The sequence below is a fragment of the Planctomicrobium stercoris genome, assembly GCF_051465655.1.
In the GTDB taxonomy this organism is placed as follows: Bacteria; Planctomycetota; Planctomycetia; order Planctomycetales; family Planctomycetaceae; genus Planctomicrobium.
On sequence record NZ_CP195791.1, the window covers coordinates 5,231,953 to 5,289,623 of the forward strand.

54 protein-coding genes (2 of these 54 only partly in view) are annotated in these 57,671 nt (G+C 57.3%); 23 read left to right on the top strand and 31 right to left on the bottom strand.

The window, feature by feature from the left end; translation table 11 throughout:
* Both SH661x_RS21135 and SH661x_RS21140 read right to left on the bottom strand, forming a co-directional pair.
* Window positions 1-16, bottom strand: partial view of an MBL fold metallo-hydrolase gene (locus tag SH661x_RS21135; RefSeq protein ID WP_437225767.1) — the 5' end (the start) only. The gene continues 824 nt to the left of window position 1, outside the view; only the first 16 of its 840 coding nucleotides appear in the window; its start codon is at window positions 14-16; its stop codon lies off the left edge, out of view.
* A 437-nt stretch (window positions 17-453) separates the two neighbouring features.
* Window positions 454-1,374, bottom strand: coding sequence for a foldase protein PrsA (locus SH661x_RS21140; protein ID WP_437225769.1), 921 nt, complete (start codon window positions 1,372-1,374; stop codon window positions 454-456).
* Between the two features lie 578 nt (window positions 1,375-1,952).
* Between SH661x_RS21140 and carB the strand changes: the two genes are divergently transcribed.
* The 3 genes from carB (at window position 1,953) to epmA (ending at window position 8,004) form a co-directional block, all read left to right on the top strand.
* Window positions 1,953-5,228: a carbamoyl-phosphate synthase large subunit gene (carB, locus tag SH661x_RS21145; protein WP_437225770.1), complete on the top strand. Its 3,276-nt coding sequence runs from the start codon at window positions 1,953-1,955 to the stop codon at window positions 5,226-5,228.
* Between the two features lie 296 nt (window positions 5,229-5,524).
* Window positions 5,525-6,967: a serine/threonine-protein kinase gene (locus SH661x_RS21150; protein WP_437225772.1), complete on the top strand. Its 1,443-nt coding sequence runs from the start codon at window positions 5,525-5,527 to the stop codon at window positions 6,965-6,967.
* Between the two features lie 35 nt (window positions 6,968-7,002).
* Complete coding sequence (gene epmA, locus SH661x_RS21155) at window positions 7,003-8,004, top strand: EF-P lysine aminoacylase EpmA (protein ID WP_437225774.1); 1,002 nt, start codon at window positions 7,003-7,005, stop codon at window positions 8,002-8,004.
* Window positions 8,005-8,102: 98 nt separating this feature from the next.
* Here the strand turns inward: epmA and SH661x_RS21160 are convergent, their stop codons facing one another.
* The 4 genes from SH661x_RS21160 to SH661x_RS21175 all read right to left on the bottom strand — a co-directional run bounded on the left by SH661x_RS21160 (window position 8,103) and on the right by SH661x_RS21175 (window position 12,719).
* Entirely contained in the window at window positions 8,103-8,546 is a 444-nt protein-coding gene (locus SH661x_RS21160) for a hypothetical protein (protein ID WP_437225776.1), read from the bottom strand.
* A gap of 93 nt (window positions 8,547-8,639) precedes the next feature.
* Entirely contained in the window at window positions 8,640-10,082 is a 1,443-nt protein-coding gene (locus SH661x_RS21165) for a hypothetical protein (RefSeq protein WP_437225778.1), read from the bottom strand.
* On the bottom strand, window positions 10,079-11,716 hold the full coding sequence (locus SH661x_RS21170) for an ABC transporter permease (RefSeq protein ID WP_437225780.1): 1,638 nt from the start codon (window positions 11,714-11,716) through the stop codon (window positions 10,079-10,081). The genes SH661x_RS21165 and SH661x_RS21170 overlap by 4 nt, the downstream gene beginning before the upstream one ends.
* Before the next feature lie 55 nt (window positions 11,717-11,771).
* Complete coding sequence (locus tag SH661x_RS21175; RefSeq protein ID WP_437225782.1) at window positions 11,772-12,719, bottom strand: ABC transporter ATP-binding protein; 948 nt, start codon at window positions 12,717-12,719, stop codon at window positions 11,772-11,774.
* A 434-nt stretch (window positions 12,720-13,153) separates the two neighbouring features.
* Between SH661x_RS21175 and SH661x_RS21180 the strand changes: the two genes are divergently transcribed.
* The 4 genes from SH661x_RS21180 (at window position 13,154) to SH661x_RS21195 (ending at window position 18,695) form a co-directional block, all read left to right on the top strand.
* Entirely contained in the window at window positions 13,154-14,908 is a 1,755-nt protein-coding gene (locus tag SH661x_RS21180) for an ABC transporter permease (protein WP_437225784.1), read from the top strand.
* Window positions 14,905-16,197 (top strand): CNNM domain-containing protein, encoded by a 1,293-nt coding sequence (locus SH661x_RS21185; protein ID WP_437225786.1) that lies wholly within the window; start codon window positions 14,905-14,907, stop codon window positions 16,195-16,197. Before SH661x_RS21180 ends, SH661x_RS21185 begins: the two co-directional genes overlap by 4 nt.
* Window positions 16,198-16,294: 97 nt before the next feature.
* On the top strand, window positions 16,295-17,593 hold the full coding sequence (locus tag SH661x_RS21190; RefSeq protein ID WP_437225788.1) for a lactate racemase domain-containing protein: 1,299 nt from the start codon (window positions 16,295-16,297) through the stop codon (window positions 17,591-17,593).
* A 274-nt stretch (window positions 17,594-17,867) separates the two neighbouring features.
* Window positions 17,868-18,695: a DUF4198 domain-containing protein gene (locus SH661x_RS21195; protein ID WP_437225790.1), complete on the top strand. Its 828-nt coding sequence runs from the start codon at window positions 17,868-17,870 to the stop codon at window positions 18,693-18,695.
* Window positions 18,696-18,841: 146 nt separating this feature from the next.
* Here SH661x_RS21195 and SH661x_RS21200 read toward each other — a convergent pair whose 3' ends face one another.
* Window positions 18,842-19,456, bottom strand: a complete 615-nt coding sequence (locus SH661x_RS21200) for a hypothetical protein (protein WP_437225792.1) — start codon at window positions 19,454-19,456, stop codon at window positions 18,842-18,844.
* Between the two features lie 303 nt (window positions 19,457-19,759).
* Here SH661x_RS21200 and SH661x_RS21205 point away from each other — a divergent pair, with 303 nt between their 5' ends.
* The 4 genes from SH661x_RS21205 (at window position 19,760) to purH (ending at window position 23,525) form a co-directional block, all read left to right on the top strand.
* Window positions 19,760-20,242, top strand: coding sequence for a hypothetical protein (locus SH661x_RS21205; RefSeq protein ID WP_437225794.1), 483 nt, complete (start codon window positions 19,760-19,762; stop codon window positions 20,240-20,242).
* A 63-nt stretch (window positions 20,243-20,305) separates the two neighbouring features.
* On the top strand, window positions 20,306-20,719 hold the full coding sequence (locus SH661x_RS21210; RefSeq protein ID WP_437225796.1) for a DoxX family protein: 414 nt from the start codon (window positions 20,306-20,308) through the stop codon (window positions 20,717-20,719).
* A gap of 178 nt (window positions 20,720-20,897) precedes the next feature.
* Window positions 20,898-21,689: an alpha/beta fold hydrolase gene (locus SH661x_RS21215; protein ID WP_437225798.1), complete on the top strand. Its 792-nt coding sequence runs from the start codon at window positions 20,898-20,900 to the stop codon at window positions 21,687-21,689.
* Between the two features lie 264 nt (window positions 21,690-21,953).
* Window positions 21,954-23,525 (top strand): bifunctional phosphoribosylaminoimidazolecarboxamide formyltransferase/IMP cyclohydrolase, encoded by a 1,572-nt coding sequence (gene purH, locus SH661x_RS21220; protein ID WP_437225800.1) that lies wholly within the window; start codon window positions 21,954-21,956, stop codon window positions 23,523-23,525.
* A gap of 44 nt (window positions 23,526-23,569) precedes the next feature.
* Here the strand turns inward: purH and SH661x_RS21225 are convergent, their stop codons facing one another.
* Window positions 23,570-23,779: a DNA gyrase inhibitor YacG gene (locus SH661x_RS21225; protein ID WP_437225802.1), complete on the bottom strand. Its 210-nt coding sequence runs from the start codon at window positions 23,777-23,779 to the stop codon at window positions 23,570-23,572.
* A gap of 314 nt (window positions 23,780-24,093) precedes the next feature.
* Between SH661x_RS21225 and SH661x_RS21230 the strand changes: the two genes are divergently transcribed.
* Together SH661x_RS21230 and SH661x_RS21235 are read left to right on the top strand one after the other, a co-directional pair.
* Window positions 24,094-25,758 carry an NADPH-dependent assimilatory sulfite reductase hemoprotein subunit gene (locus SH661x_RS21230; RefSeq protein ID WP_437225804.1) on the top strand — a complete coding sequence of 555 codons (1,665 nt, stop codon included), beginning with the start codon at window positions 24,094-24,096 and terminating at the stop codon, window positions 25,756-25,758.
* A gap of 395 nt (window positions 25,759-26,153) precedes the next feature.
* Window positions 26,154-26,822 carry a hypothetical protein gene (locus SH661x_RS21235; protein WP_437225806.1) on the top strand — a complete coding sequence of 223 codons (669 nt, stop codon included), beginning with the start codon at window positions 26,154-26,156 and terminating at the stop codon, window positions 26,820-26,822.
* A gap of 14 nt (window positions 26,823-26,836) precedes the next feature.
* On the opposite strand, the gene SH661x_RS21240 is transcribed toward SH661x_RS21235, so the two are convergent.
* On the bottom strand, window positions 26,837-27,514 hold the full coding sequence (locus SH661x_RS21240) for a 7-carboxy-7-deazaguanine synthase QueE (RefSeq protein WP_437225808.1): 678 nt from the start codon (window positions 27,512-27,514) through the stop codon (window positions 26,837-26,839).
* 400 nt (window positions 27,515-27,914) lie between these two features.
* Between SH661x_RS21240 and SH661x_RS21245 the strand changes: the two genes are divergently transcribed.
* The 9 genes from SH661x_RS21245 (at window position 27,915) to folD (ending at window position 37,126) form a co-directional block, all read left to right on the top strand.
* On the top strand, window positions 27,915-28,160 hold the full coding sequence (locus SH661x_RS21245) for a carbon storage regulator (RefSeq protein WP_437225810.1): 246 nt from the start codon (window positions 27,915-27,917) through the stop codon (window positions 28,158-28,160).
* A 368-nt stretch (window positions 28,161-28,528) separates the two neighbouring features.
* Window positions 28,529-29,602: a S1C family serine protease gene (locus tag SH661x_RS21250; protein ID WP_437225812.1), complete on the top strand. Its 1,074-nt coding sequence runs from the start codon at window positions 28,529-28,531 to the stop codon at window positions 29,600-29,602.
* Window positions 29,603-29,686: 84 nt separating this feature from the next.
* Window positions 29,687-30,715, top strand: coding sequence for a phosphotransferase enzyme family protein (locus SH661x_RS21255; protein ID WP_437225814.1), 1,029 nt, complete (start codon window positions 29,687-29,689; stop codon window positions 30,713-30,715).
* 70 nt (window positions 30,716-30,785) lie between these two features.
* Window positions 30,786-31,454 carry a (d)CMP kinase gene (cmk, locus tag SH661x_RS21260; RefSeq protein WP_437225816.1) on the top strand — a complete coding sequence of 223 codons (669 nt, stop codon included), beginning with the start codon at window positions 30,786-30,788 and terminating at the stop codon, window positions 31,452-31,454.
* A 203-nt stretch (window positions 31,455-31,657) separates the two neighbouring features.
* Window positions 31,658-32,131, top strand: a complete 474-nt coding sequence (locus SH661x_RS21265; RefSeq protein ID WP_437225818.1) for an FHA domain-containing protein — start codon at window positions 31,658-31,660, stop codon at window positions 32,129-32,131.
* Window positions 32,132-32,133: 2 nt separating this feature from the next.
* Window positions 32,134-33,267: a ribosome small subunit-dependent GTPase A gene (gene rsgA / locus SH661x_RS21270; RefSeq protein WP_437225820.1), complete on the top strand. Its 1,134-nt coding sequence runs from the start codon at window positions 32,134-32,136 to the stop codon at window positions 33,265-33,267.
* Between the two features lie 104 nt (window positions 33,268-33,371).
* On the top strand, window positions 33,372-35,129 hold the full coding sequence (locus SH661x_RS21275; RefSeq protein WP_437225822.1) for a hypothetical protein: 1,758 nt from the start codon (window positions 33,372-33,374) through the stop codon (window positions 35,127-35,129).
* Window positions 35,130-35,241: 112 nt separating this feature from the next.
* On the top strand, window positions 35,242-36,147 hold the full coding sequence (locus SH661x_RS21280) for a dihydroorotate dehydrogenase electron transfer subunit (protein WP_437225824.1): 906 nt from the start codon (window positions 35,242-35,244) through the stop codon (window positions 36,145-36,147).
* Window positions 36,148-36,256: 109 nt separating this feature from the next.
* A complete protein-coding gene (gene folD / locus SH661x_RS21285) occupies window positions 36,257-37,126 on the top strand; it encodes a bifunctional methylenetetrahydrofolate dehydrogenase/methenyltetrahydrofolate cyclohydrolase FolD (RefSeq protein ID WP_437225826.1) in 870 nt (289 codons plus the stop codon).
* A 7-nt stretch (window positions 37,127-37,133) separates the two neighbouring features.
* Here the strand turns inward: folD and SH661x_RS21290 are convergent, their stop codons facing one another.
* From SH661x_RS21290 to SH661x_RS21340, 11 genes are all read right to left on the bottom strand, one after another.
* Window positions 37,134-37,583 carry a thiol-disulfide oxidoreductase DCC family protein gene (locus tag SH661x_RS21290; protein WP_437225828.1) on the bottom strand — a complete coding sequence of 150 codons (450 nt, stop codon included), beginning with the start codon at window positions 37,581-37,583 and terminating at the stop codon, window positions 37,134-37,136.
* 266 nt (window positions 37,584-37,849) lie between these two features.
* Window positions 37,850-38,485, bottom strand: coding sequence for a sigma-70 family RNA polymerase sigma factor (locus tag SH661x_RS21295; protein WP_437225830.1), 636 nt, complete (start codon window positions 38,483-38,485; stop codon window positions 37,850-37,852).
* A 16-nt stretch (window positions 38,486-38,501) separates the two neighbouring features.
* Window positions 38,502-40,925 (bottom strand): ArnT family glycosyltransferase, encoded by a 2,424-nt coding sequence (locus SH661x_RS21300; RefSeq protein ID WP_437225832.1) that lies wholly within the window; start codon window positions 40,923-40,925, stop codon window positions 38,502-38,504.
* A 222-nt stretch (window positions 40,926-41,147) separates the two neighbouring features.
* Window positions 41,148-42,278 (bottom strand): chorismate synthase, encoded by a 1,131-nt coding sequence (gene aroC / locus SH661x_RS21305; protein WP_437225834.1) that lies wholly within the window; start codon window positions 42,276-42,278, stop codon window positions 41,148-41,150.
* 278 nt (window positions 42,279-42,556) lie between these two features.
* Window positions 42,557-44,140, bottom strand: a complete 1,584-nt coding sequence (locus SH661x_RS21310; RefSeq protein ID WP_437225836.1) for a Gfo/Idh/MocA family protein — start codon at window positions 44,138-44,140, stop codon at window positions 42,557-42,559.
* Window positions 44,141-44,476: 336 nt separating this feature from the next.
* A complete protein-coding gene (locus SH661x_RS21315; protein WP_437225838.1) occupies window positions 44,477-44,872 on the bottom strand; it encodes a YraN family protein in 396 nt (131 codons plus the stop codon).
* A gap of 75 nt (window positions 44,873-44,947) precedes the next feature.
* The gene (rplS, locus tag SH661x_RS21320; protein ID WP_437225840.1) at window positions 44,948-45,325 is read right to left on the bottom strand and encodes a 50S ribosomal protein L19; all 378 of its coding nucleotides are present in this window, start codon (window positions 45,323-45,325) and stop codon (window positions 44,948-44,950) included.
* 102 nt (window positions 45,326-45,427) lie between these two features.
* Entirely contained in the window at window positions 45,428-46,141 is a 714-nt protein-coding gene (trmD, locus tag SH661x_RS21325) for a tRNA (guanosine(37)-N1)-methyltransferase TrmD (protein WP_437225842.1), read from the bottom strand.
* A 78-nt stretch (window positions 46,142-46,219) separates the two neighbouring features.
* Entirely contained in the window at window positions 46,220-46,501 is a 282-nt protein-coding gene (gene rpsP / locus SH661x_RS21330; protein WP_437225844.1) for a 30S ribosomal protein S16, read from the bottom strand.
* Window positions 46,502-46,717: 216 nt separating this feature from the next.
* Window positions 46,718-48,205, bottom strand: coding sequence for a signal recognition particle protein (gene ffh, locus SH661x_RS21335; protein WP_437225846.1), 1,488 nt, complete (start codon window positions 48,203-48,205; stop codon window positions 46,718-46,720).
* A 393-nt stretch (window positions 48,206-48,598) separates the two neighbouring features.
* Window positions 48,599-49,939: a hypothetical protein gene (locus SH661x_RS21340; RefSeq protein WP_437225848.1), complete on the bottom strand. Its 1,341-nt coding sequence runs from the start codon at window positions 49,937-49,939 to the stop codon at window positions 48,599-48,601.
* A gap of 263 nt (window positions 49,940-50,202) precedes the next feature.
* Between SH661x_RS21340 and SH661x_RS21345 the strand changes: the two genes are divergently transcribed.
* A complete protein-coding gene (locus SH661x_RS21345; RefSeq protein WP_437225850.1) occupies window positions 50,203-51,018 on the top strand; it encodes a rhomboid family intramembrane serine protease in 816 nt (271 codons plus the stop codon).
* Between the two features lie 32 nt (window positions 51,019-51,050).
* Here SH661x_RS21345 and map read toward each other — a convergent pair whose 3' ends face one another.
* The 11 genes from map to rplN form a co-directional block, all read right to left on the bottom strand.
* Entirely contained in the window at window positions 51,051-51,839 is a 789-nt protein-coding gene (map, locus tag SH661x_RS21350) for a type I methionyl aminopeptidase (protein WP_437225851.1), read from the bottom strand.
* Between the two features lie 141 nt (window positions 51,840-51,980).
* On the bottom strand, window positions 51,981-53,354 hold the full coding sequence (gene secY, locus SH661x_RS21355) for a preprotein translocase subunit SecY (protein ID WP_437225853.1): 1,374 nt from the start codon (window positions 53,352-53,354) through the stop codon (window positions 51,981-51,983).
* Window positions 53,355-53,453: 99 nt separating this feature from the next.
* A complete protein-coding gene (rplO, locus tag SH661x_RS21360; protein ID WP_437225854.1) occupies window positions 53,454-53,903 on the bottom strand; it encodes a 50S ribosomal protein L15 in 450 nt (149 codons plus the stop codon).
* 88 nt (window positions 53,904-53,991) lie between these two features.
* Window positions 53,992-54,483 carry a 30S ribosomal protein S5 gene (rpsE, locus tag SH661x_RS21365; protein WP_437225856.1) on the bottom strand — a complete coding sequence of 164 codons (492 nt, stop codon included), beginning with the start codon at window positions 54,481-54,483 and terminating at the stop codon, window positions 53,992-53,994.
* 109 nt (window positions 54,484-54,592) lie between these two features.
* The gene (gene rplR, locus SH661x_RS21370; protein WP_437225858.1) at window positions 54,593-54,958 is read right to left on the bottom strand and encodes a 50S ribosomal protein L18; all 366 of its coding nucleotides are present in this window, start codon (window positions 54,956-54,958) and stop codon (window positions 54,593-54,595) included.
* Between the two features lie 117 nt (window positions 54,959-55,075).
* Window positions 55,076-55,621, bottom strand: coding sequence for a 50S ribosomal protein L6 (rplF, locus tag SH661x_RS21375; protein WP_437225860.1), 546 nt, complete (start codon window positions 55,619-55,621; stop codon window positions 55,076-55,078).
* An 83-nt stretch (window positions 55,622-55,704) separates the two neighbouring features.
* Entirely contained in the window at window positions 55,705-56,100 is a 396-nt protein-coding gene (rpsH, locus tag SH661x_RS21380; protein ID WP_437225862.1) for a 30S ribosomal protein S8, read from the bottom strand.
* A gap of 155 nt (window positions 56,101-56,255) precedes the next feature.
* Window positions 56,256-56,441, bottom strand: coding sequence for a type Z 30S ribosomal protein S14 (locus SH661x_RS21385; protein ID WP_437225864.1), 186 nt, complete (start codon window positions 56,439-56,441; stop codon window positions 56,256-56,258).
* Window positions 56,442-56,550: 109 nt separating this feature from the next.
* A complete protein-coding gene (rplE, locus tag SH661x_RS21390; protein WP_437225866.1) occupies window positions 56,551-57,105 on the bottom strand; it encodes a 50S ribosomal protein L5 in 555 nt (184 codons plus the stop codon).
* Window positions 57,106-57,184: 79 nt separating this feature from the next.
* Entirely contained in the window at window positions 57,185-57,541 is a 357-nt protein-coding gene (gene rplX / locus SH661x_RS21395) for a 50S ribosomal protein L24 (protein WP_437225868.1), read from the bottom strand.
* Window positions 57,542-57,543: 2 nt separating this feature from the next.
* Window positions 57,544-57,671: the 3' portion of a 50S ribosomal protein L14 gene (gene rplN, locus SH661x_RS21400; protein WP_437225870.1), read on the bottom strand. Its footprint extends 247 nt past the window's final position; 128 of the gene's 375 nt are visible here — the last part of the coding sequence; its start codon lies beyond the right edge, outside the window; the stop codon is at window positions 57,544-57,546.

Below are 57,671 nucleotides of genomic sequence, written 5' to 3' on the forward strand. Positions count from 1 at the left end.
GGAGATTGTCGACCATGAAACCAGGCAGTCTGCGGGAAGGAAACGTCTAAGAATAAAGCCCCGACGCCCTGTTTGCACTGAACCGGAAGAGAATTCCAAACTTTCAGCATGCCCGGCTCTCCATCCAGGATGGGCGAACCGCGAAATTGGAAAGGTTCGGGAATTTTTCACCACGGAAGGCACGGAAAAGCATGGAATTGGGGAAGAAGAGGTTTAATCGCGAATTGAGCGAATCCAGCGAATGAAATTCAATGAGTGTTGAATTTGAAGCGACTTAGTCGCGTGAGTGTTCACATCCGCATGAATGGCCTGCCCCCGGTCGCGTGCCATTCGTCAATTCATTCGCTCTATTCGCGAGATTCGCGGTTGAACTACCTCTCCCTCTTCGCCAATTCCGTGCATTTCCGTCTTTTCCGTGGTTCAAATCCTCACTGATTCAAATCCCCCGGCCCCTCACTCCCCAACCGGCTGGAGCTGGATTTTGGCTCGTTCCCGCAGTTCGGCCACCTGCTTGTCCCACAGCTTCTTTCCCAGCTCTGAGAGAATTTCTTCGCGGGCATCTTCCAGGCTGAGTTGACCGGGAATAACCTCCTGCGTTTCGACCAGATGCACGCCAAAACGAGTCCGGAACGGCTCGCTGACCTGACCGGCCGGAGTGGCGAAGGCGACGCTGCTGATCGATTCATCCACACGGCCGCGATATTCGAATTCTCCCAGCTCTCCCCCCCGTTTTCCCGAGGGACTTTGCGATTCCGCCCTGGCAGCATCCGCAAATGAGATCTTTCCCGAGACAATCTGCTCTCGAAGATTTTTCAGCAGGTCTTGAGCTGCGGTCCAATCGGCCTCTTTGCCGTCGGGCGGCACGAGCCTCACAATCTGTGAAGCACGGACACGGGTTCCATCCAGCTGAGCTCGCCGGGCTTTCCACTCATCGCGAATCTGCTGATCCGTCACCGTCGACCGGACATACGCATCCCATGCCAGCGGCAGCGCCAGCACTTCCCGCAGACTCGCGGGAGTCAGATGCAGTCGTCCCAGCACATCATCAAGCTGGCCATTGCGGGTGGCGATCAACTTTTCGACAACCGACACCTGATGGTCGAGCTTTGCTGGATCGGCAGAAATCTTGCGGCTCGCCAGAAACTGCCTGATCAACTCACGGTTCACCAGCTGTTCGATCAGTTGCTGGCGGGTTTCTGCGGACGAGTCTTCTGGAAGCTGATCCAGAAAGAACTGCAATTGCAGCTGTTCGGATGAGATTGCTTTTCCGTTGACGGTGGCAACTGATTGTTGAGAAACGTCGTCAGAATACGCTTCAGCGATGATTCCAATCACCATCAGCAGACAAACACTGACACGCATAATGTGAAGCATCTGCAATCGACTCCGAAGTGTTCTCGCTGTCAGCTGCCGGCCGTCCTGCCGTTCGCTGCAATTCATTGCTGCTTCAGCTGATCGCTGCAATTCTGACTGTTCGACATCGAATTGAACAGCAACCAGAAACGACGACCGGCCGGGTGGATTGGTCGCCGATTTCGGCTTTTTCTGAAATGACGTCAATTCTCGCACTCGGAGAGTGCGAGGTACATTGGCTGCAGCCTTCGGGGGGCGATCACCGTACGCCGCACCCTCCGAGTGCGGCCTCAATTTTCATCTCCGATCCATCAACAGATCAGCCGGAGTCTGTGGAATCACTACACCGACCCGGCTGGGCAGAGTGAGGTTCAATTTTCTCAAATGTCCCCTGCCGGAGACTCTTTTCTGCCCGCTGCCTTGAATCCCACTCCCAGCTTGATAGCTTTGGAGAAATTTGCGCCGTGCCGGCGTGGGGCGATGGGGGTACGCGCAGACCGTGTTCGATGTGTGAGCTGAATGGGACCAATCCGGTTCAAATTCGGTGACACCGTCAGTCAGACAGCGGAAGCTGCGTTTCAGGAAGGGTTTAGGATACAGTGCCAAGACGCGATGATCTGCGGAAGATTTTGATTATCGGCTCCGGTCCCATTGTGATCGGCCAAGCCTGCGAGTTCGACTATTCAGGAACGCAGGCCTGCAAGGCACTCCGGGACGAGGGTTACGAGGTCGTTCTCGTTAATTCCAACCCCGCAACGATCATGACCGATCCGCAGACAGCGGACCGGACTTATATCGAGCCGATCACCTGGCAGTACGTCGCCAAGATCCTCGAACGGGAAAAGCCGGACGCCCTGCTGCCGACTCTCGGGGGCCAGACGGCACTCAACACCGCCATGGACCTGCACCGGCGGGGTATCCTCGACCAGCTCGGAATCGAGATGATCGGTGCCAAGGCGGAAGTGATCGCCAAGGCGGAAGGGCGTGAGTCCTTCAAGGAAGCGATGCTCAAGATCGGCCTGGATGTTCCGCGATCCTTCGTGGTTCACAACATGCAGGAAGCCCGATCCGCCCTGCGGGAAATCGGACTCCCCATCATCATCCGCCCCAGTTACACCATGGGCGGCCAGGGAGGCGGGATTGCTTACAACAAGGAGGAGTTCGAAGACCGGGTCCGCGATGGTCTGAAGCTCTCTCCCGTCAGCGAAGTTCTGCTGGAAGAATCGGTGCTGGGGTGGAAAGAGTACGAGATGGAAGTGATGCGGGATGGCGCGGACAACTGCGTCATCATCTGCTCCATCGAAAACTTCGACGCCATGGGAGTTCACACCGGGGACTCCATCACCTGTGCCCCGATTCAGACGCTGACCGACAAAGAATATCAGCGGATGCGTGATGCAACGTTCGCCTGTATTCGAGAAATCGGCGTCGAAACCGGCGGTTCGAACGTTCAGTTCGCAGTGAATCCCCAGAACGGCCGCATGGTCGTGATCGAAATGAACCCGCGCGTCAGTCGCTCCAGTGCACTGGCTTCGAAAGCAACCGGGTTCCCGATTGCCAAGATCGCTGCGAAACTGGCGGTCGGCTATCGACTGGATGAAATCCCCAACGACATCACACGCGAGACGCTCGCCTGCTTCGAACCGACGATCGATTATGTCGTCACGAAGTTCCCCCGCTGGACCTTCGAAAAGTTTCCGGACGCCGACCCGACTCTCACCGTGCAGATGAAATCCGTCGGCGAGACCATGGCCATCGGACGAACGTTCCGGGAGTCGCTGCAGAAAGCGGTTCGCGGGCTGGAAATCGGCCACTTCGGATTGGGCGGAGGCAAGAAAGACCTGTGGGCCACACCCCAGCGTCCGGGCATTGAAGCGATCCGCAGCAAGCTCTCGATCCCCAATGCGGAACGAATTTTTTACATCCGCTACGCATTGAAGTCTGGCTTTACCGTCGAGGAAATCCAGGGACTGACCGGAATTGACCCGTGGTTCCTGCGTCAGATCCGCGATCTCATTGCCATTGAGGACGAGATCTGCGCGATCAAAAAGCTCGAGGACGTCGGAGCAGATCTCCTCCGTAAGGCGAAGCGGAACGGATTTTCCGACAAGCAGCTGGCCGGCTGGTGGAACTCCACCGAAATGGACGTGCGCTCCTACCGGAAGAAGCTGGGAATTGTCGCCACGTTCAAACAGGTCGATACCTGCGCCGCCGAGTTCGAGGCGTACACGCCGTATTACTACAGCACCTATGAACAGGAGGACGAAACTCCTCCCCCCAGCGACCGCAAACGGATCATGATTCTGGGGGGCGGACCGAACCGGATCGGTCAGGGGATCGAGTTCGATTACTGCTGCTGCCATGCTTCGTTCGCCATGCGGGAACTGGGCATCGAAAGCGTTATGGTCAATTCGAACCCGGAAACGGTTTCGACCGACTATGACACTTCAGACCTGCTGTTCTTCGAACCGCTGACGACGGAAGATGTGCTGAACATCTGCGACCGGATCAAGCCCTACGGGGTCATCGTACAGTTCGGCGGTCAAACTCCTTTGAACCTGGCACGCGGACTGGAAGCAGCCGGGGTTCCGATCATCGGGACCAGCCCGGACATGATCGATGCCGCTGAAGACCGCGAACGATTCCAGGCGATTCTCGAACGTCTGAATCTCCGCCAGCCCCCCAATGGTTTGGCGACCGACAGTGAAGGGGCTCGCAGCCGGGCCAATCAGATTGGCTACCCGGTGCTCGTCCGCCCGAGTTATGTGCTGGGCGGTCGTGCCATGGAAATCTGCCACGATGAATCGCAGTTGATTCGCTATATGACCGAGGCGGTCGACGCATCGCCGGATCACCCGGTGCTGATCGACAAGTTCCTGCAGGACGCCATTGAAGTGGACGTCGACGCCATCAGCGACGGCGAGACCACTCTCGTCGGCGGCGTCATGGAACACATTGAAGAGGCCGGCGTTCACAGCGGAGACTCTGCCTGTGCGTTGCCGCCGTACTCGCTGCCGCAGTCGGTGATCGACGAAATCAAGACCGCGACTTACGCCCTCGCAGCCGCTCTGCAGGTGCGGGGCCTGATGAATATCCAGTACGCGGTAAAGAAGACGGAAACGGACCACGGCGTCGGCTATGACGTTTACGTGCTGGAAGTGAATCCCCGGGCTTCGCGAACTTCTCCGTTCGTTTCAAAGGCGATCGGAGTTTCACTGGCTGCCATGGCTGCGAAGATCATGGCGGGGGTCTCTCTGCGACAGCAGGGACACACTCAGGAAATCTGGCCGAAGCACGTCTCGGTCAAAGAGAGCGTGTTCCCCTTTGCCCGATTCTCGGGAGTGGACATCATCCTCGGACCGGAAATGCGGTCGACCGGGGAAGTCATGGGGATCGACAACGATTTCCCTGCCGCCTTCGCCAAGAGCCAGATCGGTGCGGGAGTCGATTTCCCGCACACCGGCACGGTCTTCATCAGCATGTCCGGGGCACACAAAAAGGCGATGATCGAGCCGGCCCGCAAGCTGCAGCAACTCGGCTTCAAGCTGATTTCTACAGTCGGAACGGCCAAGGTGCTCAGCGACGCCGGCATTGAAGTCGAGACAGTCAAGAAGGTTCAGGAAGGGCGCCCGAACCTGATCGACTACATGGTGAACGGAGATGTACAGTTCATCTTCAACACCCCCAGCGGCAAGGGGAGCCGAACTGAAGAGGGGCGGATCCGGGCGACCGCGGTCTCTTACGGCGTTCCGTGCGTCACGACGCTCCCCGGATGCAACGCCATGGTCCAGGCAATTGAATACCTTTCGAATCATCCCGCTCCGCAGGTGAAGTCCCTGCAGGAGTGGCATTCTGAAAGCGGCGTGCTGACCTGATCAGTCCGCATGGAACTTTGGGGTCGGGATGTGACAATCGTCACGAAGATCACCGGGGCATTTGAGGGGGATATCAATTTCGCATTGATTTTTGGCAATGGGAGTGACACGTCAATCTCAAATTGGCGACAATGAACGGTGGGCCCCGCCTCCTGGTTGACCGGTCACAAAACACCGTCAATTCAGGAGTCGTTCAGAAGCTGTGAATTTCCCATTCTCATGACGTTTGGCATTTCAACTGCTTCCACTCAGTCAGACTTCATCAACGCATTCCGTGTAGGAGCCCACTGACGGCGATGTCGAGCGAATTGATCGTCCCTCAGTCGATTGACCAACTGACCCGCATGCTGATCGATCGCAAGATCCTTCTGCCAGGCGATCTGCAGCCTGTTCTGGGTCAACTGGGACGCTCCGCCAGTTCCGCCCAGTTGCTCGACCACCTCGAAAAGCAGCAGCTTCTCACCCCGTTTCAGATCAAAAAGATCGAACGGGGCGAATCGGACATGCTGGTCTTGGGGGGCTGCAAACTGCTGTATCAAAACGCTTCGGGAAGCTTCGCCCGGGTTTATCGGGCCTGCCGGATCGACAATGGTCAGATGATCGGCGTGAAGCTGCTCCGCGAACGCTGGTCCAACGACCGCGATACCGTACAGCTGTTCCAGCGGGAAGGGGAAATCGGCAAACGTCTGAAGCACCCCAACATCGTCCCGATTTTCGAAGTGGGGACATCCGGGAAACATCACTTCCTCACCATGGAGTTTGTGGAAGGGGGCAATCTGCGGGACTTCCTCAAGATCCGCAAGAAACTCGTTCCAGAAGAAGCTCTGCTGTACGGCCTGCATATTGCCCGGGCTCTGGAAGCGGCTCTGGCACTCGGAGTGACGCATCGTGACATGAAGAGCACGAACGTCCTGATGAGCAGCCAAGGAGTGGCGAAGCTCATCGACTTCGGGCTGGCTGCCGATGACGCCTTCCTGAACCGCACCGGAAGTCCGGATCTGGCCCAGGCACTTGAGTATTCGACTCTGGAAAAGAACACCGGAGCCCCGAAGAACGACCCTCGCAGCGATCTCTTTTTCCTCGGAGTCATCCTCTTCGAACTTCTGACCGGCGAACTCCCTTACCCGCGCACACGTGATCGTGATGAGCGCAAGGATTTCAGCCGGTATCGAGACATTCGCCCCGTCGCCATTGTCGATCCGACTCTTCCGCTGCCGGTCACCCGTCTGGTCTCCCGGTTGCTGCAGGTGAACCCGGTACAACGTTTCCAGACCCCTGGAGAAGTCGCTGCTGAGATTCAGAACGCGCTGAAGGACCTGGGTCAGAAAGTGGCCGCTCCCCCGGGAAGCGGCGCTCTCGCCCAGGATGCGCAGGTCGTGATCTGCGTTGAGCATCGCCCCAATCGACAGGACCTGCTGCGGCAATACTTCACCAAGAAGGGCTACCGGGTTCTGCTGCTGCCGGACGCGGACCGTGCATTGTCCCGGTTGAAGTCGATGACCCCTAAAGGTGTCGTCTTCTTCGGTGATGCCATCGGCGACCGCGTGCAGGATGACTTCCAGCAGGCCCTGCAGTTGACGGATGGCCAGCCTGTTGCTGTCGCCATGGTCCTCAGCGATGGCCAAAGCGAGATCGCTTCTCAATTTGAAAATCATCATCCACGCGGGGTCGTGCTCCGGCAGCCGGTCAGTCTCCGCGACCTCCGCAAGGGGATGGAAAAGGTCTTCAAAGTCTCCTGACCGGGATCCTTCCACCAGACTTCCGTTGATCCTGCATGTCCTCCCCAGAGTTTCTGCCGACAGCTTTACTGACAACCCTGCAGCATCGGGCGGGCTTGCTGCAGACGCTGCGGAATTTCTTCACCGGGCATGGCTACTGGGAAGCCGAAACCCCGATCCTTTCGCGGGACTGCTGCATTGACCTGTGGCTGGACCCGTTTCGGGTGACCTGGGGAAAAGCAGAACAGGGCTATCTTCAGACCTCTCCGGAATTCGCACTCAAACGGCTGATCTGCGCAGGAGCGGACCGGGTGTTTGAAGTGGCCCGAGTGTTCCGCCAGGATGAAATCGGTGTGCGGCATAATCCCGAATTCACCATGATCGAATGGTATCAGCGGGACTGCGATCATCATGCGCAGATGGACTTCGTGGAGAAGCTTGTCTGCCTGCTGCGGGATTTCGCGGGTGAACAGCGCTGGGTCAAGGACCTGCCGGAGATTCCCGCCAGATTCCACCGTCTCTCCTACGAGGAGGCGTTTCTGCGATTCACCGGTGTGTCCCCCTCAGCGTCGAGTCTGGATGAACTCTTCACAGCTGCATCCCGACTCATCACTTCACTCCCCAGTGGAATCGAATCGGATCGCGATGGCCTGCTGAATCTTCTGCTGGCGGAAGTGATCGAACCAGAGTTCACGAAGCTGCAGGCGGTCTTTCTTTACGACTTCCCGGCAACCCAGGCAGCCCTGGCGAAGATCCGTCCGGGGGAGCCGCCCGCAGCGGAACGGTTTGAGCTCTATCTGAACGGAATGGAGATCTGCAACGGCTACCATGAACTGACGGACGCCGATGAGCTTCGAAAGCGGATGCTGGGGCAGAACAAGCTGCGACAACAACTTGGAAAGGCGCCGCTGCCGGAAGAGAGCCGCCTGCTGCAGGCGATGGAGCACGGGATGCCGGAATGCTCCGGTGTCGCACTGGGATTCGACCGAATCGCCGCCTGGTGCCTGGGGCTTGGATCCGTCCGGGACGTGATTGCGTTTCCGTTCGACCGGGCGTGAACAGTGTTGCGGAAAATAAGTTTAGCCACACACTTGAAGTGTGTGGCTAAACGAAAGAGTGTTCAACGAAGTGCTAAAACGAGATGACTGACGCCCGGTCAATGGTGAGCGTGTGATTCTTCAACCGACGGTTCAAGTTCTTCATCAAAGTTGCAGCAGGCTCCGCATGCTCCCGAGAGCTGCACGGTTCCGCAGAGGAATGCGATCACCGTTAAACCGGAGACGTAGACGAACTTTCCAGCGAAGTTGTCTACAACCAGACCAGCGAGGTGATGCGAACCTCCTTCCGGCTCGGCGACCGCTGCCCAGACCATGACCGCCATGAGCGCAATCAGAATTACGCCGAAGATTCCTCCTTGCCACAGAACCGGGTACAGCTTTCTCCAGTTCACCGCCAGCAGCCAGAATGCAATCCACAGCAGCAGCGGCGTCCATGGCAGAATCGCCTGAACCAGTGCAACAATCAGCCCCCCCAGTGCCACCAGCACCGCCCCAAACTGTTCCAGAACGCCTGCTGCCTGGGCTGTTTCAACCTGCTGCATGGTGATTTCCGAAAGAAGGAAAAGGGGATAGGGAAGTGGGCAAGAGGAAGGGGATCAGGACTTTTCCCTGCCCCCTCTCCTCTTTTCCCTCTTTTACAGCGTTCCGTTCCAGTGCTGGAAGCGGACGGTCAGCTCCTCGCGGAGATGCTCCAGACTTGGATCATCCCAGAGGAACTTCAGCGGATAGTTTTCCGGAAGAGGCTGATTGAGCAGCTCCTTCACCTGCCGCCAGATGAGCATCGCCTTCAGCGATTCTTCGACAATTTCTTCTTCGTCCGAAACCAGAACGTTCTGCTCTGCGTTGATGCGGTAGGCGAGCATGACCTCCTGCATTTCGGTCAGCCCTTTCTCGAGATTCTCCTGGGCTCCTTCAAAGTCCTGGACTTCGCGATACAGGCGGCGACCTTCAGCCAGATGGAACCGGGCGTTGGTCATCGCTTCACGCTTCTCGATATCGCAGTGCATCTTCCAGTACGGATAGGACGTGAGCTTGCGATATCGATCCTGCCATTCCTTCTTCTGCTCGAAGGAAACTCCTTCGGCCTTTCCGAGCTCTTCCAGTTCCTTCAAACCGGCAGCGTCGTTCTCAAGCACCAGCATGCCGAAGCCAGCGGACATGAACTTCTGCCGGCCGTAGATGTTGACCCATTCATCATAGGCCTGATCCCAGGCGGAACGGACCTGCTTGGACCATTCCTGGAATGCAGTTTCCACCTGAGCCTGCGTCATGTTGTCGCGATCCCCTTTGATCCCGGCCTTCTGCAGGTTCTGGGCATAGCTCATCAGAGATCGGTACGGGTAGGCGATAAACAGCGCCAGGTCCATTGTGTGCTGCTCAACACCCTTGTGTTCCAGCACTTCATTGGCCCGCAAATACCAGTCGCGTGCCACGAGATAATGATCTTTCCCCTGCGGATTGATCTCTTCATCGGGGCCGCCGTTCCAGACCTGTTCATCGGGATCGTGCAGGAAAAATTCCTGATAGGCTTCGTGTTCGTCCGCCAGACCGATCTTCGTTCCCAGGAACGTTCCCATGTCAAAGGGAAGTTCGGGAATGAGACGATTCCGCGCGACGCCTCGCTGAAGGAACTTCGCCCCACGCTTCACCCAGTAATAACGGTCTTCAACCGCATCACACTCGGCAGAAACGTTGTAGGCAAGGGTCCATGCCTGGAACCGCCACACGGTCTTGAAGTGTGGCTGCAGCAGAATGATGGACTCGACGGTTTCGGCGAGTTCCGAGAACTTCTTGCGTTCTTTGAGGTAGTCGGCCTGATTCCACAGCACGCTGGCTGCAACCCCGCGCATCCCCAGCAGCACGAGGTTCATCGTGGCGCTGGTGGGGTCGACGTCTCCCAGGCTGGCTTCGCCCAGGTCGTGCTTGTCTCGTGACTCGGCGAGGTACGACCGGCGGGCAGTTCCCCCCGCACCGGAGGACTTGGACGCCGGAGCGCCGAGTAGAATGATGGGAATCAGGAGCAGCAGGGCTGTCCCTGCGTAAACCATTTTCCGTTGTTGAACGGTGAGTCGGTTCATTTGTGTTCAAGCTCCCGAAGTTGAAGACTGAAATAACCAAGAACAACCATCGGAATCAGATAAGCCAGCGTGATCAACAGGCTGGGGAGCAGCATGGCCCCCCAGGGGACGTCGAATCCGTTGGCGGGATATTCACTGGTGCTGTAGTACTGCAGGTCCGGAATCAGGGCATTCACCACGCGGAGCATGCCGAAAACTCCCTGATCCAGAAACTTGATGACGTCTGTTCCCATGTTGTCCGGAAGCGGGCTCTGCTGATTCATCTGGGTCAGCAGGCGATAGACCGATTCAAACGATCCACCGCCCAGAACAGCCTGGTTCTTCGCCAATTCTCCCAGTGTCTTGTCAATCTGTCCACGGAAGACAAAGCCGACAAAGATCAGACTGCCGGTCAGAATGGTCGCGACCGGCCCCTTCACGAAGCAGCTGCTCGAAGTTCCGATGATCACAATCAGCATCAGCAGCAGCCACAACCCCAGACAGGATTTGGCGTACGTGGCGAGGAACGTTTTGTCCGGCAGGCGGATGAAGAGGTCATGCTGAGCCACGCCGATGTATTGCTGAGGCTCAAGGGCGCTCACTTCCATGACCAGCTTTCCGTCATGCATCAGATCATCAATGACATTGACGGTCTTTTCCGGGGCATCGACGTCAAAGGTATCCCGGTACGTCAGATCCAGAGGGATATCGACGGTGGCAGCATCCACATTCACGTTGTGCTCTTCCACCTGAAATGTTCCGACGGGAACAGTCAGATTTTTTTCGGGATTGAAGAACGCAAGATTGTAACGGAGCTGCTGCCTCACGTTCCCTTTGTAAGTTCGGAACGCTTCGAACGACTGTTCGATTCGCAGCTTGCCAGCCTTCCTGAGCTGGGCCAGATCGAGGTTTTCAAAGGTCCAGCGTGCGCGGGCCTTGGTTCCCCCTTCGACGAAGCTGCGGTACTCCCAGATATCCCCCACGTTGATCCCGGTGCGGGCACTGTCCCCGTTTCGGTCGAGGAATGTCAGGTTCGTGCTGTAGAACGGAACCCGGGCGATCAGCTGTTTCTGAGCATTTTCAGGAACCTTCCCCAGAATCCAGAAGTAGCCGACCACCGAGGTACAGAGCAGCACCAGAGTGATCACGCTGGCGTATCCGAGCATTCTCCCAAGGAGGATTTCACTGCGACGGACCGGCTTGGTCACCACGGTGTGCAGCGAGCGTGCTTTGATGTCGGCGGGGATTCCCCAGCAGGCGACCAGCAGGGTCATCAGAATCAGCAGGAAGTTCATCGAGGTGATCACGAAGATCACGTATGGCTTGGCCGGTTTTTCCAGGTCGGTGTTCCCGAGGAACCAGCCCCCGAACATGAAGAGCAGCAGAAAGAGGAACCCGATCATGAACGCCTTGCGTCGGGCGGCTTCCTTGAAGGTCAGAATGGCAATGGCGTAAATGCGTTTGGGCGAGAGAAAGATCAGGTCTTTGATCCCTCGGCTTACCGCGGAGAACGCCATGCGGGGACCGGCAGAGCCATAGCTGCTCAGAGCTCCAGCCAGACCGACCAGCAGGGCCACCACAATGCAGGCGACCATGGTCACCAGCCACTGCACGAAGGCGGGCCCAGGTTGAAATAATTGATTTTCGACGACCATCTTTGAGCCTCAGTCAACGAGAACGAATAAAGAGTGCGAACGATCCCACAAGCGACTATTGCTTCTGGCGATCCGGTCGTTCTCCAGGCTCAAAACGACGTCCCGGACGGGCCTGACTTTCTTCCACGGTTCGCAGGAAGAGTTCTTCCAGCGTCGAGGTCGGATGCGAGACTTTCTTCAGGCTCGCTCCGTGTTTCTTCAGAACCTGCTCCACTTCCTGAATCGCGGCTGGATTCAGTTCGCTGGACAGAATCTGGGTTTCATTCTTGGCTTCCAGCAGTTCCTGGACGCTGCCGATGACTTTCAATTCTCCCTTGTAGAGAATCGCGATCCGGTCACAGACGTCCTGAACGTCTGCCAGGAGGTGGCTGCTCATGACCACTGTTTTCCCCTGCTGCCGGAGTTCCAGGATCATGTCTTTCATGTCCCGGGTTCCCAGCGGGTCGAGTCCGCTGGTCGGTTCGTCCAGCAGCACGAGTTCGGGATCGTTGATCAGGGCTTGAGCCAGACCGATACGGCGGGTCATCCCCTTGGAATACTCTTTGAGCTGGCGACGGCGGGCCCCTTCAATTCCAACCCGCTTGATCAGGGCGTCGCAGCGTTTCTTCCGTTCGGCCTTCGACATCTTGAAGAGACGGCCGTAGAAATCGAGCGTTTCATCCGCGTTGAGGAAACGGTAGAGATATGACTCTTCCGGCAGGTATCCGATACGCTCATTCTTTTCGACGTCGTGAGCAGGCCGCCCGAGAATCTTGACCTGTCCTTCCGTGGGGAACAGGAGCCCGAGCAGCAGCTTCAGGGTGGTGGTCTTGCCCGAACCGTTGGGGCCGAGCAATCCGAAAATCTCCCCCCGTTTGACTTCGAGGCTCAGAGAATTCAACGCTTTTACTTTGGGACGACCCCAGAAGTCACGATAAGTCTTGGAGAGATTGCGGATCTCAATGACGTTGTCAGACACGTGCGCTGTTCCCCTTAGTAAGGCTACTCGCAAGCCGGATCTCATCGAGACCAGGCTTCTCCTTCAACAGATCGAAACGGAAAATAACAGACGGATATGCGGCAGGAACTGCCCCGGGACGAGGTGAATCCCTGTCAGAATGTGTTCAAAGACCCGTCGAAAAACCGGGCTCGACGTTTCATTACTGTACGGAGAGGCCCGACCGCTTTCAAGAAATCCAGCGGCAGACTTTGGCGAGTTTCCCTACGCCGAACCGGCTGAAATGAAATTTCCGTGAAGTCCCGCCCAACTGGTTCGAAGGTTCTCCAGTCTCTATACTGTGGCTCTTTACGACCCGGTCAGGGACACGCTTTCCAGCGGAAAGTCGCCGAACTGCAGCTACGAAGAGTCTCGCAGTTCAAACACCCTTCCGCTCCAAAGAGGGCACTTCCTGACCATCCTAGCGACATCCTCGACGACTTGCTGACCTGGAGATCTGCGTGATCGGCGGCCCCTTGCTGGTGCGGGAACTGTTGACCCTTCCCCGTCAGCCACGTCACTTCGGACTGCGTGCCGGTTATGTGGCAGCGCTCTGCATTCTGATTTACACCGGAGTGCAGGTGACCTCCGGACTCTCCCCACTCAAAAGCATTGGGGACATCGCCAGCTTCGGAACGTACATCTTCGGGATCCTCTGCACGTTTCAGCTCGCGCTCGTGATCGGGGCATCGCTGCTCTTTTCCGCAGGCAACGTCGCCCAGGAAAAAGACCGCCGCACGCTCATTCTCCTGCTGATGACTGACCTGCATGCGACGGAGCTGGTGATCGGCAAATCACTGGCGAGCATCCTGCCGGTGTTCATTCTCATTGCGGTTTCGCTGCCAGTACTTTGCTGCGTCCGACTTCTGGGGGGCATCACCCTGCCGCAGATCCTGTGGGTTGAAGCCCTGTGCGTGGTCAGCTGTCTGGCGGCCTCCGCGTGGGGAACACTCGTCGCATACTGGCGGGAGAAAACATTCCAGATCCTCGCGGTGACCTTCCTGGGGGCGGGTCTGTTCGTCGGCCTCGCAGAAATCATCACCACGATCGCCGGACCAAACTCCGTGATCGGCATCATCGCCGGCTCCTGCAATCCCTTTCGTTCGCTCGGAATGCTGCTGCACCCTCTCACCGCTGACCCCGGCACAGCCGTCCCGGTCGTCGAAGCGTGGAGTGCCATCGGCTCGCTGGCTGCCGTGACCGCCCTCCTCTGGACCTACACCTGCCTGATGGTTCGCGTCTGGAACCCATCCCGCATGATGTATCTCCAGGTGGACGAATCGGAAAGTTCGGCAGAATCGGAAACCGAAACCGCCCACCCGACTCGCCGCACCACCGCGCGTCCGATCTGGCAGCAACCTGTCCTCTGGCGGGAGATCTGCACACAGGCTTACGGACGCAAAGTTGGCATCATCAAATTTGCCTACATCCTGTTCGCCGTTTTCTGTCTGCTCTGGGTCAGCCGAGTTTCCCCCGACACTCCGCTGGTCTTCGGCTCCCTTTCGGGTCCCGGCGTCATTCTGGTGGCCCTCTCGCTGGTCTCGCTGATCCTCGTAAACGCCCAGGCTGTGACCTCATTGACCTCGGAACGGGACGGCCAGACGCTTGAACTGCTGCTGGTGACAGAAATTCAGGCTCAGGAGTTTGTCTTCGGGAAACTCCTGGGAATTCTCTTTAACACCAAAGAACTGATCGCCGTGCCGATGCTGCTGGCGATCATGAGTTACCTGCAGGGCGAATATGGACTCGGCGCGCTGATCTGCATTCTCCTGTCGTACCTGACACTGGTCATCTTCTCCGCCATGCTCGGACTGCACGCCGGCTTCTCCTTCACCGCCTCCCGGGCAGCGATCATCAATAGCCTGGGAACCATGTTCTTCCTGTTCGTCGGGATCTTCGTCTGCATGATGCTGATCGTCGAAGCGCGAACATCCTTCATCCTGCAGCTGGTGCCGTTCCTCGGTTTCATCTGCGGTGGTGCGTTCGGCCTGTGGCGATCCTTAACACATCAGAACCCTTCACAGGCACTGACAATCGCCGCCTGGGGACTGCCGTTCCTCACGTTTTATGCCGTGGTCAGCTTCCTGCTGCACGATGCTCCGGAAGCCTGCATTGCCGTGCTGATGGCCTATGGAGGCACGACGATTGCCATGCTGGTCCCGGCCATCAGTGCCTTTGACGAAGCCCTGGGTCGAACTTCGAGTGATCGCGGATGAGCGTCCTGGTTGAATCTGCACCTGAGTGGATTCCCGGCCTGCTGGCAATGGCTGTGCTGATTGTGCTGTCTGCGTTTTACTCCGCAGCCGAGACGGCGATGTTCTACCTCTCTCGGGATGAACTCCGCCGCATGCAGACCGGAAGTCCGGGCGAACGGACAGTCGCAACTCTGATGCGGGACCCGGACCGGCTGCTGTCGGTCGTGCTGTTCTGGAATCTGGTGGTGAACCTGCTGTACTTCGCCGTCAGCCTTGTGGCGGCCCGGCGACTGGTGAATGCCGGCTACCCAAGCGTGGCAGCAACGCTGTCGCTGGTCGGATTTTTCGGGCTCATTCTGTTTGGTGAAGTCGCTCCGAAGAGTCTGGCCGTCAGAATCAGGCGTCCACTTTCCGTCCTGGCGAGCGGCCCGATCTACCTTTCCGCGCGTGTCCTCGATCCGGTCCTCCCGTTCTTCTCCACGACCACGGCAGCCTTAAGACGAGTCTTCTGGCCCAACCTGAAACAGGAGCCCTATCTGGAGGTCGACGACATCGAGCGGGCTGTCGAAACGTCGGAACTGGGGGTGGAAATTGTGCAGCTGGAGCAGCAGATCCTCACACGCATTCTTGAACTTTCCGACATGACCGCCGAGGAAATCATGCGGCCGCGCGGAACGTATCACGTCTGGCAGGTGCCGGTTCACCTCAGCGATTTGAAGTCTCGAGGCACAATCCCGGAAGTGATGCTGATTGCCGGGGAAGACCGGGACAACGTCACCAAGGCCCTGACGCTGTACGATCTGAATTCGCTGCCCGAGAAGAATCTTGAGACCGTCGCCCAGCAGGTGATCCACGTCCCCTGGTGCGCGACCGTCGCGGATACGCTCTCAAGACTGCGTTCCGGGGTCGTCAGCGTGGCGAGCGTCATCAACGAATACGGTGAGACAATCGGCATCGTCACGGAAGATGACATTCTGGATACGCTTCTCAATCCACAATCAAGCCGGGGAAGACGGTTGCTGGAACGGGAGCCGGTGACGACAGATGCTCAGGGTCGAACCGTTGCGGACGGTCTGGCGACTCTGCGATATCTGGCAAGCAAGCTGGATGTCGACTATGAAATCGAGGAAGATTCTCCAGTCACGGTTGTCGCACTGCTGCATCATGAACTGGAACGTTTTCCCGTCATCGGAGACGAATGCATCTGGGAAGGATATCGAGTCCGGGTGATCCAGGCGGGCGAACCGGGCGATCCGGTTCAGGTGAGTCTGGAAAAACTTCCCTCGCCGGATGATAAAGCAGCAGACTGAACAGTAAGATTCGAAGCATTCAACAAGTCCACATGACGCCGCCGTACTCCGCGGCTGTTCACACAACTTCACCACGAAACGAACTCAGGATTCCACGATGCCCTGGATTGCAGAACGCTCTTCGACGATCAGCCACGAACGTCTCGCTGAACTGATGAAACAGACCGTGGCGGAATGCCGCAAGCGGATGTCTGCATCCCCGAAGCGGGTCCTGCTGCTGCCGCCGGACATCACCCGCGCGCACTCCTATGCCGGACAGTTAACCGAGTTGATATATCGTGAACTGAAGGACGAAGCGGACGTTCACGTCATTCCCACACTCGGCCAGCACGTCCCGCACACTCCCGAAGAAAACGTGCGCATGTTCGGTTCCATTCCCGAAGAGCGCATTCACGCCCACGACTGGCGCGATGGGTCGGTCCGGATCGGAACCATCCCGGCAGAAAAGGTCAAAGAAGCCAGCGGCGGGATCGCGGACTGGGAGATTCCTGTCGTTCTCAACAAGATGCTGATCGAAGAAAAGTGGGACTGGATCATCAATATTGGTCACGTCGTCCCGCACGAAGTTCTCGGCTTCGCAAACCATAACAAGAACTATTTCATCGGGCTGGGCGGCAAAGACATGATCTGCGCTGCACACATGATGGCCGCTTCCTGCGGGATCGAGAACAATCTCGGAAACCTGATCACCCCGCTGCGGGCCCTGTTCAACTGGGCCGAAGAGGAATATCTCACGCACCTGCCGGACTGCTATGTGCAGGTCGTCATGGCTCGCAACGAGCAGCAGGAGCTCGTCCACACCGGCGTCTACGTCGGTGACGATCTGGAAACCTACCTGTCGGCAGCCAGACAGTCCCGCGAACAGAACATCACCGTGTTCGACAAGCCTGTGAAGAAGATGGTCTGCGTGATGCAGGGAGATGAGTTCTACAGCACCTGGGTCGCCAACAAGGCGGTCTACCGGACCCGCATGGCGATGGCAGATGACGGAGAACTTCTGATTCTCGCTCCCGGCCTGAAGCGGTTTGGCGAACAGCCGGAGGTGGATGACCTGATCCGCAAATACGGCTACTGCGGAACCCCCGAGGTTCTCCGCCAGTATGCCTACGAACCGGACATGCAGGACCTGGCCCACGCCACCGCACACCTGATTCACGGTTCGTCCGAAGGACGATTCACCATCCGGTATGCCCCGGGGCATCTCTCCAGGGAGGATATTGAACAGGTCAAGTTCGCCTATGCGGACCTGAACGAGATGATCGAGCGGTACCGTCCCGATGAATTGAAGCAGGGCTGGAACAAGACTGCCGACGGGGAAGAGTTCTTCTTTATTCCAACCCCATCTGCCGGCCTGTGGTCCACTCAAGAGAAGCTGTTCAAGGCAAGAAAAGACTAGACCAGTTTGGTCTATCATGTGCAGGCGATTCAGGATTTTCACCGCATGAAAGTCCATATTATCGCCTGCGGAACGTAATAGATTATTCGCAAAACCGCTCTAAAGACGATTCAGACGCACGAAAAACGAACAGCCCCTAAAGAGCTCCAGGACCACCTCATGTCGTTCTGGAGCGCTCAACCCTCAACCCTCAACCCTCAACCCTCAACCCTCAACTCAATTGCACTGCTCTTCTCCCAGAGTCCATAATCGTTGACACCCTGGGAGAGACAGCATGACCGGATTGATTCGCTTTCGCGTGTTACTGGCAGCAGTTCTTGGCTTTCTGCACGCAGCCTGCGCGTGGCCGGTCGTCGCTTTCGCGCATGATCCCTGGGTCGAAACCAATGCAGCGGTCGTCCGCGCAGGGGACTCGGTCTTCATCGATCTGAAGCTGGGGAATCACGGGAACGACCACCGTGACTTCAAGCTGGCGGGAAAACTGGATCTGGACGGTAGCAAGTTGCAGGTCCTGCTGCCCAATGGCCAGAAATTCGACATGCTCGATCGCCTTGTCGATATCGGCTACGCCCCGAACGAAGGGTATTGGACCGGCAAGTTCGTAGGAGGTTCCGCTGGGACGTACATGGTGCTTCACCAGATGGATAAACAAGTCAGCCATGGGCGCCGGGTACGGTCGATCAAGAGTGCAAAATGCTTTTTCCTCGCCGATCTTCTGCTGGACAAGCTGAAGGACGACAGCACGGTCTGGAAGGAGCCGGTCGGGCTGCCGCTCGAAATTGTTCCGGTCACACATCCCGTCCTGTTCACCGGACCGGGAATGCCCATCGAGGTGAAGGTCCTTCGCAACGGGGTCCCGCTGCCGGATACGAAAGTTTCGTTCATTCCACAGGGAGAGACTCTCGCGGAGGGGTTCGATCCCGCTTTTGAACGGATGACCAACGCGGAGGGGATCGCCTCATTCACTCCGAAAACCGGCTGCCGACTGCTGATTGTCACTTACCTGAAAGCCCCCGACGAGAAAACGGACGAATACGATTCGACCAGCTACGGCGCCACGGTGCAGATGCTGATCCCCGACGTCTGCCCCTGCTGCCAATAACTCTCAAATGACAAATGACAAATGACAAATGACAAATGACAAATGACAAATGACAAATGACAAATGACAAATGACAAATGACAAATTCTTAGGCAGCTAAGTCCAACCCCGGCCCAAGTCAACCGACACGCCCCTGCAGATCTCGCTCACGCCGATTTCGCATGATCAATCGGGATCAGCTTCGGAATCGGAACCTGTAGACCAATCACCCCGCCGTGCTTCTTCAGGATGGTTTTAAAGTCCATCTTCAGGAACGCGTACAGTTCTTCCGGCGGGTCGGAGGAAAGATATTCCCGGGCATACACTTCCATCTGCTCATCGTAGTCCCGCTGACTTTCGGAATGAATATGGCAGCGGCCTTCGAAGCGACGGATATCGCCGTCGAACAGCGGGCTGATGTGATACAGCTCGTGCAGGATCGTGATGAACTTTTCAGAGAACGACTGGTCCAGGAACCGCGGAAGATAAAACGTCAGGATGTAGGACATCTCCCGCTTGCCGACGAAGAGTCGCTGTACGGTCCAGGTACGCCCCCGCCGCATGCAGGTCAGCGATCCCCGTTCGAATCGCATTGGGGTCAATTTCGCCTGCAGCCCATGCAGCACCAGGGAACGTGTCTGGGTGAAACAGACCGCCACCCTGGAAATATCGATATGTGAGAACGTCTCATGCCGTTCGGTGATGTCGTGGCACAGGCGTGTCATGGCCTGAGTGAAGTCCAGCGGGGACATCAGAGACGCTACTGAACGCGCCAAAGCCATTGGAGATTCCCTTCTCACAGTCCTGCATCAATCTCAAACGTCAGCAGCAGACCGCCCGACTTGATTCCCATCAGTTCCGGGCGGAAGCCGATTTCGCCTTGTTCACCAGCTTCGCTCAATCAGCCGCCGGTGGACGAAATTCATTGGAAATCATAGAACAGATTCCCGGTCGCCTCCAGCCAGATTTCACTCCCCGCAGCGGCAACATTTCCAGCGGGTTGGAGTGACTTCGACTGCCGTTCGGAGTAGTCTGGAGCAGCACACCTTTCCGATTTCTGGCGTTCTTGCAAGAAGTGACCTCCCATGCCGGTCCCGTTCAAATGCAGTTCCTGCGGCTACGAAGCCAAGGTCAAGGACGAGTTGGCCGGGAAACGGATCAAATGCCCCAAATGCCAGACTGCCGGAGTCGTCGCTGGGGGAGGTGCAGCTCCAGCTCCCCGGAAAGAAAAGAAACCGAAGGCCGATGAATCCGCCGAAGGGCTTCTGGCGGTGAATCTCGAGTCGTACCAGGATGTGGAAGTTCCGGAAGGGGAAATCCTGGATGAATCGCAGAAGCCTAAAAAGCCGAAGACAAAAAAGAAGAAGAAAGGGGCGACTCTCGACCCACGGGTCAAAGTCGCTGCCATCGGCTTCAGCCTCCTCTCCATCCTGGTCATTGCTGGACTGGGGTATCTGGGAGGACCGGTCATCCTGGAAGAATATCAGGCGTTCATGGAAAAACCTGACGACGCCGGTGGGGCGAAACCGGCCGGGGAGGGTGCTGCTCCGGGCCAGCCCGCCCCATAATCAGCCGCCACCCCCATCGACCTCCCCCACCCATACTTGCCTCTTTCAACGAAACGCACTCACATGATTCAGTCCTGGGTCCAGTCGCTTGGTCTGCTTTTTCTCCGTGTCTCCTTCGGGCTCGCCATGCTCGCCGGACATGGTTTGGACAAATTGCTGAACTTCTCTGGATATGCTCAGAAATTCCCCAGCCTCCTCGGACTGGGAAGTCATATCGAGCTGTCACTGGCGATCTTCGCAGAGTTCTTCTGTTCCGTGCTCGTGATTCTCGGGATCGCGACCCGCCTGAGCGTCATTCCGCTGATCGTGACGATGCTCGTCGCCATGACCATGGCCCATGCGAGCGATCCGTGGAAGGTGAAGGAGATGGCAGCCCTGTACCTGTTCGCCTACATCACGATTTTGATTTGTGGCGGCGGCGGCTTTTCGCTGGACCGGGTCCTGTTCGGATGGAAGAAGAAGTCGAAGAGTGCGTGACGGCGGAGGTGAGAAGTCAGGGGGCAGAGGTCAGAGGTTGGAGGACAGCAATTTGCCCCCCCTTTCCCCTTTCCCCTTTCCCCTTTCCCCTTTCCCCTTTCCCCTAGTCCCCAGTCCCCAGTCCCCAGTCCCCAGTCCCCAGTCCCCAGTCCCCAGTCCCCAGTCCCCAGTCCCCTCCATGCCCCAACAGCTTCAACTCACCGACATCGAGTTGCATGTGTTCGACGAAGGGACCGGCGACCCGATCATTTTTGTCCACGGGTTTCCGCTCGATCACACCATGTGGCAGGCGCAGTTGGAGGAATTTTCCAGCACGCACCGGGTCATTGCCCCCGATCTGCGTGGCTTCGGTCAGAGTGAAGACTCAGCCGGAACGGTGACGATGGAGAAGTTCTCCGACGATCTGGCCGAAATGCTGGAACTGATCGAGGTGAAAGAACCGGTGACGCTCTGCGGACTCTCTATGGGGGGCTATATCGCATGGCAGTTCTGGAAGCGGCATCCGCAGAAGCTCGCCCGGCTGATTCTCTGTGATACCCGAGCCCTGCCAGACACTCCCGGAGCCAAAAAAGATCGACTCGACGGCTCGGAAAAAGTGCTGGACCAGGGGCCCGGCTTCCTGGCTGAGGGGATGCCGCAGAAGTTGTATGCGCCGCAGACGCACATCGATCAACCGGAACTGATCGAAGCGACGAAGCGGACGATCATGAGCAATTCCCCCGCAGGCATTTCCGCAGCGATGCGGGGGATGGCGGTCCGACCGGACGTCACCAGCTGGCTTCCGGAAATTCAGGTCCCGACTCTCGTCATCGTGGGAGAACACGATGCGATTTCCACAGCGGAGGAAATGACGGCAATCGCCGACAAAATCCCGAATTCCACGCTGGCCATCATTCCTGGAGCGGGTCATATGGCGCCTCAGGAGCGACCGGAACTGGTCAATGAGGCGATCCACGCATTCCTGAAGTGACTGCCATCTTCAGGCGGAAACTCGCTTCCCCCAAGGGGAAACGTCCGCGAAAAGTTGCCGTCATCTCTCGTTTCCGCGAAGAGGAACCGCGTCCGTTTGAATCCTGACTGGCGGCGCATTAGGGTGTCACTTTCAGCGGGTGAATTCGCTGAGTCGCTCCCGCGATGCGGATCGGTCTGCTTCCCCTCGCACTGGATCGCCAGGGACACGAAACCCGGGAGAACTTCCGTTCTCAGAACTACTGCTTTCGAAAGTTGAATTGCCATGAGTGCGACTCCCTTGCGGGCGTTGATCAGCGTCAGTGACAAAACCGGACTTGGCCCATTTGCTCAGGAACTGCATCGCCTGGGCTTTGAAATTCTCTCCACCGGCGGAACCGCCCGATTCCTCAAAGAACTCGGGCTGAAAGTCATCGACGTCTCGGAATACACCGGATTTCCGGAGATCATGGACGGCCGAGTTAAGACGCTGCACCCCAAGATTCACGGTGCCATTCTGGGAATGCCGGATGTCCCGGAGCATGCTGAAGCGATCCGCACCCATGGATTCATCCCGTTTCAGATCGTCGTCTGCAACCTCTATCCGTTCGAACAGACCATCGCCCGCCCCGGGGTGAGTGTCGAAGAGGCGATCGAACAGATTGATATCGGCGGTCCGAGCATGGTCCGGTCCGCTGCCAAGAATCATGCCTACGTCGGCATCGTAACCCAGGCTTCGCAGTACGATCGGGTTATTCAGGAGTTGCAGACCGGAAGTTTGTCCCCGGAACTGCGACGCGAACTGGCGCATGCCGCCTTCGAGATGACTGCCAATTACGATCGGGCGATCGCGAACTACTTCACCAGCCTGAAGACCACCGAGACCGCCACGTTCCCGGATGACCTTCACCTGCGATTCCACAAGCAGTGCGACCTCCGCTACGGCGAGAATCCTCATCAGGCAGCCGCATTCTACACCGAACCGGCTCCTCCCAAGGCATCAGTCGCAGCGGCAGAAAAGCTGCACGGGAAAGAACTTTCCTACAACAATCTGCTGGACCTGGACGCTGCTCTCGCGATCTCCCGCGAGTTCGCGGATCCCGCTGCTGTGGTGATCAAACATACGAACCCCTGTGGATGTGCAATTGGCAAGTCGCTCGCTGAAGCGTTTGACAATGCCTACGCGGGTGACCCGGTGAGCGCGTTTGGTTCGATCCTCGCATTCAACCGCGAGCTGGATGTGGCGACGGCAGAAAAACTGGCGGAGCCAGGCAGGTTCATCGAAGCGATCATTGCTCCGGGATACTCCCTCGAAGCACTGGAGATCCTGAAAACCCGTCCGAAGTGGAAGAACAATGTGCGTCTGCTGAGCTGCCATGATTCAGGATCTGCTCAGGCCCTGAGCCTCGACTATCGCCGAGTCGCCGGTGGACTGCTGGTACAGACCCGGGATGACCAGCCGGATCCGGAATCCGAATACAAAGTGGTGACGGAGCGAGCCCCGACCGAAGCAGAGCTGATCGATCTGAAGTTCGCCTGGAAGGTGTGCAAGCACGTGAAGTCGAACGCCATTGTCCTGGCCAAAGGGGGAATGATCATCGGCGTCGGAGCGGGTCAGATGAGCCGCGTCGATTCATCCATGATCGCGTCGCACAAAGCGGGTGACCGGAGCCGCGGATCGGTGATTGCGTCCGATGCGTTTTTCCCGTTCCGGGACGGAATTGACGCTGCTGCGAAAGCAGGCGTGACAGCCGCCATTCAGCCGGGCGGCTCCCGCAACGATGAAGAAGTCATTCAGGCCTGCAACGAGCACGGCATTGCGATGATCTTCACCGGAAGACGGCACTTCAAGCACTGAAAAAGAACAGCACCTCACCGTGGAAATCTGGCCCTGAACAGGACTTAAACATCCTGTTCGGGGTTCTGTTCTGCGAGGTGTTCGAACAATTTGTCCGGCGTCAGGTTCTCGACGATGGCGTAGCCTCCCGACAACCAGCGATGCAGATCCACCTGCTTACAGCGGGAACAGCAGAACGGAAACAACGGCGATTCGCTGTCGATTTCCAGAGGAAGTTCTTTTTCGCAGACCGGGCAGGTCAGTCGGCGGATCATGTTGGTCTTTCCGGGTACTGGGGAGGAGCAGGGCCATCCTTCATCAGACCTCAGTCCGTCCCAGGAGTCAACCGACATTCTCAATCTTGGCGTGACGAATTCGCCGAAATGGATGCTTGGCGGTAAGTCTCGACACCCTATGGACTATCGTGCTACGCTCAGCATCTTGAAATCCGCGACAGCAACAAATTGTCGCAATCAATTGAATCGAAATTCCGATCCCACCGAACAATTGAGTGACTGGCCTGGTCTAACACACGTTCAGACGGTCAATCCTCCCCACAAAAATACGCCTCAGGCACTGGATGCAGCAAATGTCGAATGAAAAGCTCAGCAAGATGGAAGGAGTCAAGGAACAAAGCCGTTTCCTGCGAGGCTCGATTCAGGAAGAACTCACCAATGCCGATCCCACGTTTTCGGACTACAATGCAGGATTGCTGAAGTTCCACGGAACCTACCAGCAGGATAACCGCGACGATCGCAAGAGCGGCGAAAAGCAATACTCCTTCATGGTCCGCAGCCGTATTCCCGGCGGAAAAGTTACCGCAGCCCAGATGCTCGCGGAGCTCGATCTGGGTGACAAATACGCCAATGGCACGGTCCGGGTCACCGACCGGCAGGGCTTCCAGCTGCACGGCGTGCTGAAGGGAAATCTGCGAGACACCATTCGCGGAATCAACGAGAGCAAGCTCTCGACGATGAACGCCTGCGGGGACGTCTGTCGAAACTTCATGTGCTGCCCGGCCCCTTACAAGAATAACCCGGTCCGCGACCAGATGCAGAAGCTCGCGGATGAACTGGCCCACCACTTCCGCCAGCAGTCCGGTTCTTACCACGAGATCTGGCTGAAGGACGGAGAAGAGTCGGAACTGGTTCATCAGACTGCTGACGAACCGATCTATGGCCGGACTTACCTGCCCCGCAAATTCAAGTTTGCAATCGCCCTGCCGGAAGACAACTGCGTCGATGTCTATACGCAGGACCTGGGGCTGATTGCCGTCGTCGAGAACGACACGATCATCGGCTACAACGTCCTTGTCGGTGGCGGGCAGGGGATGACCCCCGCCAAGAAAGACACCTTCCCGGCACTCGGATTCAAGATGACGTTCGTTCCCCCCGAACAGGTCATCGCCGTCTGCGAAGCGGTCGTGAAAGTGCAGCGCGACTTCGGTAACCGCGAAGACCGCAAGTTTGCGCGACTCAAATACCTGATTGCGAACTGGGGACTGCCGAAATTCAAAGCGAAGGTTGAAGAGTACTTTGGTGCTTCCCTTCCGGAGCCTCACGCTGCCGACATCATCGAAGTCGATGACCATATCGGCTGGCATGAGCAGGGGGACGGCAAGCTGTTCCTGGGGATCAACATTGAAAACGGCCGCATCAAGGATGAAGGCGAACTGCGTCTGAAGGCCGGATTCCGGGCCCTGCTGGCCAAGTATCCGCTCCCGCTGCGACTGACCGCCCTGCAGGGAGTCATTCTCTGTGACGTAGAACCGGCGTGGAAAGACGATATTGAGTCGATCCTCCGCAGTCACGGTTTCAAACTGCACAACGAACTGACACTGGCACGGCGATACTCCATCGCCTGTCCCGCCATGCCGACCTGCGGTCTGGCTGTCACCGAGTCGGAACGTGTGATGCCCCATGTCATGGACACCATCGACGCCGCCCTGGCCCAGTGCGACCTCGCTGGCGAACGGATTTCTGTCCATATGACCGGATGCCCCAACGGATGTGCCCGCCCCTACACCCCCGACATCGGACTGGTCGGGAAAGCCCGGGGCAAGTACACGGTGTATCTGGGGGGGAACGCACAGGGGACCCGCCTGGGATTCCTCTACAAGGACATGGTTCCGGAAGAAGAGATCGCCACACTGCTGACACCCATCTTCACGCGGTTCCGCGAACAGCGACAGCCTCGTGAGTCGTTTGGGGACTTCTGTTTCCGGATTGGGAAAGAGTCACTCGCTGCCGGCTGACAGGCTGCCAGCCGATCTGCCGCGTCGATTGATCGCCGACCACCCGAAAAAGGGGGTCTGGACAGGCGGCTGCGCGGTTCTAATCATTAAAGATGGATTGCACGGAAAAGATTCTTCCTAATCCGCGCAAGTTCGCTGATGTTCTGGGGAGTCCGCATCGACCGCGGTCTCCCCGACCGGCTCTATTCGTCCATCAATTCGCGATAACATCTCCCATCTTTCCATCACCGGAAGGGATGGGCACTTAAGTTGCGTCTGCCGCTCCGGCGTCTCGAACTCTCTCTTGTTGAGATGAGATCATGATTTTGCCATCCAGAAAAATGGAAGCGGTTGCACCACGGAGGAGACCCCATCCCACGCCGAGGACACGGCGGCAGAGATTCGACGATCCTCTCATGAATCGAACGATCAGCCACGTCCCTGTTCAGGAGACTCCGTTTCAATCCCTGGTCCGCCAGCTCGGCGAACAGGAATTCCGGCGGAGGCTCTGGCACTTTCTCCCCGGTGTCATCGCGCTGACGATGGCGGGGGTCCCCCATCGCGAGACCGTCCGCCTGTGGGTGATGGTCCTGGTCGTGATCTGCGGGATTTTCCTCCCGGCGCTCGCGGCCATCCGTTATCAGCGACTCTACTGTCGCAGCGAATGCGAAAACCTGGGGCCCTCCATTTTCGGGTATGTTCTCCCACTTTCGGTCCTGTGCCTGCTGTTCCGATCTCATATCGAAATCCCGCTGACAGTCGCAGCGATCATCGCCTTTGGAGATGGGTCAGCGACACTTGTCGGGCTCCTGGTACGAGGGGCAAAAGTCCCCTGGAACGCCGCCAAGTCCTGGGCAGGGTTGTTCGCGTTTGCGGTCTGCGGTTCCCTGCTGGCTTCCACGGTGTACTGGATTGCCGCACGCCATCATGCGGACTTCTCTCACGCGTTTCTCTGTGTGGCTCCGGTCGTCGCAGTCTGCAGCTTCTTGGAAACTCTTCCGCTGAAACTGAATGACAACATCACGATCGGATGCTCCTCAGCCCTGTTGCTGGTCGCGATGCAGACGTGGGTCATCGGCTGGTGAACGCTTGAGGGGAATCACGTGCCGCGAGTGTTCCCGAACAGCTCGATGTGCAGTCGGGGTGACACCTGCCAGCCCCGCTTCTCCGCTTCGGTTCGAATCCAGGTCAGTTTTTCACGCAAGGACTCCATCTGGGTCCCCTGCGGCATCAGATAGATTTTGTCTGGTTGCAGATGGGGGAATTCCCGCAGGTAACTTTCGACATCGTCCAGATCCGCCGGCTGATCGATGACGAACTTGAACTGATAGTCGTATTCGGTCGTCAGCTGGCGGATGACGTCTGGCCGGTGTCGACGTTGATCATGCCGCGCTTCCCAGGACGTCCCCCGCGGAGTGGAGTTTGCCCGCTTGGGGCTGATGGAGATCAGATCGGCAGCTGTCTTCCGGTAGACCGTTCCGGCCGTTTCAATCGTGATGACACATCCTCGATCCCGAAGCGACTGCGAGAGAGGGACGATATCCGGGATGAGCAACGGTTCGCCGCCTGTCAGAACCATATGCCGGGCGGTGTAGCTGGCCGTTTCTTCCAGCAGACTCTCGAGACTGCGTTCGACCCCTTCCGGATGCCAGGAGGTGTAAGGAGTGTCGCAGAACCAGCAGCGGAGATTGCATCCTGAAGTGCGAATGAAGCCGCTCGGGACGCCAGAATACCGCCCTTCCCCCTGCACCGATTCAAAGACTTCCGAAATCCACATGATCGAAGCGGGGTTTGACTCTCTTACACGAATTGCTGGGGTGAATTCCCGATTTTACACAGCTTCGTTCGAATCAGACAGCCTCGCGACATGCCTGCGGAAATCTCCGCCCCACGAAACATCAACGCAACCAATTCATTCATTAAGACTTACAAAAACAGCCCACCCCCTGAAGGTTCGCAACAAAAACATTTTGGCACGTGACGTGCATATCACTTTTTCATCACACCTTCGACTCACTTTCCGAGTCAACCTTCCCTCAACACAACTTTTGCCCTGATTCCTGACGCGGATGTGTCCGGGAACACGATCTGGCAGCTCCCCGCTTCCAGTCGATGTTTCGCTTCACATCTGTGAGCGGAGCCAGACTGCAAAATCCTTCATCACATCGGAGAGCATCATGCTGGTGATTTCACGCAAAACAGAGGAATTCGTGCAGATCGGTGACAACATTATGGTGAAGATCATCAAGTGCACGAACGGCTCCGTCAAAATCGGCATCGAGGCACCGGGAGAACTCCGCGTGCTGCGGGGTGAATTGCAGTGCGAACCTTCGATGCTTCCGAAGGCTCTGCCCAGCTATCGTCGCAGCGGTTTGAATGAGCTCTGCGAAAGTGAAAATGCGAAGTTGGCGGAAGCGATTTAATCCGCTGGAATGCCGGTCAAGATCATTTTCCAAATAATCTCATCGTCCGTTCTGAATCTGCCGATTTTAACGGTGTCTCGGGAGAGCGGTGAGAGTTTCCGGCCGACGGCAACTCAAGGGGGGCGCCCTTCTCCCGATGACGGATTGCGAACACGGTTCTTAGCTGGCCGCTTCGCTCCACAGTCCAGAGCCACTGGACTCTCTGAACCGCACGAGCACTCGTGCGGTTTTTTTATTGGACCGCATCAGCATCCTCACCTGGGATCAATTCTCAACTTTCTGGCTGGATAGCTGACAAGCAGGACTTCGGATGGGTAAGATACTTCGGCGGTTTCTGCCGTTGTCGTTTTCACTCGAAGAGGTTGTGCATGTCTCCTCGCACGCTCATTTCGAAATTTCTTCAGCACAGCCTGCTGGTCTTCGCCATCGCATCTGTCTGCTGGCATTCATCCGCGCAGGGGCAGGAGGCTGTTGAGCCGCTGGGTGATGGCGAAATCCTGACTGGCCAGCGAATGCGATACGCATTTCGAGAAGTGGTCCGGCAGGCTTCGGAATGGACCGTCAGTGTCCGTGCGGATGGCAAACAGGTGGCTCTGGGGACTGTCGTGGGAGACGACGGGTGGATCCTGACCAAGGCCAGCCAGATCAATAAGGCCACGCAGGTTCAACTTGCCGACGGTCGACAGTTTCCGATCGACTCCGTCAGGCATTACCAGAAACTCGACCTGGCACTCCTCAAGATCAATGCGACCGACCTGAAAGTGGTCCTCTGGGAGAAGAAAGACCCCGAGGCGGGAGTCTGGATGATCACCTCCGGCATGGCGCCCGATTTCGTCATCGGCGTAGGAGTCCTCAGTGCTCCACGCTATCAGGTCCCACGCTCGGACACGCATGGATATCTGGGAGTCGAACTGACCGGCGATCAGCTTCCCAAGATCAAAAAGGTCTTCGCTAACAGCGGAGCTTCCAATGCAGGTCTCAAAGAAGGGGACCTGGTTCTGGAAATCGACCAGCGGTCCATCACGACTTCCGAACAGCTGATGAAAACTCTCAAGGGGTACCGTCCGGGTGACACGCTCTCGCTACGTGTCCGCAGGTCGGAAGAAGAGTTCGCCTACTCTGTCACACTCATGCATCAATATGGTGACTTCCTCTCCCGGATGGCGTTTCAGAATCAGATGGGGGGAGAGCTCAGCTACCGCCGTGATGATTTCGAAGCTGTTTACCAGCATGATTCCGTGATCGGCCCGGAGGAGTGCGGCGGACCTGTGGTCAACCTGGATGGTCTGGCCATGGGGATCAACATCGCCCGGGCGGGACGGACCGAAACGTACGCCCTGCCTGCGGACCTGATTGAGCCGCTGATTGAGCAACTCAAGCAGGGGACGTCATCTCCACTTCCCACTTCGGAAGTCCAGTTTCAGGGCCCCGAGGCAAAATAGGCGTTTCTGATCTCAGGTTGGCAAAGCCGCATTTGCCCTCGGAACCTGATGGCTTCGAGATCATTCTGATCCGGTGTTGTCGTGATGAGTCCCCCATCGCTGGAGAAAACGACCCTGAGCCGGGTGACCGCCAGATTCCTGGGCAGGAGTGATGCGATTCGCACTGCGACACCCGTCACCGGCGGGTTCAGTGAAGCGATTGTTTTCAAAGTTGAAGCCGATTCCGGGATGTATGCCTTACGAGGATGGCCCGTTGGCAGCTGGCCTCTTCCCCGCGTGCTCGAGCGTCACCGCTGGCTGAAGGACTTGTTCCATCACGGGATTCCGGTTGCCGTCCCGCTTCGGAGCTTAGAATCCCCGAGTACCGTCGTTGAAGACGGGGCGAGTGCCTGGCAACTGGAACCCTGGCTGGCGGGAAGACCACTCTCAAACCCCGAGATGAATCCCCAGTGCTGGCGCAGCCTGATGCATCTGCTGGCGAAGTTTCATCAGATCTCGAGCTCGTATGAGTGTACCTCACAGGGGACCCAATGGTTCCAGACGCATCCGCATCAGCTGGTGGGGACGCTCTCAGAGCGGCGAAAGCTGATCGCCGAATGGAACGATGTCAAACTTCTGAAAACGCGTCAGCTGCTGATGTTCGATTCTCATCCCTTCTGCCGGACTTCGATAGAGGTGCTGAAAGAGTTCACCCGACACTCCCGGCAGATCGACGAAGAGCTCTCACAGTGCGAACGCATCCCAGCGCCAGTCTTCCCCTGTTTTCGTGACTTGTGGAAAGACCATGTTCTCTTCAGTGAAAACAACGTCACAGGACTGATCGATCCGACTGCTGCCCGCACCGACCATCCTGCCTCGGACCTGTCTCGGTTGCTCGGGAGTTTTCTGGGTGACGATCGAGCCGGCTGGAACGTGGCTCTGGCGGAATACTCCTCCGCCCGCACCCTGTCTGATCTGGACCGCCAGCTGATTCACGTGTTCGACAGAAGTTCGGTTCTGCTGAGTGGGATGACATGGATTCGTCGTTGGAGCAACCAGGCCATTCCGGATCATCAGATGCCACATGTCGTCGAGCGCATGCTGGCGATTCGCGAACGACTCCGATCACTTTGATCCGACCGCCTCTCGTGTAAGATAGGACCTTCTCAACGAGGTGCGACACATACGTGGAAAGAACCGCTGAATGATTGTGACGATTGATGGACCGGCCGGAACAGGAAAAAGCACCGTCGCAAGACGACTGGCTGAACAGCTGGGATTCCAGTTTCTGGACACCGGTTCGATGTACCGCATGATCGCCCTGCGGACACTTTCAGCTGAGTTGAATCCTGAAGACCACATCGCAATTGCATCTCTGACCGCCCGGTCCCGGATGGAACTGGTCAATGGACGGATTCTTCTGGATGGAGAAGATGTCGGCGGATCGCTGCGGACGCCCGAAGTGACACGGATGGCCTCTCTGGTCGCACAGATCCCTCGCGTCCGGGAGCAGCTGGTGCAACGACAGCGTGACATCGCCAACGCCAGCAATGTCGTCTGTGAAGGGCGTGATCAGGGGACGGTGGCCTTTCCCCATGCCGAATACAAGTTCTTTCTCACGGCGCAGGCAGAGGAACGAGCGCGCCGCCGGCAGCTCGAACTGGAAGCGCAAGGGGAAACCGTCGACTTTCAGGCACTCCTGCAGGAACAGAAGCTCCGCGATCAGCGGGACCAGGAACGATCGGTCGCACCATTAAAGCCGGCTCCGGATGCCGTCGTGATCGACACCACAACGCTGTCCCTCGACGAAGTCGTGCAACTCCTGCATGACCGCATCCGACAGCAGCGGCAGGTTGTGCAGATGCAGCAGTGATTCATTTTTGCCACATCTTCCAGGCACTCTCTCGACAACATTGCACACGCTGGGGGCGATGCGCAAATTGACATCCCCGGCCCTGCCCGTAGAATTCGAAGAGGTTCTCAATTCATGTTCGGGTTCGGCGATTCCGCCAGATTCGCGTCACAAAGCATCATTCCTCAGCGGGCAGCTGATCGAAGCAGAAGGAACGGGTTGAAATGCTCGGAGAGCTGATTCCATGTGGAGGGGGAGACCCGATTCCACTGCTCCAGCCAAAATTGGTCGTTGGTCGACGAAGTAGTTGCGATATCGTTCTGATCTTCCCGAACATTTCGTCCCAGCACTGCGAGTTCGAACTGCTCAACGGGTACTGGCAGCTGCGAGACCTCAACAGCCGGAACGGTGTGAAGGTCAACGGCGAACGGGTCGATTCGAAGTTCCTCCACCCGGGCGATGTCATTTCCATTGCCAAGAACAATTTCGAAATTCAGTATGAGCCGACCGGCGAGCCCCCTGCAAATCTGGAAGAAGACCCGTTTGCCATGAGTCTGCTGGAGAAAGCCGGTCTGCAGAAAAGAGAGGAAGAGCGGCGACGCAACCCCCTTCCACCAGCTGCCAGGAAAGGCCCGTTGGGGAAAGACTTCGACGCCGACGAAGATGCGGCCATGGACTGGCTGATGGGCGACTCCTGAAGATGTCTGCAGCCAAGAAGCACTCTCGAAAGATTCGAGTCGCGTTCCGCAAGAACCGCGGGAACCGATCGCAGCAGCCGAGCCTCTCCGCTGATGACCTGCAGGATTCCGACTACGTCGAGGATCTCGAGAGTGGCGAACGCATCTCCGGCAAAGGGGAGTTGAATCGTTTCCGGACCATCGTTGCGACAGCAGGCTCGGATGGCGAACTCATTCGGGAGATCGATCGCGACAAATGCCTCGCGGGCCGGGTCCTCACGGCTGTTGGTGCGAATCAATGTCGCGTGCAGGCGGACGACGGAACGATCTATCTTTGTTCGGTAAGGCGGCTGGTCCGCACCCTCGCACGGGATGGTCGCAATGCCGTCGTTGCAGGGGATCGAGTGCTGCTGACGCCTGAAGGGCCCGCCAGCGGAGTGATCGAGCGTGTTGAACCTCGCAAGAGTGCACTCAGTCGAGTCAGCCGCAACCAGGCACACGTCATTGTCGCGAATGTCGATCAGGCTGTGATTGTCGCTTCCGTGGCAGAACCGAATCTGAAACCGCCGCTGATCGATCGCTTTCTGTGCAGCACCGAGAAGGGCAAAATTCGCGGCATCATCTGCATCAACAAGATCGATCTTGGGAAGTCGCACCTGCTGCAACCGCTGATCGGACAATACCGTCGCCTGGGTTATCCGGTCGTCGTCACGAATGCCCGCAGCGGTGAAGGAATCCCGCAGTTGCGCCGCCTGCTGCATGGTCAGGAGACCGTCTTCACCGGGCAGAGCGGGGTTGGAAAATCGTCACTGCTCAATGCCCTGCAGCCGGGACTGTCTCTCTCAACCGGGTCCGTCAGTCAGGACAGCAGCAAAGGCCGACACACCACCCGGATGACGCAACTCCTTCAACTCGACTGCGGTGGCTGGGTCGTCGACACCCCCGGAATTCGAACCTTGCAGCTGTGGGACGTCCAGAAGGAAGAGGTCGAAGGACTGTTGATCGACTTCCGTCCCTTCGTCCGTGACTGCCGCTTTCCAGACTGCACGCACACTCATGAAAGTCATTGCGGAGTCAAACAGGCACTTGCACGGGGAATGCTCTCCCCGCTGCGTTATCAGAGTTATGTCCGGATTTTGAACGGGGATGACAGCTGAACGGAAGGACTGCCGAGCTGGCTGACATCATCAGGCGTGGAAAACTCTTCGACTCGCGGGTATGTTGCAGATGGTCAATCGGTTCTTCCTGTAATCGGCTTCCGATGATGCCTCGACGAACTCTGCTGCTGGTGCTGCTGTGGCTTTCAGTCAACTGCCACCCCGCGCGTGCCGCAGACTCTCCTGAGGTTGCAGCTGCCATCGAGCGGGGACTGCAATATCTGCAGAAGCAGATCTCGGCAACCCCCGCCGGGGGACATCGCTCGCTGGTGGCACTTGCCCTGATCAAAGGGGGTGTTTCCGCGGAGTCAGTCGAGATTCAGACCGCCCTCAAAGAAGTGTTGAACCGATGCACTCCGGAAGGCTATTCGAATCGTGATGGCATTGCGGGAATTTATGCGGCCGGGGTGGATGCCACCTTGCTGGTCGAGCTGGATTCAGTCAAATATCAGCCGCAGCTGCAGGCCATTGGAAATTATCTTCAGACTCAACAGTCAGAGACCGGAGGCTGGGATTATCCTGGAGGAGCACGGTCCGGGACGGCCGGTGATACCAGCGTCACCCAGTATGCCTGCCTGGGGCTTTGGGCGGTCGAGCGGGCAGGAGTCAAAGTGGATCCGCAGGTGTGGGTGCGTGTGCTAAACTGGCATACCCGCTACCAGAGCCTCGATGGGGGGTTCGGTTACACCCCCAGCCTGACCCCCGGGGGCTCGTCGACGACCAGCAGCGTCAACATGTCGGTCAATGCTGTGGGCAGTCTGCACATTGCCATGCTGCACCTGTCTCCCGACTTCCAGCCCCTCAGGCAAAGCCGGGCCAAGAAAGAAGTCCCCAGCACCGCGAAGAAATTCGGCGTCCTGGAGGAAGTCAAAATTGAGGAACGCAAAGTCGAGCGTGCCCCCGCCATCCCGGAGGACTCAATCCAGGCTGTTCGCAAAGCATTCTCCTATGTCGTCAACCGCTATACCCCATTGAACGACGAAACAACCGAATTCAAGGGTTACTTCCTCTACTCCCTGGAGCGAATGGCTGCTCTCGCCGACGTCCATCAGCTGGGCGAACGTGACTGGTATCAGGAGAGCTCCACCGCCCTGCTGACACGGCAGCAGCCGGACGGGTCATGGAACTTCGGCGCGGATCGCTCGGGCCGGGACACTGCCTTCAGCGTCTTGTTCCTCACACGTTCCACCGCCAAAGTGATGAATCGCGTTCCGGCAGAACAGGGTTATGGAGACGGGACGTTAGCGGGAGGAAGAGGCCTGCCTGATGACCTGATGGAGGCTCGATACGATGGCCGTTCACTGAAAGGGAAAGAACAGCAGGCCCCGCCCCTCGACAAGCTGCTGGCAGCACTTCAAACCACCGGCGAAATCAATCTGGATGAAGTTCAAAATCAACTCGTCACTCAGGTTCAACTGGGAGATCGACGGGCATTGATCGGAGAAGTTCAGCAGCTGCGCAAGCTGGCGACGCACTCGAGTCCGGAAGTCCGCCGAACGGCAATGTGGGGAATCGGTCGGAGTGAACGCCTGGATCTCGGGACAATCCTGATTCAGGCTCTGAACGATCCGGATCTGGGAGTGATCATCGAAGCCAGAAACGGACTGTGCTGGCTGAGCCGCAAACCGAACGGATTCGGCGAAGTTGAGGATCCCCTGGCGCAGCTCCCTGCTGATGCAACCGAGCAGCAAAAGACAGACTCCATCGCCGGGTGGCACCGGAGCCTGATTCTGAACTGGGGTCGCTGGTATCTGGAAGCCCGGCCCTTTGCCGATCGGGGCGACGCATTCGAAGCGGATCTACGCCGGCAGATGCGAGAACTCCAGCAGGATCCTGCCCCTCCTGCCGTTTCTCCGCAGTAAAACCGGGTCGTTCCCGGATTTTCGCAAAGAGTCTCGCAGTTTGCTTGTCCGGCACACGCCTCAGGTGCCAGAATGCACCCATCTCAAAAGAACCATCTGAAGGTGCATTTCCGTGATTCAATCGTCTCCCACATCAGACTTGTGCGGCCTGATGCCTCACGCGGGCCAGTACCAGGCGTCCGTCATTTCACAGCGGGAGCTGGCTCATCAGACTTATGCCGTTCGTATCTCCTGCCCGGATGTCGCCAAACTGATTGTCCCCGGCCAGTTTTTCATGATTCGCCCGTCACAGGGAAGCGATCCCCTGCTGGGTCGACCGTTTGCACTTTACGACACCGTCCTGAACGACCAAGGCGAACCGGTTGCCTTTGAATTCGCTTACCACGTCGTCGGGAAGATGACATCCCTGATGAGTCAGTGGCAGCCCGGCACCCCCGTCGAGATCTGGGGACCGCTGGGGAACGGGTTTCCGCGTTTCCGGGGGAAGCATCTGCTGTGTGTCGGAGGGGGAATTGGTTATACGCCTTTTCTGGCGGTTGCCCGTGAAGCATTGCATCTCCGCGAATACGGTGAAGGAGCAGACCGAGGGACGTCCCTGCCGGCGCCTCGGGTTTCGTTCTGCTACGGTGTTCAGTCGAAACGGTTCCGCTCGGATCTGACCGACTTCAATCCGCTCAAAGGCCTGCAGACTTACCTCACCACCGATGACGGTTCTGAAGGACGGAAGGGGTTTGTGACCGAGGTTGTCAGCGAACTGTTTCTGCAGGCGGGAGACGATCGTCCCGACGGCGTCTACTGCTGCGGTCCCGAGCCCATGATGCACGCGGTCGCCAAAGTCTGCGAACTGGCCAAAGTCCCTTGCTGGCTGTCGCTGGAATCCCCCATGGCATGCGGCTTCGGTGCCTGCTTCAGCTGCGTGACACGCGTCCGGGACGCATCCAGCCCGGACGGCTGGGATTATCGTCGTACCTGTGTGGAAGGTCCAATCTTCCGCGCGGATCAACTGGCCATCAGCTGATACTTGAATTCATGCTGAACTGAACATCGAAAACGGACGACGGCTGATCACGAGTCGTTGACCAAGCGAGTCTCTTTCGAAAACACTGATAGATTGCTGGAGAATACTGGTGACGGCGAAGATCATTGACGGTAAAGCCACTGCAGCCCGGATGAACGCAAAGCTCGCAGAACGAGTGCAGGCATTTGTTTCCAAAACTGGCGTCACACCCCATCTGGCCGCTGTCCTCGTCGGCGATGATCCTGCCAGTGCTGTCTATGTTCGGAACAAACAGCGGTCCTGTGCCCAGGCTGGTCTGCACAGCACGCTGCATCAGCTGGGAGGCCAGACCACTCAGGCGGAGCTTCTGGAGCTGATCGCCCGACTCAACGCCGATCCTGCTGTTCACGGAATTCTGATTCAGCTTCCTCTTCCACTGCAGATTGATGAGAAGACGGTGCTGGATGCGGTTGTCCCCCTCAAGGACGTCGACTGTTTTCATCCGGAAAATGTCGGACTGATGGTGCAGGGACGACCCCGATTCCTGCCCTGCACGCCGGCCGGTTGTCAGGTCCTTCTGGAAGAGGCAGGCATTCAGGTGAGTGGAGCTCATGCTGTCGTGATCGGCCGCAGTGAAATCGTCGGCAAGCCGATGGCTCTTCTACTCGTCCAGAAGGGAGCCAACGCCGACGCCACCGTCACCATCGCTCACAGCCGGACGAAAAACCTGGCCGAAATCACCCGGCAGGCAGACATCCTGATCGCTGCCGTCGGCCGGGCCAACACCGTCACTGCCGACATGGTGAAGCCCGGAGCCTGCGTGATCGATGTGGGAACGAATCGCGTGGATGGCAAACTCGTCGGGGATGTCGATTTCGAAAATGTGAAGGAAGTCGCCGGCGCGATCACTCCCGTCCCCGGCGGTGTCGGCCCCATGACGATCGCCATGCTGCTGGAGAACACACTCACCGCAGCAGAACTTCAATACCCGGTTTCCTGAAACGCATTCAATCAGACTGCGACTCCGGTGGATTGTGAATCTCACAACTTCCCGACTGGCAACGGCCCGTGAGTCGCAGTCGATTGCGGGCAAAGAGTGAGTACCCGACATCCAGAATCTGTCGCACTCCCGGCAGGCGAGTGAGTGCAACGGCCCACCGGAAGCCGACCGCTCCGTACAGCCGTCGAAAGACTTCGACCCCCTTGATGAGCGTTCCGTCGGGGAGTCGACCGTAGATCTCGGCCATCAACTGTTCGTGCGTCACCCCGAGCGACTCCGGATGAAAATCGGGTGCGCACAGATCGGTGAAGCGGATCCGTTTCAACCTGTCCAGCCGCCTGAGCATGTCGATTTCCCGACGGCACAGCGGACACTCGCCGTCGTAAAAGACTTCGACGTCTTTGCCAAACGGAAGCTTCTGAATTTCCGATGATGGATCATTCAACGCAGTCGACATGGTTCCTCCGGTCATCTCAAAGACCGAAATCCTGGCTGAAAATTAACTGCCTTTCCGGAGTATCCGTGAGTCAGATTTACCACGGAGACACGGAGGATTGCTTGGATTCTTCCCGGACAACGGAACAACTCAATCATCAGCGAAAACATAGGAGCGAGACGAGCTCACTCATTCGCCGAATTCGCACCATTCGCGGTTCACACTCTTCTCCGTGTCTCCGTGGTGAAATGCAAACTTCATTCCCACAACCGGTCGAGGGAAACAACCTATTCGAGTTCTCTCTCCATCAGAACGGCTTTCAGCCTGCGGATCGCCCGCAGATAGCGCATGCCGGCGGCCGCTTCTGAAAGATCCAGCGCCGTGGCGACTTCACCATTTCCCAGGTGCTCGACATGCCGCATGATGATGATCTCACGGTCAAGATCCTGCAGCTGGTCCAGTGCATCCAGGAACCGCTGTTCCAGTTCTTTGCGGATGGAAGCAGCTGCGGGGGTCAGTTCATGATCCGGCAACTGGGCGGCCAGATCCAGCGACGATTGATCGCCGAACTTCGCCTGCAGCGACTGTTCCCGATCGACGGTTCTTCGCTGCGCGTGGTGACGACGATGCAGGTCGATCATCCGGTCCTGTGCAAGCTGCCGCAGCCAGAGATGAAAGGGGAGTTTCGGATTTTCCAGATAGTCCTGCAGTCGCTTGTTCGCTTCCAGCAGCACGTCCTGCACGACGTCACTGGCGTCAACGCGGCTGGTGATCCGGCGATCCAGTCGATAGTGGACCAGCTGTCGCAGGGCTCCTCGATGCCGTTCGAGCAGTGCGTTCGTGGCAGCGGTATCACCGGCAGCGGCAGCCTTCACCAACTCCTGAGTCTGATCATGCTCCGGCCAGATCGAGTTGTCGGACATCAGTTGTTCCGTGAGTCTATTCGGGAGGCGTGCTGACAGCGGAGGACGCTTCCTCCGCCTTCTCACCAGTATCAACCCGGAAGCACTGGTACTGCAACATCTCCGGTCGACCGTGAGAGACAATCTTCAGTTCCGGCGCCCAGCGTTCGATTTCGGCTTTCCAGCTGCCGTCCACACGATCCCACGAGCGAAGGGCAATCGACTCCGGCAACGGGACGGGAGACAGAACGCCCAGTTGAACCAAATCCTGAAACCGCGCAGGAGTAGCGTAATCGGTGAACCCGTATGTGGTGCGGTATCTCAGAATCTCATTCCAGTTGACGAACACATGAGTGATCTTTTCCTGGAGAAACTTCTCCCGGATCTCCTCCGTCGACTTCAGAGTCCACGTCCCGTCGTCCATCGGAATCGAGGTCCATAACTCAAACAGATTGTGATCGAAGACCGTGTTGTAGGCGTACGGGAAATGAGCGTTGAACAACTCCGCTTCGCCGACAAACAACACCTTCGAATCCGCGGGGAGCTTCAACCAGTCGACAATCTTCACCGACTGCGTCTGAGTCTCTTCCTGAGCAGCAGCGTAGGAAGTGAGATACGCGTTGTACCCGCACAGCGGCGTTGTGATAAAACCAAAATTGTAAATCGTCGCCACGATCACCAGTCCCAAAGCGATTATCCTCACCAGCAGCGGAGAAGGATTCATAGCCACAGCTCGCTGTTTCGCTTTTCCTTTCCCCTTTTGCAGGTTTGCTGTGAGTTGAACTTCGTTCTTCCGGTCCAGGCCAAGCACGTTCGCCAATCCGCACCCAGCAAGAACCGCCATGACCGAGTTCATTGGAACCCAGAAGCGGTCAATGCGGTGAGTGAGGAGATACCAGCCGGCCAGCAGGACACCGGCGTACGCTGCTACCCAGCCGACCGTGCGTTTGTTTTTTCCCAGAAACGCCAGCGGTGCCAGACCAAAGAGAAGCGGAGACTGCCAGTCGTTCTTGTAGAAGACCCCCGCGAAATCGTCCCAGCTCCCGGCCCAGAGTCTTGCCGGGTGAGCAGACTGCCACTTGCGATGAAGTGATTCGTTCCAGTCCACTCCCCCGAAAACTCCGTACAGCAGCGGGTACACCGGATTGCCGGTTTCAAAAAGGTTCTTCAGCATCCACGGGCCAAACGCGATCAACACCCCGCCGCCATACACAAGCAGACTGAGTGCGGCAGTCTGAAAACGGTTCTTCGATTCCATCCACGAACAGATCGCCACAGCGACCGCAAATGGAATCGCCACCAGAATCATTCCCGGGTACTTCGTCGAAACGGCGCTGCCAGCCAGACACCCGAGGACCAGAAGCTCTCGCCAGAAAGGGAGCCTCCAGGGGTTCTGAGCACCGGACTCATCTGCAGCGAGAACTTCCGTCACAGATGCTCGTTCTTTCCAGATCTGAAATGCGAGCAGCGAGAGGACGACATAACAGCAGAGTGCCCCTTCGGTGTAGGCGATGATGGAAATCCGGTATGTCCACGGCGCAGTAAGGTACGCCAGAACGCCCATCCATCCTGCAGCCGGTCCCCCCAGGCGCCTCGCAGCGCAGTAGACCCCCAGTGCAGTTAACGGAGCAAAGAACATCAGCACAGTCTGACCGACGTACGCACCGCGTTCCCAGTCTCCACGCACCACCATTCCCGACAGCGAAAGCATCTCCGTCAGGAACGGAAAACTGGTGTAAACATCATGTGGCAGAAAGTGGATTCGGCCCGCGAGGAAGTATTCTTTCGGCCCTCCCAGGTGATACTCCTTCACATCGAAATCGGTCGGCGGAAGCATCGAGCCCAGTAACATGCACCCCAGGAATGGAACGCAGGTCATAACAACGATGAGTCCCAACCACCGTTGTCCCCCATCATTGGCCGACACCGCAGCGTCAGACCGCCGATCACGATGTCTGAAGTCAGAACTCCAGCTCAACCAGATCTCAGCCAGAATTACCGCCGCCATGGCGACGTCAAAGAGCGGACCGGAAAGTAAACCGGCAAGTCCGCAACCCAGCGTCCACAACGAGACTGCCGAAACTCCCAACCCCCCAGCCAGTGCCAGCTGGTCCTCGGCCCTGAGTGCTGTCAGCAAACCGAGACCGCGAAGGATCAATCGCCCCGCAGCGATCACACTGAAGACGATCAGCAAGGCTGCCCCGAGGACATCCAGTCTCTCACTCAGATTCGACCAGCTGGATGACGCTTTTCGATCGGGATCCCCGACAAACAGGCTTTCATAAATCTCGGGCAGAATTCCGATCACATCGAGCCGGTCGATCGTCCGTTCGCTGTTGGACGCATTCGGAAGTGGAGTGGTGAAAAACAGGCACCAGAACAACACCAGCCAGGCGACCGCCAGATACGGGGCCAGCCGTTTTAAAGGAGACTCGTGCTGCTCAGGTGACGGAGTGTTCATCGGGTGAGGTCACAGAGGAAGCGTCGTGAGTTCTCGCACTCGGAGAGTGCGAGGTACAGTACGCTGCACTCTCCGAGTGCAGCTAGACCAGTTTGGTCTAGCATGTGCAGGCGATTCAGGATTTTCACCGCATGAAAGTCCATATTATCGCCTGCGGAACGTAATAGATTATTGGCAAAACCGCTCTGAAAAAATCTCCCGGCGAAATAAAATCATCACCGACTAACCATGAGCTGCCCCGTGCTGCCCCTTCCAGCGCAACCAGTGATCCGCAATCACGATGGCAACCATCGCCTCCGCCATCGGGATGAATCGCGGAAGCAGACAGGGATCGTGCCTCCCCTTGGTCCTGATCGTCGCGGCATTCCCTTCTCGATCAACTGTTTCCTGTGGAATCGGCAGGCTGCTGGTCGGTTTGACAGCTGCACGCAAGACGATCGGCATGCCGGTGGAAATCCCGCCCAGCATCCCGCCATGACGGTTCGTCCGGGTGCTGATCTTTGAAGATCCATCCGCTTCTTTTTGACTCGTGAAGAGATCATTGTGCTCGCTGCCACGCATCGTCACGCAGCCGAAGCCGATCCCATATTCGACCCCCAGCACCGCCGGCAGGCTGAACAATGCTTTGGCGAGATCAGCCTTGATCTTGTCGAAGACCGGTTCACCCAGCCCGGCAGGAACGCCCGTCGCGACAATCTCAGCGGCGCCGCCAATCGAATCCCCAGACAGTCGACACTCATCAATGAGTTCGATCATCTTCGCGGCAGCTGCCAGATCCGGACAGCGAACAATATTCGGCTCACCGCTGGGAAGAGTTTCCACCTGCTGCAGCGTCACAGAAGCTGGATCTGCGATCTCCGCTCGAATCGACCCGACCTGCGTCACATACCCGATGACGCTCCCGCCAAAGACCTGAGCGATCAACTTCTTCGCGACAACTCCCGCAGCCACGCGGACGGTTGTTTCCCGGGCACTGGACCTGCCCCCGCCACGATAATCCCGGAAGCCGTACTTGGCATCGAAGCTGTAGTCCGCATGTCCGGGGCGATAAAGATCTTTGATGTCGCCGTAATCTTTGCTCCGCTGATCCTGATTGCGAATTAGAATGGCGAGGCTAGTGCCCGTGGTACGACCTTCGAAGACTCCCGAGAGGATCTCCGGTTCGTCATCCTCTTTCCGCTGGGTGACGATCTTGCTCTGACCCGGTTTTCGCCGCTGCAGATCGACCTGCAGGTCTTCTACGGAAAGAGGGATTCCGGAAGGAACGCCATCGATAATGACGACGTTCCCCGGGCCATGGCTCTCGCCGGCGGTGGTGATACGAAATGCCTGTCCAAATGAGTTGCCTGCCATGGCGTGATTGTAGGAGGTTAAGTTGGAAGGGGACAGGGGACAGGGGATTGGGGATTGGGGATTGGAAAACGCTATCCCGTTTTGCCGACTCTCGACTCTCGACTCTCGACTCTCGACTCTCGACTCTCGACTCTCGACACTCGACTCTCGACACTCAACGCAAAGCGCTCAACGCAAAGCGCTCAACGCAAAGCGCTCAACGCAAAGCGCTCAACGCAAAGCGCTCAACGCAAAGCGGGACGACACATTGTCGTCCCGCTTTCATTGATCCAATTCTTTCAACCAATCACTTCCGGGTCGGTTTCCGGGGCAGCGTCGCTGTCGGGGTCGAACCATTCGGGCTTGAAGACGATTCGCTTGCGGTGAGCCATTGCCAGATTGGCGGTCATGGCCATCACAGCGTCAGCCATCGCCACGATTCCGTTACAACGCAGCCCGCCTTCTTTGGGCGGAAGCGGCTGCCCGTTCGGCCAGTAGTCGGGACCGTGATGCCGGATCGCGTAACAGAAATGCTCCATCTCTTCCCGGTATCCGCGGGAGACGTTGGTCGCCCAGTCCGTTCCGCTTCCACCTTTTCCAGATCCAGAAGTCGTTTCGTAGGCTTCCAGAACAGGGCCGCCGCCAGCTGCACTTCCGGAGACAATCCACAGCCGCTGATCAGGACCGCCGCCAGTGCTGCCGCGACCTTCTTCCTTCCAGAGCATCGCCTCTTTTTCAGTCTTCATGAAGAGGGTGCCGCGGCTGCCGTAAACCAGCTCTCCATACGGCTCGAACTTGTTCGTGCTGATCGAAGAGTAAGTCACGATGCAGAGATCACGGTCATTCTGCTCGTAATGCTTCCCGGGGAACTCGAACGTGACGAAGATGGCGTCATCGATTTCACGGTCGTCGTTCCACTTGTCCTTCGGCCCGACTCCTTCAATACCGTAGAAGTTCTTGCCACCGTGTCCCATAACCGCAACGGGATGCACTTTGCCCAGGAAGATGCTGCAGGCATCCATCTGGTGGCTTCCCAGTTCCGCCATGATTCCGCCGCCGGTCTCGTTGTAGAGCCGCCAGTTCACGAGCTTGTTGATGTCGCCGAAACCGTACTCATCCAGCTTCACATCTTTTAAATCGGCAGCATCTTCTTTGGGAATGCTCTTCTGCCAGGCGTCGCCGGCCGGGAAGCTGTTGTTGCGGTGCCACTGGGCGCGGATGTATTTGATGTCACCCAGAGCGCCGCTTTGCACGAGGCTGTTGGCGTTGTGATAGAGAACGCTGTAGTGCCGCTGATGTCCGACCGCCAGGAGGAGATTCTTTTCCTTGGCCTTGCGGATCATCTCCTTGCACTTGGTGATGGTCCGGGCCATCAGCTTTTCTGTCAGCACGTGCAGGCCGGCGTCCATGCAGTCCATGGCGATTGGAGCATGCGTCACCAGCGGGGTCGCGATGATGACCGCTTCCAGCTTCAGCTCTTTGGCATGTTCCAGCAGCTCTTTGTGGCTGCTGTAGCGTTTGATCTTGCCAGCCTCTTCAACGCCCAGCTTCTTGATCAGGCCAGTCCGATTCTCGTTCCCGTCCCCGACGAACGCGCGTTCCCGGTTGGTCGGGCGCAGGTCCGCGATGGCGACAATCTCCATGTATTCCTGCGGGTGTTCGGTCAGGAGGATGTTGCCTTCATCTCCGGTGCCGATGAAGGCAACACGAACACGATCCGCCGCCAGCTCCTTGTAGCCGAAATAAGCCGCTCCGACTCCCAGCGTTCCAGCTGCTGCGGCCTTCATCAGGTCGCGTCGGGTGATGTCACTTGAGGAAATTCCATCCACGGCTCGCGTGAAGTTTTCCTTCCCGATCCCTTCCTGCTCTGGTGTTAACGGCATTGCAAATTCCTCAGTGCGAATTCTGTATACGGAATGTTCGTGGTTTCAGTCGCCAGCAAGCATGATTCGAGACGAACACATTGAATGGTTGCCGGAAGATCTGTCGACCGGCAACGAAAACATCGATCGCTGAAAACTTTCTTCATTGTGACTTGCACAGCGTGCATTTTGAAGCGGAAACGAGGTCGAGATTCCGGGAAGATCGCCCTTCTTCACGGAAAGTCAGCTGCGGGTCGCGGGGAGTCGCCGAATCGACCACAGCCCCTCCGAAACTGGTTGTGTACAAGCAGCTTGCAGAAAATCTGAACGTGAGCGATCGTCAGATCTCCGACAGCTTCACGAGTACATCTGGCCCCGTCCGACGGCTTCAAAGGCATTTTTGAAGTGCTCAATCACGGGCGGTGCACCAGCCTGCCAGGTAATGGCCACAACGTCGAAACGACCCCGCCGATCGAGAAGCTGGCGCCGCTTCAGCCAGGCAAGGGCAGCTCGCGTCATCTGCTTCTGTTTGGCGGGTCCGACCGCTTCGGCAGGATGCCCTGCGACATGCGAAGATCGTGTCTTCACTTCAACAAAGACAATGGTCTCGGCGTCGAGGGCGATTAAATCGATTTCCCCCAGCGGGCTGCGAACCTGCCGCCCAAGAATGCGGTACCCCTGGCGACGCAAATAGCGGGCAGCGGCCCGTTCGCCACGGTCTCCGAACAGTTTGCGGAGCCAGCCGACTTTCATGATTTCATTCAACCTGAAATCACATAAAAAATCAGCCGCTCATTGTCAGGTGAGCGGCTAATTGAGAATCTCGAATCACGAAGTGGTTTCGGCTTCGCCGGCCCGAGCCCGACGTTCGGTGAGGCGGGTTGCCTTTCCGACGCGATCGCGCAGGTAGAACAGCTTGGCGCGACGAACCTTCGCATGACGCTTGGTCACAACTTCTGCCACCTTGGGAGAGTTGACCGGGAACGTTCGCTCCACCCCTTCACCGGCCACGATGCGGCGAACGGTGAACATTTCGGCCATGCCGCGTCCGCGACGGGCAATCACCACGCCGGAGAAAATCTGAATTCGCTCTTTGTCACCTTCCAGAATCCGGGTGTGGACTTCCACAGTATCCCCGACTTCGAAGTTGAGCGGCTTTTCACGCAGGCTGGATTGCTCAGCGATATCAAGCAGTTTATGACGCATGGTCGTTTTCCAAATTGTTTCGAGAGGTGCCAGTGGATGGGGCACATCGATGATGTTAAGTCGTCATGAAATCTGCAGTGCAGAAAGTCCATCCTGACGACGTCAGCTTTCCGGAGTTCCGGAAGAGCCGCCGAGTAAATCATCCCGCCGCTGGCGGGTCCGTTCTAAACTTTGTTGTTCCCGCCAGGCGGCGATTGCTCCATGATTCCCACTGAGCAGGACATCCGGAACCGCCATTCCCCGGTATTCCCGAGGTCGGGTGTACTGGGGATATTCCAGTCGACCCGATGACGAAAATGAATCGTATTTGGCGCTCGTCTCATCTCCCAGCACGCCGGGGATCAGCCGCATCACCGCATCGATTACCAACATCGCAGGCACCTCACCCCCGTTACAGATGAAATCTCCTATTGAGATTTCCAGGGGGGCAAGTCCCTGAATGATCCGGTCATCGAATCCTTCATATCGGCCGCACAGTAACACAAGTCGCTGCTGCGTGGCCAGTTCTTCAATCAACGGCTGATCCAGCTTTCGTCCCTGCGGAGTCAGCATGATCAGTCGTCCCGGCGGAGTCGCCCGGGCCTGCACATCCGCCACGCAGTCGAATATCGGCTCGCAGCGGAGAAGCATTCCGGGTCCCCCTCCATACGGAGGTTCGTCCACGGTCTTATGCCGGTCTGTCGCCCAGTCCCGGAAGTTCCAGAGCTGAATGTCGATCAGGCCGGCATCAATCGCCCGCTTCAGCAGGCTCTGCCCCAGATACCCGTCAAAAATCCCGGGAAACAAGGTCAGCACGTCGAAGCGGAAAGGAGCCATTTGTCATTTGTCACTGAGGATTTGTCATTTGTCATTTTTGAAATGGGCAAATGACTCAGACAACTGACTTGATCCGAACTACTCCGCTGCAGCCTCTTCGGCAGGGGCTTCTTCCGCTGCGGGAGCAGCTTTGACCTGCGGGGCCTGCATCGGGGGAGGCGCCTTGATATCGCCCCAGTCATTTTCCTTGACCTTGCGAATCAGGGTGGCGACGCGTTCGCTGGGCTGTGCTCCGACAGACATCCAGTATTCGACGCGATCCATCTTCAGCGTGACTCGCTTGGACTTGTCGCGAACCATCGGATCGTACGTGCCGATTTCTTCGATGGCCTGGCCGTCCCGGGCTTTGCGCTGATCCATAATGCAAATCCGGTAAAAGGGCCGATGCGTCCGTCCCAGTCTCTTCATACGAATTCGAACCGCCACTGCACTCTCCTTCAGGTTTCCACGCAACCGGCTCTCTGTCGGCCGATTTTTCATCGCGTTCAGCGTACGAAAACGATCCGTACGCCGACTAAGTGATGTTTTTCGTCAAGAACGACGCTCCGAGCGATTTGGTCGACTCGAAGCTTCCGGTTATCTACGTTTATTCTTCTTCCGCTGGTCCTTCGCCTGTTTCCGCTGCTGCTTCTTTTTGTCGCGGAGGATGTCTTTATCGACGGGACCGCGTTTGCTTCTCTGCTTTTCCCGGTGTAATTCCGCACCGGGGCCCATCATATCGGCCTGAAGTTCCCGGACTTTCTTCATCCGGTCTCCCATGCCCAGACCCGCCATCTGCTGCATCATCCCGGACATTCCTTTGAACTGCTTGAGCAGATCATGGACTTCCGCAGGGTCTGTACCGCTCCCTTTCGCGATGCGATTTCGGCGCGAACGGTCGATTTTGTCAGGATTTCGCCTTTCGTCAAGCGTCATCGACTGAATCATCGACCGGACACGCCCAAGGTCCTTGTCCGGATCCATCCCATCCATCGCGTCCAGCGCCTGCGACAGGTGCCCCATCCCCGGAATCATCTTCAGCAGGGATTTCATCGATCCCATCCGCTGAATCTGGGCCATCGCCGTCAGGAAATCGTCGAGGCTGAACTTCCCTTCCAGCATTTTCTTCTGCTGGGCTTCCATCTCCTTCTCGTCGAGCACCCGTTGTGCCGTCTCGAGAAGTGTGGCCACATCCCCCTGTCCGAGAATGCGTTGCGCCATTCGATCGGGATGGAACGGCTCAATCCTGTCTGTCTGTTCACCAGTTCCGATAAACTTGATCGGAACTCCCGTCACCGCTTTGACGGAGAGGGCGGCTCCCCCGCGTGAGTCCCCGTCGAGCTTGGTAAGAATGACGCCGTCCAGCTCGAGCGCCTCGTTAAACGCCTTGGCACTGTTGACCGCGTCCTGCCCGGTCATGGCATCACAGACCAGCAGGGCCTGATCCGGAGCCAGCTTGTTGTCGATCTCGATGAGTTCCTTCATCAGGGAATCATCGACATGCAGTCGTCCGGCGGTATCGAGGATGAGGACGCTGCACTCGTGTGCGCGGGCCTGTTTTTTCGCATTCAGGCAGACTCGAACCGGCGTGCTGCTGCCGGCTTCTTCCCAGTAAACGGGAACGCCGATCTGCTCACCAAGCACTCGCAACTGCTCAATAGCCGCTGGTCGCTGCAAGTCGGCAGCAACCAGCATTGGCTTAATTCCCTGCTCTTTGAGCATCTTGGCAAGCTTGCCGCAGGTGGTGGTCTTTCCAGCCCCCTGCAATCCGCACATCATGATGACGGTCAGTTCACCCCGGCGAACCGCCAGGGAATGGTCGACCGGCCCCATCAGGTTGACGAGTTCCTGATAGACGATCCCGACAATCTGTTCAGCGGGGCGGAGAGACTTGAGAACCCGTTCCCCGACCGCCTGTTCCGTCACCCGCTGGGTGAACGCCTTGGCAACGTCATAATTGACGTCAGCCTCCAGGAGTGCCTGGCGGACCTTCGTCATCCCTTCGCGAATGTTCGATTCGGACAACTTGCCACGGGCAATGTTCCCGATGGCATCGCTCAGATTCCGCGTAATCGATTCAAACATAACTGTTTCTCAACACCGTAGGGTCCGCTGTGCGGACCATGTCCCGATTGGCTTCTGCAGACCAGTTTCGAACTGGTGACCCGAATTGCGGCCCGCATCGCGGACCCGACTAACCTCATCTCGCGGTCCGCACAGCGGACCTACCGGCCACCTCCCGGCCGAAACGATGGTGAGAGCAGAAGTATAGCAGATGTGCAGCGAGTTGAGAGTCGAGCACGCCGGGCAAATTTGTAGGGTCCGCTGTGCGGACCAGATTCAGGGTACCATCCCGAAGACAGCCTGACTTCCTCACTTTTTAAATCGCGGACCGAACCTCAGCCCCAGAGTCGTCAGTCGCATCGAAAAACACAGGGACTTCAATGGCGAGCCGGAGGTCAGTGCCTCCGGATTCCCTTAGTGAGTCGTGTCGGTACCCGAAGAAATTTCCCTCGCAAGCTGTTCGAGCAACTTCACCACTTGATCTCCGGATTCGTCAATCTGTCCTGGCATTTCGATACTTCCGGATTCGATGATTCCGGCGAGCTCCGGAAGGGTCATGAGCTGATCCCATCCTTCATCGCTGAGCTGAAACAACCCATCAGGGCTTCTTTTCAGGTGCTCGTAGCTGACCGGCAACTTGACGGAGATCGAGCCCACCTTGCGGTAATCCAGCTCGTTCGATTCTCTGGACTTTGAAGTCAACAGCTGTACCTGGCCAAAGCGATCAACGACGAACTGAGTTCCGGGTTGATTCCACCCCTGATCCAGACTGAGTTCTGAAAGCGTGAGCGTCCTCTCACCGACCCTGAGAACAATATGATTGTTTTCATCCAGCGTGAACCGGCCCATGCGTGTGAGAAATCTCTCACCGTCCTGATCGACAACTTCAAAGAACCCCGCCCCTTTAATTGCCAGATCTAAAGGAAACCCTGTTACGACATGGCGAAAATTCTGAAAATCATTGACAGCCACGACCTCTAATTCTTCAAGACTGTCGCCGACCAGACACGGAAATTGCGGGGTGTATCCCGGTGTATTCTGGAGAAGTCGATTGAGCCGAACCAACTGTTCTGCCGACTTCAATAACCTTGCAGCTTTCTCACCCAACTGCTTGTTGAGGGCATTTTGAGGAGGAGCAACATGAGCAGATGAAGGGACGCTCTCCGGCTGAAGGCTCAATCCCAGCCCCCCCGGAGCACCCGGAATCGGCCCCCCGAACATCACCCACATGCGGAGAATCCCAGGGACATCGGACTTGTTCACGTCCTTCAACGCTTCATACCAGACCTGTCGCTTCTCTTCCGGCAGGTGGCTCAGCTCGATATCGATGATCCCTCGGATCGTCTCCTGATCCTGCAGGCTGTTCTTCGTGAGCGGCACCGCCTCACCGACTTTCAACGGCTCGGGTTCATTCTCTGCCAGGGGGGAAAGAACGGGAAGCAGCGGGTCCGTGGGTGGGTGGCGGATTTCCGAGGCTGTCTCGACTGCGAGAGCGTTCTGAAAGGGATGCAGGTCCGGCAGTGGCTCCGTCAACTCCTCCGTGTCTGCTTCGAAGTACGGACTGGGGTCGGACGACTGGGCGATAAACTGATCTTCGAGCACATCAAGAGGAGCCCCGTGCACCTTCAAGGGGAACGTAGCAGAAACCCGGACATCAGGCTGCTGTGATCGTGCCAGCGTGAAATGGCTCAAGAGCAGTCCGGTCCCCACCCCCAGCACCAGGCCGGAAATGAAGAGTCCGCGTTGAGAATTCATGACGGCCTCCCTGCAGCCATTCAATCCATCGAACCGATTCGCAATCCCCAGTCGGGGGTCCCACGCCAGCTTTCATCGCCCGACCGCGTGCGTGAGACAGGCTCAGCCTGCAAAGAACCGTATGGAAAACAGCGATTCGAGGCAAGATGAGTCGAAAGTCGGCCGGCAACCGGAGATTCAATATTGAGTGTCAACAACGCTTCTTTAAGATGGCAGCAGTTTCGTCCTGGGGCTGACTACCTCATCCTGCCCGGAAAAGCGCCATGTTCCCGCTCCGCGACAATGTGCCGACACACATCACCCCGTTCGTGAATTATGCCATCATCGTGGCATGCATTTTGGTCTTTGCAGCACAACTGCAGGAGAAACCCGGCGAACCTTCGCTGGTCGAACGGTATGGGCTCATCCCTGCACGGGTTCTTCACCCGGATGCCAAAGTGGAAATCACGGTCGAAGCCCGGCAGGTTCAGACCCTCGACGGGCCGAAGCTGGAATTGACGAAACGCCCAGCGGCGCCCGCTGCCGTCCCGCAATGGATGACCTTTTTAACCTGCGTGTTTCTGCACGGCAGCGTCATGCACATCGCCGGGAACATGTGGTTCCTGTTCATCTTCGGCGACAATATCGAGGATCGATTTGGCCACGTCGGTTACGCCCTCTTCTATCTGTTCTGCGGGGCGGCCGCGAGTCTGGTCCATTATGTCAGCAACACCCACTCCGCTCTCCCGACAATCGGAGCCAGTGGAGCCATCGCCGGGGTGATGGGGGCGTACTTCGTCTGGTATTCACATTCCCAGGTGCAGGCGCTGATTCCACTGGGTGTCTTTACTCAGATCATCAATGTTCCAGCCCCGATTTTCCTGGGAATCTGGTTCCTGCTGCAGCTCTTCTCCACGATCGGCTTCGCGGGGGGAACGGAATCGACAGGCGTCGCCTGGTGGGCACACATCGGGGGTTTTGCTGTCGGAGCCATCCTGGCGCTCATTCTCGGCAAGGCACCCTTGCTCAGCCCGAAGGTGAACGACCGTTTTTCCGGTCCGCAACGTGCCGGGATCTTTTCCGTCCCCAGAATGCGGTGAAGCGAGAAAGTTGCTGAATTCCCGGCCCCCAATCAACTGAGATCGAGCGGCTCGCCCACCCCTTCGGTCAGAAGTACTGGCCCATCTGCAGTCACCGCTACCGTATGTTCATAGTGAACGCTGCGCTGACCATCTGCTGTCACGGCCGTCCAGTGGTCTTTCAGAATTCGAACGCCGGGTGAACCGGCATTGATCATCGGTTCAATCGCCAGTACGAGGCCCGGCTGAATCAGAAAGTCCTCATCCTTCTTGTTGCGGATCAGATAATTCGGCACCTGCGGAGGTTCGTGCATCTCGCGGCCGATCCCATGTCCGACGAACTGTTCGACCGCGGAAAAGCCCGCTGCTCGGGTCACCTTCACCATCTCGCGGGCGATTTCGGACCACCGCTTTCGGGTCTTCAACCCGATGATCGCGGTACGCAGCACTTCCCGCCCGGTCTCCATCAACTTCCGACTCTGCGGATCAATTTCACCGACCGCATACGTCCAGGCCGAGTCGCCGCACCAACCATTGACCCGGCAACCAGTATCGACACTGACGATGTCCCCCTCGACCAGAACCCGATCTCCGGGAATGCCGTGCACAATCTGTTCATTGACACTGATGCAGGTGACCGCCGGGAACGGGACTTTGCCCGGAAAGTTCTTGAAGAGAGGATGAGCATTGTTCTCGACGAACAGACGCTCGATCGCTGCGTCGATGTCTCCGGTCCTAACCCCTGGAGCAACCATCTCCCTGGCAATCTGGTGAGCTGCGGCCACGAGCTGCCCAGCTTCTCGCATCAGTCCGATCTCTCGTTTGCTTTTTAATGTGATCATGAAAAATCTCGACTGTGCAGCTCAAACAAGACTCAGCGTCAACACACACGCCCATGGTGTCGGACGCTTCGAAAAACCCATCCTGACAACAAAACAGCCCGGACATGCCGGGCTGTGACTTCCAGTTTCGAGAGTGCGACTTCAGACGTTCTCTGAATCCAGCATCCCCGGCTTGTTTCGCATCACCAGATGGCTGTCGATCTTCTGAACCAGATCCAGTGCCACGGAAACGACGATCAACAGACCTGTTCCTCCGTAGAAGCTGGCGACCATCGGGGAGATGTCCATCCCCGCTGAAATGATCGTCGGGATAATCGCGATGAGAGCCAGGAATCCCGCCCCCACATACGTGATCCGGACCATCACCTGATCCAGGTACTTCTCCGTGTGGCTACCGGGACGATAACCCGGAACGAAGCTGCCATAATCCTTCAGGTTCTCAGCCATGTCCTTCGGATTGAAGGTAATGCTCGTCCAGAAGTAGCAGAAGAAGTAGATCAGCGCGACATACAGCAGATTATAGATCAACCCGCGGCCACCGCCTCCGAACGCACCTTCCAGCATGACGAAGATGGCATTATTCGGAAACGCCTGCCGCAGCCAGGAGAAGATGAACATCGGAAACATCAGCAAGCTGGATGCGAAGATGATCGGCATCACCCCTGCCTGATTCACACGCAGCGGAAGGAACTGAGTCTGTCCGCCAAGGACTCGACGTCCTCGAACGTGCTTGGCACTCTGAATCTGGATCCGACGCTGCGCCTGAGTGATTGCAATCACCCCGAGCACCACGGCAATGAAGAGAATCGCCAATGGAAGCAACTTGTCGATCCCGGCTTCGGTTCCCAGACCAATACCGTCCTTAAACGCGGGTCGAAGAAGCTCCATGCCTGCACCAGGCATCTGAGCCAGAATGCCCGCCATAATCAGCAGCGAAATCCCGTTCCCCACGCCGTATTCGTCAATCTGTTCACCAATCCACATGAGCAGAAGCGTGCCTGCCGTCATCGTAATCGTGGCGACTGAGTAGTAGAACCAGGCGTTATAGGGCTGGTTGTAATCCTCGAGAATCAGATTCTGGCCGAGGTTCCCCCCGCCCAGCATTTTGATCCAGAAGAAGCTTTGCCCCAGACAAATCAGAACGGTGGCGTACCGGGTATATTCGTTGATCTTCTTCCGGCCCGATTCACCTTCCTTCTGCAGCTGCTCAAGAGGGGGATAAACCTGCCCCATGAGCTGGAAGATAATCGAAGCGGAAATGTAGGGCATGATCCCCAGACCGAAGATGGTCGCATTTCCCAGCTGGGACGCGGACAGCAAGGCAACAGCCTGCATCACCTGCCCGATCCCTTGTTGCTGTTGCAGCTTCTTGAACGTATCGAGGTACTGAGCCTGATCGATAAACGGAAGCGGGATTGAGAATCCCATGCGATACACGGCCAGCAAGACCAGTGTAATGATGATCTTTTGTCGCAGTTCCGGGATTGCAAAAATTGTTCTGAGCCGAGACAGCATCGAACGTCCTTAATCGTACGCCGCCAGAGTTCTCATCCGGACTCTGATTGAATCCGGTTGGACATTTGGGGGGATTCTATCGAGCCTGTCTGAACCGCACTACGGCAAAAGTTCGACTTTACCGCCTGCCGCCTGAATCTTCTCCGCAGCAGACTTCGAGAAACGCTGAGCCTTGACGGTCAGCTTCTTCGTCAGTTCGCCATCGCCGAGGATCTTGATCAGGTCGTGCTTGCCCTTTGCCAGGCCGCGAACGCCCAGGGTTTCCGGTGAAACTTCTTCTCCATTGGAAAAGTGTTCTTCCAGAGTCGACAGGTTGATCGCCAGCACGCAGTCGGCGAATGCAGCGTTGTTGAATCCGCGCTTCGCGACTCGTCGGAACAGGGGCATCTGCCCGCCGGAGAAGCCTGTGCGAGACTTATAACCACGACGGCTGCCGGCACCTTTATGTCCGCGTCCCGAAGTTTTGCCATGGCCTGAACCGACACCGCGTCCGATGCGTTTCCGCTTCTTACGCTTTTGAATGCCACGATGGACGTCGTCAATGATCATGAGAAGATCGATAATGTTGAAAGTTTGAATTCCAGACGCAAACAATCTGTCTGGGGCAAGTCGAGTCAGCTGCCAGGCAGCCGCTCAATTAGATCTCCACGCCACGCAGGCGAGCGACATCATCCCGAGTTCGCAACCGGGTCAGAGCGTCAAAAGTCGCCTTGACCAGGTTCACCGGGTTGGACGAACCACGGCTCTTGGAAAGAATGTCTTTGATTCCGACCAGTTCCACAACCGAGCGAACAGTCGCACCGGCGATAATCCCGGTACCAGGAGCCGCGGGAATCAGAACGACGCGAGAAGCACCGAACCGACCTTCGACCTGGTGGGGAATCGTCGTGTTCTGTCGCGACACGGACGTCAGCTGACGATTGGCCTGCTTGGTGGCCTTTTCCACAGCGATAGGAACTTCCGATCCCTTGGCATAGCCGTATCCGACGCGACCGTTCTCGTCTCCAACGACGACGAGGGCCGCGAAACTGAATCGGCGTCCGCCCTTCACGACGCAGGCACAACGCCTGATCTGAACGACACGCTCCGGGTTCTTGGAACCTTGTCCGCTTTGTCCGCTCTCTGCCACTTCGGCCACTCCTCAGACGGAAACTGACTCGCGAGAACCGTTCTTGATCACCAGATCAGACATTCCCGACGAGGCCATACCGGCGTCCCGCCCGCTTGTTAAATCTCGATTAAAAGTTCAAACCAGCTTCGCGGGCTGCGTCCGCGAGTGCTGCGATACGACCGTGGTAACTATTGGACCCACGGTCAAATGCCACGTCTTTGATTCCAGCTGCCAGTGCACGCTCAGCGACGATCTTACCGACCTTCTTAGCGGCTTCGACGTTCCCATGTGGCTTGCCGACACCGCCCAGATCTTTCTCATTGGTGCTGGCGGAAACCAGCGTACGACCGGCTTCGTCGTCAATGATCTGAGCCGAAATATGGCGGTTGCTCCGGAACACGCTCAAACGGAGCCGACCGCTGGCACGGACTCGGTTGCGAACGTGGTGGCTGCGTCGCCATCGCTGTTTCGCAATTCGCTCTTGAACCTTCATGACAATTCCGCCTGTCTCAAATCACCACAATGAACTCTTGAACCGACACAGCATAGCAACTGCGACCGCAGTGCGCCAGTCTTGCAGGACATTCTTCACAACGCCTGCATTTTTGAATCAGCTGCCGAATGCCTTTCCGGCCTTCCGACGAACGACTTCACCAACATATCGGATCCCTTTGCCTTTGTAAGGCTCGGGCGGCCGAACGCGACGGATATTCGCCGCAAACTGGCCCACGTCGTGCTTATCCGCACCCTTGACAATAATCTGAGTCGGGGCGGGAACTTCGCAAATGACCCCTTCAGGAAGAGCCAGCTTGATGATGTTCGCATAGCCGACCTGCAGCGACAGAGTCTTGCCCTGCAACGTTGCCTGGTAACCGACCCCTTGAATTTCCAGCCGCTTTTCAAACAGCGTCTGAACACCTTGAACCATGTTGGCAATCAGAGCCCGAGTCAAACCATGCAGTGCACGATTCTGCCGCTGATCGTCCGGGCGGGCGACGCTGATCGTCCGGCTGCCGCCGTCCCAGGTCACTTCCATATTCGGATGGTAGACCTGAGTCAGTTCGCCGTTCTTGCCCTTCACCTTGATCGTGCCGTCGTTAATGGAAATATCCACACCGGCAGCGACAGGGATCGGCTTTTTACCAATTCTCGACATGATTCCACTCGCCTCGTTCGCCTCGCTGCAACCATCAGTAGCTGCAGGAACTCAAATGTAATTCAGTGACCCAGCTACCGCGACTACCAGACTTCACAGAGAATTTCGCCGCCGACATGCTTGGCTTTGGCTTCACGGCTGCTCAACATCCCCTGATTGGTCGACAGGATACAAATTCCCATCCCTTGCAGCACTTCCGGGAGCTTCCGGGATTCGGCGTACACTCGACGTCCTGGCTTGCTGACGCGGGAAATCTTCTGAATGACCCGCTCCCCGGTGGGGCTGTACTTCAGATTGATTCGCAGCGTCTTTGCCGGTTCTGTTTCCAGGACTTCGTAATCCCAGATGTACCCTTCCCGCTGCAGCACGTCGGCGATGCCGGTCTTCACGTTGGAGTGCGGCATGTCCACATGCGGACGCTCGATCAGGAGAGCATTCCGAATTCTTGTGAGCATGTCAGCAATCGGGTCTGTCATCATGGTCGTCGAATCCTCAGGTTTCCAGTCTCTTCTTCGAGCTGGCGAACCGCCTTACCTTGTCTTTGAATCTTTGTTGGCCCGACGATTTGTCGACACCCAATGTGCAACCGACATCTTTCGGGCAGGACGCTCCGATCTCTCGGAGCCCACTCAATTTACCAGCTGGCTTTCTTTGCACCTGGAACCAGACCATTCAGGCACAGGTTCCGGAAGCAGATACGGCAAATCTTGAACTTTTGATACACGGCACGAGGGCGACCACACAGCGAACATCGACGCACGAGCCGGCTGCTGAACTTCGGCTTCCGATTCGACTTGGCAATTTGTGCTTTGCTGGCCATTTCAGTTCCTGCGTCGCGGTTCGTGCGACATCTCTTTCAAAGTGTAAGTTATCTGCCTGACCGACGACTGGTTCGCTGCCTGAATCCGAGCGGCGGTCAAATTTGAAGACTAGTTCTTGGATTTGGTCTCACGGAACGGCATGCCGAAGGCCTTGAGCAACTGACGACCTTCGTCATCTGTTCTGGCCGACGTCACGATGGCGATGTTCATCCCCTGGATGTTCTTCACCTTATCCGCATTGATCTCCGGGAACACCACCTGCTCGCTCAGACCGAGGCTGTAGTTCCCCCGTCCGTCGAAGGCATTTGGGTTAATACCGCGGAAGTCGCGAACACGTGGCAACACCAGCGTGATCAGTCGATCGAGGAATTCGTACATCTGCTTCTTACGCAGAGTGACGCAACCACCGATTCGCATCCCTTCACGCAGCTTGAAATTCGCCACGGACTTGCGAGCGACGCGAACCGAAGGCTTCTGGCCGGTAATCTGAGCCAGATTCTCCAGCGCCTCATCCAGGATCTTCTGGTCCTGAATTGCCTTGCCGACCCCCATGCTCACCACAATCTTTTCGATGTGAGGGAGGCTGTGAGGGTTCGTTCGTCCGAGCTCTTTCGCAAGCTTCGGAACGATTTCAGTACGGTATTTTTCGATTAACCGGGCCATTGTATTACTCAGTTCAACTCAATCTGACTTCGTCACTCGCCGTCTTTGTGCCGCATTCTGGCAGGTCACCGGATGAAAATCACGCCTGCTTGGCGTGCCGCGGGCGAGCCGGGCTTGTCTGGCTGATCGTTTTCTCGCACTTTCGGCAGAACCGCTCTTTCGCACCGTCGTCCTGATAACGCAGACCGATCTTGACGCCCTGAGCGCAGGAACTGCAGTAGTACATGACATTGGAGCTGTTGATCGGCTTTTCCATCCGCAGACGTCCCCCCTGGGGGCTCTTCGGATGACCGCGCTTCACATGCTTGTAGACCAAGTTCACGCCGTCGACGAGAACTTTTGATCCGCCGTCCAGAACAGCCTGTACCAGCCGAGGGGTGTTCCCTTTGTCATCGCCGGATACAACGACGACCATATCGCCACGTTTGATTTTCATAATCACACCACCTCTGCAGCGAGGCTGATAATCTTCATAAATCGACGGTCGCGCAGTTCACGGGCCACAGCACCGAAAATACGTGTTCCGCGGGGATTCCCATCGTTGTCCACGAGCACGATTGCGTTTG

Bases quoted from the DNA above. Each gene is read 5' to 3' on its own strand.
- rpsH (WP_437225862.1), bottom strand. From the start codon at position 56,100: ATGATGACAGACCCGATTGCTGACATGCTCACAAGAATTCGGAATGCT.
- SH661x_RS21385 (WP_437225864.1), bottom strand. From the start codon at position 56,441: ATGGCCAGCAAAGCACAAATTGCCAAGTCGAATCGGAAGCCGAAGTTC.
- secY (WP_437225853.1), bottom strand. From the start codon at position 53,354: ATGCTGTCTCGGCTCAGAACAATTTTTGCAATCCCGGAACTGCGACAA.
- SH661x_RS21175 (WP_437225782.1), bottom strand. From the start codon at position 12,719: ATGAGATCCGGCTTGCGAGTAGCCTTACTAAGGGGAACAGCGCACGTG.
- SH661x_RS21185 (WP_437225786.1), top strand. From the start codon at position 14,905: ATGAGCGTCCTGGTTGAATCTGCACCTGAGTGGATTCCCGGCCTGCTG.
- rplE (WP_437225866.1), bottom strand. From the start codon at position 57,105: ATGGCCCGGTTAATCGAAAAATACCGTACTGAAATCGTTCCGAAGCTT.
- SH661x_RS21275 (WP_437225822.1), top strand. From the start codon at position 33,372: ATGATGCCTCGACGAACTCTGCTGCTGGTGCTGCTGTGGCTTTCAGTC.
- trmD (WP_437225842.1), bottom strand. From the start codon at position 46,141: ATGGCTCCTTTCCGCTTCGACGTGCTGACCTTGTTTCCCGGGATTTTT.
- rplX (WP_437225868.1), bottom strand. From the start codon at position 57,541: ATGAAAATCAAACGTGGCGATATGGTCGTCGTTGTATCCGGCGATGAC.
- SH661x_RS21190 (WP_437225788.1), top strand. From the start codon at position 16,295: ATGCCCTGGATTGCAGAACGCTCTTCGACGATCAGCCACGAACGTCTC.
- aroC (WP_437225834.1), bottom strand. From the start codon at position 42,278: ATGGCAGGCAACTCATTTGGACAGGCATTTCGTATCACCACCGCCGGC.
- SH661x_RS21165 (WP_437225778.1), bottom strand. From the start codon at position 10,082: ATGAACCGACTCACCGTTCAACAACGGAAAATGGTTTACGCAGGGACA.
- SH661x_RS21340 (WP_437225848.1), bottom strand. From the start codon at position 49,939: ATGAATTCTCAACGCGGACTCTTCATTTCCGGCCTGGTGCTGGGGGTG.
- SH661x_RS21240 (WP_437225808.1), bottom strand. From the start codon at position 27,514: ATGTGGATTTCGGAAGTCTTTGAATCGGTGCAGGGGGAAGGGCGGTAT.
- SH661x_RS21215 (WP_437225798.1), top strand. From the start codon at position 20,898: ATGCCCCAACAGCTTCAACTCACCGACATCGAGTTGCATGTGTTCGAC.
- epmA (WP_437225774.1), top strand. From the start codon at position 7,003: ATGTCCTCCCCAGAGTTTCTGCCGACAGCTTTACTGACAACCCTGCAG.
- SH661x_RS21235 (WP_437225806.1), top strand. From the start codon at position 26,154: ATGAATCGAACGATCAGCCACGTCCCTGTTCAGGAGACTCCGTTTCAA.
- SH661x_RS21345 (WP_437225850.1), top strand. From the start codon at position 50,203: ATGTTCCCGCTCCGCGACAATGTGCCGACACACATCACCCCGTTCGTG.
- SH661x_RS21150 (WP_437225772.1), top strand. From the start codon at position 5,525: ATGTCGAGCGAATTGATCGTCCCTCAGTCGATTGACCAACTGACCCGC.
- ffh (WP_437225846.1), bottom strand. From the start codon at position 48,205: ATGTTTGAATCGATTACGCGGAATCTGAGCGATGCCATCGGGAACATT.
- SH661x_RS21290 (WP_437225828.1), bottom strand. From the start codon at position 37,583: ATGTCGACTGCGTTGAATGATCCATCATCGGAAATTCAGAAGCTTCCG.
- rplR (WP_437225858.1), bottom strand. From the start codon at position 54,958: ATGAAGGTTCAAGAGCGAATTGCGAAACAGCGATGGCGACGCAGCCAC.
- SH661x_RS21170 (WP_437225780.1), bottom strand. From the start codon at position 11,716: ATGGTCGTCGAAAATCAATTATTTCAACCTGGGCCCGCCTTCGTGCAG.
- SH661x_RS21225 (WP_437225802.1), bottom strand. From the start codon at position 23,779: ATGATCCGCCGACTGACCTGCCCGGTCTGCGAAAAAGAACTTCCTCTG.
- rplO (WP_437225854.1), bottom strand. From the start codon at position 53,903: ATGATCATTGACGACGTCCATCGTGGCATTCAAAAGCGTAAGAAGCGG.
- map (WP_437225851.1), bottom strand. From the start codon at position 51,839: ATGATCACATTAAAAAGCAAACGAGAGATCGGACTGATGCGAGAAGCT.
- rsgA (WP_437225820.1), top strand. From the start codon at position 32,134: ATGTCTGCAGCCAAGAAGCACTCTCGAAAGATTCGAGTCGCGTTCCGC.
- SH661x_RS21245 (WP_437225810.1), top strand. From the start codon at position 27,915: ATGCTGGTGATTTCACGCAAAACAGAGGAATTCGTGCAGATCGGTGAC.
- rpsP (WP_437225844.1), bottom strand. From the start codon at position 46,501: ATGGATCAGCGCAAAGCCCGGGACGGCCAGGCCATCGAAGAAATCGGC.
- SH661x_RS21195 (WP_437225790.1), top strand. From the start codon at position 17,868: ATGACCGGATTGATTCGCTTTCGCGTGTTACTGGCAGCAGTTCTTGGC.
- SH661x_RS21295 (WP_437225830.1), bottom strand. From the start codon at position 38,485: ATGTCCGACAACTCGATCTGGCCGGAGCATGATCAGACTCAGGAGTTG.
- SH661x_RS21300 (WP_437225832.1), bottom strand. From the start codon at position 40,925: ATGAACACTCCGTCACCTGAGCAGCACGAGTCTCCTTTAAAACGGCTG.
- SH661x_RS21210 (WP_437225796.1), top strand. From the start codon at position 20,306: ATGATTCAGTCCTGGGTCCAGTCGCTTGGTCTGCTTTTTCTCCGTGTC.
- rplF (WP_437225860.1), bottom strand. From the start codon at position 55,621: ATGTCGAGAATTGGTAAAAAGCCGATCCCTGTCGCTGCCGGTGTGGAT.
- SH661x_RS21250 (WP_437225812.1), top strand. From the start codon at position 28,529: ATGTCTCCTCGCACGCTCATTTCGAAATTTCTTCAGCACAGCCTGCTG.
- SH661x_RS21255 (WP_437225814.1), top strand. From the start codon at position 29,687: ATGAGTCCCCCATCGCTGGAGAAAACGACCCTGAGCCGGGTGACCGCC.
- rplS (WP_437225840.1), bottom strand. From the start codon at position 45,325: ATGCGTCATAAACTGCTTGATATCGCTGAGCAATCCAGCCTGCGTGAA.
- SH661x_RS21315 (WP_437225838.1), bottom strand. From the start codon at position 44,872: ATGAAAGTCGGCTGGCTCCGCAAACTGTTCGGAGACCGTGGCGAACGG.
- SH661x_RS21310 (WP_437225836.1), bottom strand. From the start codon at position 44,140: ATGCCGTTAACACCAGAGCAGGAAGGGATCGGGAAGGAAAACTTCACG.
- SH661x_RS21200 (WP_437225792.1), bottom strand. From the start codon at position 19,456: ATGGCTTTGGCGCGTTCAGTAGCGTCTCTGATGTCCCCGCTGGACTTC.
- cmk (WP_437225816.1), top strand. From the start codon at position 30,786: ATGATTGTGACGATTGATGGACCGGCCGGAACAGGAAAAAGCACCGTC.
- SH661x_RS21265 (WP_437225818.1), top strand. From the start codon at position 31,658: ATGCTCGGAGAGCTGATTCCATGTGGAGGGGGAGACCCGATTCCACTG.
- SH661x_RS21230 (WP_437225804.1), top strand. From the start codon at position 24,094: ATGTCGAATGAAAAGCTCAGCAAGATGGAAGGAGTCAAGGAACAAAGC.
- SH661x_RS21205 (WP_437225794.1), top strand. From the start codon at position 19,760: ATGCCGGTCCCGTTCAAATGCAGTTCCTGCGGCTACGAAGCCAAGGTC.
- purH (WP_437225800.1), top strand. From the start codon at position 21,954: ATGAGTGCGACTCCCTTGCGGGCGTTGATCAGCGTCAGTGACAAAACC.
- SH661x_RS21140 (WP_437225769.1), bottom strand. From the start codon at position 1,374: ATGCTTCACATTATGCGTGTCAGTGTTTGTCTGCTGATGGTGATTGGA.
- SH661x_RS21160 (WP_437225776.1), bottom strand. From the start codon at position 8,546: ATGCAGCAGGTTGAAACAGCCCAGGCAGCAGGCGTTCTGGAACAGTTT.